Genomic DNA, 57,671 nt, shown 5'->3' on the forward strand with positions numbered 1-57,671 from the left:
TAACAGTGACAGGGCTTCCCCCTGATTATCTTCGTTAATTTCAATTTGTGCCTGTTCGCAATAAAAATGAGCAAGACGCTCACTAACGTCATCATTGTCTCCATGGCATTGAACCATTCGTTCAGCTAATTCTATGGCACGCGCCCATTCTTTAGTTGTCTGGTAAATGCTGAATAACTGCTGTTGGGCGATTAAATAATGTTTTTCACTATTCAATAACTGTAAAAAAGCATTTTCAGCTCTTTCGAGAAAACCCGCCTGAGTATAATCTTTACCCAATTCCTTTAACGCATTTTCACGTTGACCTGGTTGTAGTTCGTCTCGGCTAACTAGATTCTGATGAACAAGAATTGCGCGGTCAATCTCACCTCGATGGCGAAAGAAATTTCCCATCGCGATATGCGTTTCTACCGTGTCACTATTTAAGTTTATCATTTTGATGAGGGTATCAACCGCTTTGTCAGGTTGATCGGAAAGAAGAAAATTTAGTCCTTTGTAATAGTGACGAGACAAAATACTGGACTGCTTACGCTGGGCCTGTCTAACACTGTTTCTGCCCATAACCCAACCGTAACCGGCAGCAACAGGCAGCAGAAGAAACAGCAGTTCAAGCATATCAGGCTTCTTTAGTTAACTTACGTATTTTTGCTCGCGCTGCTACTAATTGCACACGCAAGGCTAACCAGCTCACTAACATGAGCAGTAGACCTATGACTACACCTACCGCCACTGAAACCGCAATCAAAGTAGATACGCGCATTTCCGATTGGGCAATCAAATAATTCACCGCAATAACCGCTTCGTTTTGTGATCCTATGGCAAAAGCTAAGGTCAATAAAACGAGAATCAATATAAGAGAAATTATTCCTTTCAATACAATAGTCTTAGTCGCGTCGCATTGACTCAAGCATAGCAAATTGAATAGTAAACTAACATGCAAAAAATGGCTTTTTGCTAGAAATACTCATATTTGTTTTAGTAAAGTGGACTAGCTGGCCTTTTTAGCTAGCTCTTTCGCTGTACCTTCGGAGTCATTTTTGTCCGCTTTAGGTGGACGTAACGGACGTAACTTCGCCTTAAGTAACTCATTATGAAGCGTTGATTCATTCGTTAAATAAACGACATGGGTGTAGGCCGACTGCATATTGGAAAGCTTGTCATACACTGTTTTATCTATTTTTGATAACTGTGCTAAGCGCTTCCGGGTCAGCGGCGTCGTAGCTGAATGGCAGCGCATTGTTTCTATGTGCGTTACGCATAACTCAACTTTGTCTTGCTCAAGATGATTCGCAATATTTTGACGCATAGTACCATATAAGAAATTTTTCTCTGCGATATAGACCAACTTATTGTCATCTTTTCGAACGCAATGCACCACCAACGCGTTCTGCTTCTTGCCTATCATGAATTGTTCGAGTAACGCTGATTTAGGCCGCATGGTTTCTCTATCAGCAAAGAAGCCATGGAGAGGAACTACATTTTGTACGCGTGAAAACGGGTATAAATCATCTGACTTTTCACTTTGATATACCGTTTTTAATCGATCTAATATGTGTCGGTTCGATACGCATAGTACACTCACCGAAGGATGATGACGCATAGCAAGTTCCCAGATAAAACGATGGGTATTTTGCTGCGTCCGAGCAATATCCCGTTGTCGGAAAAACGCTAAATTTTGTTCTAATAATGCGTCCACCGACCCTTTCTTATTCACTTCAGGGAGTTTAAGTCGCATAATGCCACGCCGTTCGTCGTAATGCACAATCATGTATTTCTCATTGCGCATTTTAAAGTCGGGTACTGAAATTTTAATTGAATCGGTAAAATGAGCCGCTTCAACTTTTTCGTTTAGCGCTATTTGCATCCCGCTTGCTGATATATCTTTCACTTTGCACTGAAATGAAGTCAATAATCCCGTTTTTATAGACGCGTCTCTTTCAATAACGTATCGATGCTCGCTTCGACGGTCAAGGTCCTCTTCCATAACATATGATATAGACCATTTGTTTTTATCAGCAATGAGCGACTTAGGAATTGCCGGAAATTGGCACTTTTCTCCAATGGTTAATTCCTTTAGGGAGTGGGTAATATCCCTACAAAAGATCACTGAAGTCATCACCGCTAATTCTGGAAAGTCAGCCTTTGCAAGGTCATGTATTTCAAACGCTTTATTCTTATCTTCCTCGTCAATACTATCGATACGACAATGCGTACAGGTTAACGTGCCTGATTTCATCATCAAATATATCAGAGGACTCATTTGTTCACTTGCCACTAAATCACGATGTGTTGCACAAATATCTATTGGACCTTTTTTAGTATTGACTGTCCCATTAAATAAAAAAGCTTCCCCATATCGCTGAAGTTCCGCATAAAGGCGGTTAAAAGAGCTTTTTCCAGACAGCTTATCAAGGAATTTATGCGCATTGTTACGTTCTACATTTGATTTTGTGAACAGGGCAATAATGGGAATAGCTTGTTTTTTGTTGGCCTTTACGAAAAAAGGCAACCATGGGCTATTTTCTAAAATACGGTCTCTTTCTAAATCTTGCATTGCGCGCTCTATTTCCAGCTCTCTTTTGAGCGGTTGGTGGAAAGCAGCGGTATCGATATACTTCTTTAACTGCGCAAGTAGACGCTTGTCGACGTCTTCGGCGAAGTCAAATTGCAGTTCGTAATTAGCGGTATGTTGATTAAACTTGATCGAGTCTAGCTTAACCTTAATTTGCGTTTCTTTTGTTGTAAACCCTTGAATTTCTGGAAAGGTAAATGTTAGTTCGTCACCTTGACTCATTTTAGGCGGTCTACGAAGTTCAACCGCCATAGTATTGTAGCCTAACGACGCAATGTTGCAGTTTCGACCATTTTGAAACTCTGGTGAAGAGACCTGGAAGTTAGGCGTTATAGCAATATCGTCTCCAAAATCGATGTCATTTTGGGACTGAGACTCCACAGCAAAAGCATCTACAATCTTTTTGTATTGCTCTTTTTTTATTTGCGACTGATAGAATTCTGAACTCGTTATGGACTCAAAAACACCAACCGTGTAACGATTTTGGTATAAACCCGTTTCTTTTTTAAGGATCTGTGCGCCTATTTTATCCAAACACATATCAATGCCAAAATGTTTGAACTTAATAACGGGGAATTGGGCAAAAGCTGAATTATCTGCGGGCGCGTCTGTGAGAGAAGTAAGCCTAATCACTTCTTCTTTAATAGTTTTTCTAACATTTGCAGGTAAACGCTGAGAGAATTTATTTAATCCTTCGAGCAACCTGTTGTCTTGCTCATAAGGTATGAGCGCTCTAATCAAATGCTGAAATTGTTTTATTACTTGCTTTTCATCACCGGCAGACATAGAACCACACCAGCCTCAAGGCAATATTATTATAAGTTATTTAAGGCTTTACTTAAACGTAAGTGTACATCGACATAAGCGGAGATACACACTTTCGCTACAGCTAAGGATTACTAATGGTTATCGGCAGGTATGAACAAATCATTAATGAAATGTTACTTTTCGTTCAACCTTTAAACAACTAATAAGAATAGTGCCTAAAAATCTATTGAAAGGCAATAAAAAAGCCGTAGAAACTACGGCTTAATTCGCTGATAAATCAACACGCTCTCTTAATTCTTTACCAGGTTTAAAATGTGGAACGTATTTTCCGTCCAATTTTACAGTCTCACCCGTTTTTGGATTTCGACCTACCCTGGGTGCACGATAGTGCAAAGAAAAACTTCCAAAACCACGAATCTCTATTCGTTCGCCTTTTTGCAGGGTTTGCGCCATCTGCTCAAGCAACTCTTTAATAGCCGACTCCAACTCTTTGGCAGGAACATGGCGTGCCGAATCGGCTAGCCGCTCAATTAATTCAGACTTAGTCATAGTAATCCCTATGTCAAAAGTTAATCCAAACAGCTACCGATGGTAAGTGCGCCCATATTGAGCACACTAAACCGTTATTACTCGCCTTTCGCAGCTTTGAAAGCTTCAGCCATTGCATTAGCAAAACCACCATCGTCTTGCTGGTTTACTTTATCAATTGCTTCTTTCTCATCTGCTTGATCTTTCGCTTTAACAGAAAGATTTACAGTACGGTTTTTACGGTCAACACCCATGAACTTGGCTTCAATGCTGTCACCAACATTAACTTCTTCAGAAGCGTCTTCTACACGGTCACGAGATAAATCACCTACGCGGATGTAGCCGTCTACTTCTTCAGCCAGGTTCACAGTAACGCCTTTCGCGTCAACTGCGGTAACTGTACCAGTAACAATAGCACCTTTCTTGTTGTCTGTCAGATACTTATTGAACGGATCTTCTTCAATTTGCTTAACGCCTAAAGAAATACGCTCACGCTCTGGGTCGACTTGTAAAACAACAGCGGAAATCTCGTCGCCTTTCTTATAATCGCGAACGGCATCTTCGCCTGTTTTATTCCAGCTGATATCAGATAAATGAACCAAACCATCAATACCGCCATCAAGCCCGATGAAGATACCGAAGTCAGTGATTGACTTGATCTTACCAGACACTTTGTCACCTTTTTCGTGTGACTTGGCGAATTCTTCCCATGGGTTAGCTATACACTGCTTAAGACCTAGAGAAATACGACGACGTTCTTCATCGATTTCAAGTACCATAACTTCAACAGTGTCACCAAGATTAACCACTTTAGATGGGTGGATATTCTTGTTCGTCCAGTCCATTTCAGATACGTGAACTAGACCTTCAACACCATCTTCGATTTCAACAAAACAACCGTAGTCAGTTAAGTTAGTTACCTGACCTGTGATCTTAGTGCCTTCTGGATAACGCTGAGCAATTTCTTGCCAAGGATCGTTGCCCATCTGCTTCATGCCAAGTGAAACACGTTGCTTGTCTTTGTCAAACTTCAACACTTTTACGTTAATTTCATCACCCACGTTTACAATCTCACTTGGGTGTTTAACGCGCTTCCACGCCATATCAGTAATGTGTAATAGACCGTCCACACCACCTAAGTCAACGAACGCGCCGTAATCAGTAAGGTTCTTAACGATACCTTTGATTTCATGACCTTCTTCAAGGTTCGCTAACAATGATTCGCGTTCTGCACTGCTTTCAGCTTCGATAACCGCGCGACGAGATACAACAACGTTATTACGCTTAGCATCAAGCTTGATTACTTTAAACTCAAGCTCTTTACCTTCAAGGTGAGTAGTGTCACGAACAGGACGTACGTCAACTAATGAGCCTGGCAAGAACGCACGAACACTGTTAACTTCAACAGTGAAACCGCCTTTAACCTTGCCATTAATAACACCTTTAATTGTTTCTTTTTCTTCGTATGCTTTTTCAAGCTCAACCCACGCTTCATGGCGCTTGGCTTTTTCACGAGAAAGAATCGTTTCACCGAAGCCATCTTCAACTGCATCAAGCGCTACATCTACTTGATCGCCAATTTCAATTTCCAGCTCGCCTTCGGCATTTTTAAATTGATCCGCAGGGATCGCACTTTCTGATTTCAAGCCAGCATCGACAAGAACAATATCTTTATCGATTGAAACTACCGTACCTTTAACAATGGAACCTGGACGGGTTTCAAGTTCTAATAGGCTTTCTTCAAAAAGTTGTGCAAAATTTTCAGTCATAAGGTTTAAATTTAATTTAAAGTTGATATCCATATGTCAATCCAGAGCACATGGGGTTATTAACACATGTCGCAACATCCAGTTGTCGCAACTTTTATCAATGACAATTAATGGCTTCTATTTACAATCGAGAAGTAATAATTTCCATTGCCTTTTCAAACACTTGATTGATATTCAAGTGCGTTGAATCTATCACTACTGCGTCTTCAGCCGGTGTCAAAGGTGCTACTGAACGATTAGAGTCACGCTCATCACGAGCCTTGATATCGGTTAAAAGGCGCGCAATATTAACATCCATCCCCTTTGCTTTCAACTGACCATATCGCCTTTCGGCTCTGGCTTCGGCGCTAGCTGTGAGGAATAATTTGACCGCCGCATCAGGAAATACCACCGTTCCCATATCGCGGCCATCTGCGACAAGGCCTGGTGCTTGCTGAAAAGCCCGTTGTCTGCGTAATAGTGCTTCACGAACACGCGGTAAAGCGGCTATTTGTGAGGCTACACCGCCAACTCTCTCAGTACGAATATCATCGGTAACATCCTCGCCTTCCAAAATAATACGACTGGATTCACCATTGGCTTCAAAACTAACATCTAAACCTGTTGCTAATGGCACAATTGAATCTTCGTCATTACATGGTAAGTCATGGTGAAGTGTTGCCATAGCCAGCACACGATATATCGCTCCGCTGTCTAGAAAATGCCAGTCTAGTTGCTTGGCCAACAAACTGCTTAAAGTCCCTTTGCCTGCGCCGCTAGGCCCATCAACCGTGACTATAGGTGTTGGATGCATGCCTGCTCCAGATTATAATAGTTAAAAAAACGCGCGCAATTATACGCTTAGATCGCGCTTTATACCATGCTTGTTTATAAATGGTTGCCGCAATGTAAAGATTTAATGTTTACAAATTGTCGCTAAGCGCGTGAAATAATCCGGAAATGTTTTTTTCGTGCACCCTGGGTCGTTAATAGTAACTGACTGCTCACTTAACGATAACAGAGAAAAACACATGGCGATTCGATGGTCGTTATAAGTGTCGATAGGAACATGAGCAAAATCAGCAAGAGGCCATACCTTAATATAGTCTCGTCCCTCTTCTACTTGTGCTCCTATTTTTTTTAATTCAGTTGCCATCGCGTGCAACCGATCCGTTTCTTTAACCCGCCAATTATATATATTTCTAATAACAGTAGGTGAGTTAGCAAACAATGCAGTAGTTGCTATCGTCATGGCCGCATCTGGAATGTGATTCATATCCATATCAATTCCATTAAGTTCACCGCGAGTAACAGTAACAGACTCCTTTTGCCAACTTACTTTGGCGCCCATTTTTTCCAGCACTTCAGCAAAATGAACATCACCCTGAATGCTAGCGCTCCCAATTCCTGTTACCGTTACCGTGCCCCCTTTTATGGCTGCCGCTGCAAGAAAATATGAAGCTGAAGATGCGTCACCCTCTACCATAAACCGTCCAGGTGAAATATATCGCTGGCCAGCTTTAATAATAAACCTTTGATAATTCTTATTTTCTACGTGCACACCAAAACGTTGCATAGTATCTAATGTAATATCAATGTAGGGTTTAGATACGAGCTGTCCCGTAATATTTATGGTGACATTTCCTTCGAAGAGAGGAGCCGCCATAAGTAATGCTGTTAAGAATTGGCTGGATACGCTCCCGTCAACCGATAAATCAGCCCCCTTTAAACGTTTACCGTTTATTTTCAAGGGAGGGAATCCTGTTGATTTTAGGTATTGAATGTCAGCCCCGGCTTGTTGTAGCGCATTAACTAGATCGCCAATGGGACGCTCTTCCATTCTAGGCTCACCGGTCAATTCTACTATGGCGTTGCTAGCAGCTAACGTGGCGCACAATGGTCGCATTGCCGTGCCAGCGTTCCCTAAGAATAAAGGAGCTTGTGGTGTTTTGCGAAACGCCCCAGCGATTCCTTCAACAACACATTCGGTTTTATCAGCGCTAAGCTGGTAGCGAACCCCTAACTGCTTAAGCGCAGTTAACATATGGGAAATGTCCTCACTGTCCAGTAAGTTATTCAGCGTGGTGGTACCTTTGGCTAATGCGGCTAATAATAAAGCTCGGTTTGATAGGCTCTTCGAGCCTGGTACATTTATTGTTCCTTCAACTTTTTTGACCGGTTCAATCGTAAGCGCTGATGCGGGCATTACCCTACCCTCCGCTCAAAATCCTGCATAAACTCAACCAACCTCTGCACTCCCTCTAAGGGCATAGCATTATAGATGCTTGCTCGCATACCACCTACGAAACGATGACCTTTCAGGGCCACTAAGCCATCAGCAGCCGCTTGTGTTAAGAATAAATCGTCTAGTGAAGGGTCCGCTAATTGAAAGGGTACGTTCATTATTGATCGACAAGCAGGGTGCACCCTGCTTTGGTAAAAGCTTGAGTTATCTATAGCATCGTAAAGACACTTTGCTTTTGCTTGATTATGCTCAGCCATAGCATCCACGCCACCTTGTTTAAGCAGCCATTTAAATACCAATCCTGCTAGATACCATGAAAATGTCGGCGGTGTATTATACATTGAGCCTGTTGTCGCAAGTTCATTATAATCAAATATTGATGGCGTATTTCTCTGCGCACGACCAACCAAATCATCCCGTATGATCACAACGCTTAATCCGGAGGGCCCGATATTTTTTTGAGCACCAGCGTAGATAACGCCATACTTACTGACATCAATAGGTTTGGATAATATGCATGAAGACATGTCCGCGACGAGCGGGACCTTTCCCGACTCTGGTAACCAATCGTATGCCACCCCATCTACGGTTTCATTCGGACAAAAATGCAAATAAGCCGCACGTTGATCGATCTGTTCTTCCACTGGCTTTACCATGAAATCCAGCCCATCTTTCTGAGTTAATTCACCCACAACTTTAGGATGATTAAACTTACTGGCTTCAGCGACGGCGCCTTTTGACCAAGAACCGGATACAAGATGTAGCGATGTATCGGTAGGATTGGACAAATTTAGAGGGACTGCGGCAAAATGCGCACGGCCACCGCCATGAGTAAAAAGCACATGATAGTTTTCGGGAACTTGCATCAACTTACGTAAATCAGTTTCAGCTTGAGTAGCCACGGCCCTAAACGCGTCGCCGCGGTGACTAACCTCCATCACTGAGCTACCACTTTCTTGCCAGTTAAGTAACTCTTCTCGCGCTTGTCGTAAAACAGATGGGGGCAGCATCGCCGGTCCCGCACTAAAATTGAATACTTGCGTCATTTGAAATATTAACCTTAAAAACAAAACAAGCGGCTAAAAGCCGCTTGTTAAAGACATGGTTGCAAGGTGTCAGCATACTGACACGTTACATTACTCTTCTGTCGCTGGCTTATCACTGGCTTCTGTTGAAGCCTCATCAGCATTCTCATCGGTAAGATTTTCATTACCCTCGATGCTTTCTAGAAGTTCTTCATCCATCTCTTCGATGCGTTGAAGACCCACAACGTGTTCGTTCTCAGTAGTACGAATCAAACGTACACCCTGGGTATTTCTACCCACAACTGATACTTCACTTACGCGAGTTCGCACCAGCGTGCCTTGGTCGCTTATCAGCATCATTTCGTTTGTTTCGTCGACCTGCACAGCGCCAATTACTTTGCCGTTGCGTTCAGATACTTTTATAGAAACAACCCCCTGAGTAGCACGACTTTTCGCCGGGTAGTCAGCTAAAGGAGTACGTTTGCCGTATCCATTTTCTGTAGCAGTTAATATGTCGCCGTCTCCTTGAGGGACTATCAACGAGACCACTTTCTGACCGTCTTGCATACGGATACCACGAACACCCGTAGCAGTTCTGCCCATTGGACGTAATGCTAATATTTCTTCACCTGTTTCAGGATCTATTTTAACGTCACCCGTTTCCGCGTCTCGAGCTTTTTCATTAAAGCGTACAACCTTTCCTGCATCAGAGAACAACATTATGTCATCACTACCGGTAGTAATAGCAACGCCTATCAGTTCGTCACCATCATTGAGGTTTACCGCAATAATACCGTTAGAGCGTGGACGTGAATAAGAGCTCAAATCAGTTTTCTTAACTGTACCGTTAGCCGTCGCCATAAGGACATATTTGCCTTCTTCGAACTCTTTAATCGGCAAAATAGCAGTAATGCGTTCGTCATTTTCCAAGGGCAGAATGTTGACAATTGGACGGCCACGGGCGTTCCGAGAAGCGAATGGCAGTTGATACACTTTAAGCCAATATAGCCTGCCTCGAGTGGAGAAACACAAAATGTGATCATGGGTATTGGCGACTAACAAACGTTCGATGAAATCTTCATCTTTCATCTTAGTTGCAGACTTACCCTTACCTCCACGACGCTGTGCTTCATAGTCAGATAATTTCTGATACTTAACATATCCTTCACGAGAAAGCGTTACGACAACGTCTTCTTGTTCGATTAAATCTTCAATATCAATATCGTGCGTAGCGGCAGTAATCTCAGTCCGACGCTCATCACCGTATTCGTCGCGAATCGCTTCTAACTCTTCACGAATAACTTCCATCAAACGCTCAGGTGAACGCAAAATGTGCAGTAATTCCGCTATCTGCTCAAGCAGCACCTTGTACTCTTCTAGAATCTTATCGTGCTCTAGCCCTGTAAGCTTGTGCAAGCGTAAATCAAGAATTGCCTGAGCCTGTTGCTCAGTAAGATGGTATTTACCATCACGGATACCAAATTCAGGTAGTAACCAATCGGGACGGGCGGCATCGTTACCAGCACGCTCAAGCATATCGGCCACGTCACCTAATTGCCAGCCTTGGGCAACTAATGATTGTTTCGCTTCTGCAGGACTGGGGGATGCTTTGATTAACTCGATGATTGGGTCGATGTTCGCCAGCGCAATTGCCAGACCTTCAAGAATATGTGCTCTATCGCGAGCCTTACGAAGCTCAAACACCGTCCGTCGAGTAACAACTTCACGACGATGAAGAATAAATGATTCTAATGTTTCTTTAAGATTAAATACTTTCGGCTGGCCGTTATCCAGCGCAACCATATTTATGCCGAATACAGTTTGCAGCTGTGTATTCGCATATAAATGATTTAACAGCACTTCTGCAGATTCAGAGCGCTTAACTTCTATAACAATGCGCATGCCGTCTTTGTCAGACTCATCACGCAGTGCCGAAATTCCTTCAATCCGTTTTTCTTTAACCAGTTCCGCAATTTTTTCTATTAAGCGGGCTTTATTCACCTGATACGGAATTTCGTTAACTACAATAGTTTCTTTTCCATTGGAGTCGGTTTCTATTTCAGCTTTTGCTCGTAAATAGATCTTACCGCGTCCAGTACGATAGGCATCGTCTATCCCCTTGCGGCCGCTAATGGTAGCTGCTGTCGGGAAATCTGGACCGGGGATGTGTTCCATTAAACCGTCAATACTTAAATCAGGGTCGTCAATCAAGGCGACACACCCATTAACGACTTCCGTTAAGTTATGTGGAGGAATATTGGTTGCCATACCCACGGCGATACCGGACGATCCATTCACCAATAAATTAGGAACACGCGTAGGTAAGACTTCGGGAATTTGCTCTGTACCATCATAGTTGGGTACAAAATCTACGGTATCTTTATCTAAATCTGCTAACAATTCGTGGGCGATCTTCGCCATACGAACTTCTGTATAACGCATAGCTGCAGCCGAATCACCATCAACTGAGCCGAAGTTTCCCTGACCGTCAACAAGCATATAACGCAAAGAAAATGGTTGCGCCATTCGGACGATGGTGTCATATACAGCAGAGTCGCCGTGAGGGTGATATTTACCGATAACATCCCCTACAACACGCGCTGATTTTTTATATGGCTTATTGAAATCGTTTTTTAGCTCATTCATCGCAAATAAAACACGGCGGTGAACAGGCTTCAAACCATCTCTAACATCAGGCAAAGCACGCCCGACGATTACGCTCATAGCGTAATCGAGGTAAGAGTTCTTTAACTCTTCCTCTATATTAATGGGAAGGATTTCTTTCGCGTCATCACTCATAAACTGCGTTATCCCTTTTTTCTAAACACATGCGGCGCTGTATAAATAGTCTGTTAAAAAACGAGGACGGTAGGAGCGCTCACTATTATAATTGGGTGGTAAAACAATCGCTGAGTGTACCACTGACGAATCAAATTATGTAGCAGTTAATCTATTACATTCGATAATTTATCAGAAATCAGGCCTATAGTTGCGGTAGTTGATTACTTATTCATCGATCATAATAAATAAATAGCAAACCCCCTCCTTTTTTAATGAAATTAAGGTAAGGTTTATTCCTCCATTTTAATTCAGGTAGCATAAAAAGTATGGCGAATGTCGACAGCCAGGAAATAAATAAGTTTGCCGAACTTGCTTCTCGCTGGTGGGACCCAGAAGGAGAGTTCAAACCCCTTCACGCAATCAACCCTCTTCGATTAGAATTTATCGAAACGCACGCCAAAGGCCTTCATGGGAAAAAAATTGTAGATATAGGTTGTGGAGGCGGAATACTCTCGGAGTCAATGGCTGCATGTGGGGCTGACGTTACGGGTATAGATATGGCGGAAGCTTCCCTCGAAGTGGCCAAGCTTCATGGGTTGGAAAGCCAGATAAAGGTAAACTATGCGTGCAGTACCGCAGAAGATTTTGCTGCTCACCATGAAAACGGCTTCGACGTGGTTACCTGTATGGAAATGTTGGAACATGTACCAGACCCTTTTTCAGTGGTACAGGCCTGTTCTAAACTGGTTAAACCTGGCGGCCACGTGTTTTTTTCGACATTAAACAGAAATATGAAATCTTATTTAATGGGCATTCTTGGCGCTGAATATGTGCTTAACCTGGTTCCTAAAGGAACCCACCAATACAGTCGTTTTATAAAACCGTCAGAATTGATGACAATGACGGATAACGCCGGTTTAACTAGCCGAGATGTTACTGGATTGCATATGAACCCGCTAACTCAGACGTTCTATCTATCTGATCGTAACATTGATGTGAATTATCTTCTGTACACGCAAGCATAGCAAACAACTATATATAGTGCGAAGCAGGCCTCTTTCGCACTATATATCGTGTTCATCTAAAAACTTCCCTTCAACCAAAAAATTAATTTAATTATTTTTCTGACCTCAAAAAATACTTGCATTTGATTAAGTGAAGGCTTGATTAATGCTTTTAGGTGAGTCACCACTAACCAAAATTCTAGTTAGGGTTAACTGCTGTTAAAACCACCAGATATTGGGTTGCATTACGCGCAAAACCTCACTATCTTGTGCCTTGTTCAGAGCGTTCAAACGATTAAAAAAATAACAGTCCAAACTCGCTCGATGCTGCAACGGATAGCAATGGACAACGCACTCTTGAAAGCTTATCTCAATAAAAGTAAACAATGAAAAGTATTCAGCAGTGTTTATCAACAACAGATTTGAATGAATAATAATATGTCTTCCAAAAAACGATAACAGTGTTCACCCACTTTATTTTGCGAAGATTAACGTTACACGCGCTAACTAAAATACGGCCAGCACAATGAATAATAATTTGTATGTCACCAAACGCAATGGTGAGAAAGACCCCATCGATCTGGATAAAATTCATAAAGTTATAACCTGGGCAGCAGACGGACTAAATAATGTTTCCGTTTCCCAGGTAGAAATTCGTGCTCATATCCAGTTTTATGATGGCATCACCACCAGTGAGATTCATGAAACACTCATAAAATCGGCAGCAGATCTAATTTCTACTGAGGCACCCGACTACCAATATTTAGCAGCAAGGCTTGCTATTTTCCACTTGCGCAAAAAGGCCTACGGTCAGTTTGAACCGCCAGCACTAGTTGATCACGTGAAAAAAATGATCGCGAGCGGCAAGTACGACTCACACATATTAGAAGATTACACTGAAGCCGAAATTGCGGAAATGGGAAGTTTCGTCGACCATTGGCGAGATATGACTTTTAGCTATGCAGCCGTTAAGCAGCTAGAAGGCAAGTATTTGGTTCAAAACCGAGTATCAGGCGAAATTTATGAAAGTGCCCAGTTCTTATATGTATTAGTTGCTGCATGTTTGTTTGCCAATTATCCAAAGAGTGAGCGTCTCAGTTATATTCGTCGTTTTTATGATGCAACGTCGACATTTAAAATTTCATTGCCCACCCCAATTATGGCCGGTGTGCGTACCCCTACCCGTCAGTTTAGTTCATGTGTATTAATAGAAACGGGTGACAGTTTAGATTCAATAAACGCCACTGCTAGTGCGATTGTTAAGTACGTGAGCCAACGAGCAGGGATTGGCGTAAATGCCGGCAGAATCCGTGCATTAGGTAGTCCAATTCGTGGTGGCGAAGCTTTCCATACTGGCTGTATTCCATTCTATAAATATTTCCAAACTGCAGTTAAGAGCTGCTCTCAAGGTGGTGTACGTGGGGGCGCAGCAACTCTTTTCTATCCACTTTGGCATATGGAAGTTGAATCGCTTCTGGTGCTTAAAAATAACCGAGGTGTAGAAGAGAACCGTGTTCGTCATCTTGATTATGGCGTGCAATTCAACAAGTTAATGTATCAGCGCATGATGAAGGATGATTACATCACTTTATTTAGCCCTTCTGATGTACCAGGACTGTACGATGCATTTTTTGCAGACCAGCCAAAATTTGAACAGCTGTATGTGCAATACGAAAACGATGACAGTATCAGGAAAAAACGCATTAAAGCGATGGAGCTGTTCAGTCTGTTTATGCAAGAACGTGCCAGTACGGGTCGTATTTATCTGCAAAACGTTGATCACTGTAATACTCACAGTCCATTTAACCCTCTGCTTGCACCCGTGCGCCAAAGTAACTTGTGCCTGGAGATAGCGCTACCGACCAAGCCTCTTGAACATGTGAATGATGAAAACGGGGAAATCGCGCTTTGTACACTATCTGCATTTAATTTAGGCGCGATCGAATCACTGGATGAATTTGAAGAGTTAGCTGATTTGGCGGTACGTGCGTTGGATAACTTACTGGACTATCAGGATTATCCGGTGCCGGCTGCATATAACGCTACTATGAACCGTAGAACGTTAGGTATAGGTGTAATTAACTTTGCTTATTACTTAGCAAAAAATGGCGTAAAATATTCTGATTTCAGTGCAAATGGTCTTATTCATCGCACGTTTGAAGCAATGCAATATTACCTACTCAAAGCATCAAATAATCTAGCCAAAGAAAAAGGTGCGTGCCCTAAGTTTAATGAGACGACTTATTCCCAGGGCATATTACCAATTGATAGCTACAAAAAAGAGCTGGATCAAGTGTGTAACGAGCCTTTGCACTATGATTGGGATGCATTGCGTGAAGAAATTAAAACGCATGGTTTACGTAATTCAACCCTTTCGGCGTTAATGCCGTCTGAAACTTCATCACAGATTTCAAATGCCACTAATGGTATTGAACCACCACGGGGTCATATCAGCGTTAAAGCCAGTAAAGATGGTATTCTCAAGCAAGTCGTCCCTGAGTACGAAGAGCTCAAAGATAAGTATGAACTTTTATGGGACATTCCTTCCAACGAAGGGTACTTGCAACTCGTTGGTGTCATGCAAAAGTTCATCGACCAAACGATATCTGCCAACACTAACTATGATCCGAGCAAATACGAGGGTGGAAAAGTCCCAATGAAAGTATTGCTGAAAGACTTACTCACTACCTATAAATTAGGTGTGAAAACACTTTACTATCATAATACTCGTGATGGTGCGGCTGACCAGAGCACTCAGGAAGCTAAATCAGCTGAGCGCAAGCCCCAAGTAGCGGTAATGGTAGAAGATGATGATTGTGCAGGCGGTGCGTGCAAAATTTAGCACGCCCTTTCCATCGTTATTGTCTGTTTTTACGTTAATCAAAGTTTTCAACTGAGCATTTATGAAATACACAACGTTTAACCAAAAAAGTGTTAATCCCCTCGCTGAACCGATGTTTTTCGGTAACCCTGTGAATGTCGCCCGCTATGATCAGCAAAAGCATGACATTTTTGAAAAGTTAATAGAAAAACAAATAAGCTTTTTCTGGCGACCAGAAGAAGTTGACGTGTCCAGAGACAGAGTTGATTTTCAAAAGCTCACTGATGCTGAAAAACATATTTTCATATCTAACTTGAAGTATCAGACGTTATTGGATTCAGTGCAAGGGCGCAGTCCTAATATTGCGATGTTACCTATTGTGTCTTTGCCTGAGTTAGAAACCTGGATAGAAACCTGGTCATTTTTCGAAACCATCCACTCTCGTTCATATACGCATATTCTTCGAAACCTATTTTCCGATCCTAGTAGTGTATTTGAAGACATTGTCGTAAACGAAGAAATCAAGCGACGCGCGACAGATATTTCGCGATACTACGATGACTTGATATTTGCTACACAGCTTTGGCAAACACAGGGCGAAGGTATTCACACAGTCGATGGCCAGACACACGAAATCACCATGCGCGAGTTAAAGAAAAAGCTTTACCTTTGCATGAATTCGGTAAATGCGCTTGAGGCAATTAGATTCTACGTATCGTTCGCGTGTACGTTTGCTTTTGCTGAACGCAAGTTAATGGAAGGTAATTCAAAAATTATCCGACTGATTGCTCGCGACGAAAATCTGCACTTAACTTCAACCCAACATATACTCAATATTTGGGCTAAGGGTAAAGACGACCCAGAAATGGCTGAAATTGCCCAAGAATGTAAACAAGAAGCCACCGCTATTTTCCTTACTGCGGTAGAGCAGGAAAAGGAATGGGCTGACTACTTATTTAAGCACGGTACTATGATTGGTCTAAACAAAGACATTTTATGTCAATACGTAGACTACATTGCAGTACAGCGCATGAGTGCAATTGGTCTAGAAGCGCCCTTTTCTGTTAAAAGTAATCCGCTGCCATGGATGAACAATTATCTTAACTCAGACCATGTTCAGGTGGCTCCCCAGGAATCAGAAATCAGTTCTTATCTGGTAGGACAAATTGATTCCTCTGTAAGTGGTGATGACTTCGCTGATATGGAATTGTAGCTCAGACTCCGTTCGTCATGACCCATTTAAAAGATGAAGCATTCCATATTGATGTTATCGATGTGGGATGTGCTCAATCATCTTCTGACAAAACCTTATTAGAATCGCTTGAAGAAGCTGACATAGACATTCACTTTCATTGTCGCGAGGGGTTTTGTGGTGCCTGTCGTACGCAATTGCTTGACGGTAAAGTGGATTACACCACTGATCCATTAGCTTATATTGATGATGATGAAATACTACCTTGTTGCTGTATCGCTACAAGCAATCTTACAATAAAAGTACCACTTTAAAGCGTTCCAAACCGGGTTTGATTTCTTCCCGCTTGTTTAGCTTCATATAGTAACTTGTCTGCCTTTTCTATCATTGGCGTAATCTCGTAGGGTGCTTTTGCCGTCACACACCCAACGCTTAATGTTAGCTTCCCAGTTTCAGTGCATTTATTTTCTATATTACGTTTGGCAAGTGACTGATGAATGTTTAGTGAAATTAACTTTGCGCCTTTTTCATCTGTGGCAGGTAAGATGAGAATAAATTCTTCACCTCCATAACGCGCCACGAAATCAGTGCTTCGCGTTGCTATTTTCGATAATGTTTGAGCAACCTGTCGTAAGCACTCATCCCCCTGCTGATGGCCATAGGTATCGTTATAGTGTTTGAAATAATCTATGTCTAACATCATCAATGTAAAAACTTGATAATCTCTTGTCGCATGCCGGTCTTGTTCATTAAGGTAATTTTCCAGATAACGACGATTAAAAACATTAGTCAATCCATCCAACATAGCTAAAGTACTCAACCTATCAGTAATAAGCTTGAGTTTAATGTGGGTTTGCAATCTGTACTTAAGCGTAGGAAAAATAATGGGCTTAGGCACGAAGTCCACACACCCTGCTTCCCAACACTTAAGTTGCGTTTCCTGATCATCATGTCCAGTTAAAAAAACCACAGGCAGGCTTTCCAACTGTTTTGTTGCCTTTATTTGCCTACACAATTCAATCCCGTTAAGGTCGGGCATTTCCATATCTAACATTATCAGATCTGGCTGCGCTTCTTTTATTTGTCTTATAGCGTCCTTGGGCTCACTACACCCAAACACTAGATAATCATTGCTGAGGTTATGCATCAACATTTCTAGTGTTATGGCATCGTCATCCACGATAAACACCTTCGCCCCAGATTTCGGCGTATTTAATACATGGTTAAGAAATGATGACATTCAGTCTCTCTATACAAGCTAACGGGCCTAGTAGTCTATCCACATCCAGTTAAAATGTGCAACATACATCGGCATACATCATATAAAAACCGTCACTAGCAAACTAGCTTTAGCCTACAAAATAAGCTCGCTAATTCATTATAGACTGGTATTTTCACAAATTAATTTAACAAATGAATCTGGATTATCAACGCCTAAGTAAATTTCATTTACCTGATTAGTCGAAGGTTTGAGCGTGATGCAAATATTAGGAGCGCCTGCGAAATTATATCGTTTACGGTTTTTTGATCGCGCTACTTTAGCGGTATTGATACGAATTTGTTCAATATTACTTAGCTTAATATTATATTCTGGTAAAAGGCCGTACCGTATAATCAAACAACTTTCGGTTACTGAAATAGGCCGCCGCGACATTGCTCTGAATTCTGCATAAAACCAAATTAGACTTAAAATACTCAGAAATGTCACCACATTAGCAGCAAAAGGCGACCACACAAAATGCAAAAACACATGCATGAGTGGTAACTCAAAAATCATGATAAAAATAAAACCAAATGCATTGCTTTGCGCACCGTCTTTTTGGTGGTAAGTAAAGTGATGTAAACCGCAAAAATGCTGTATCGCTATTCTTTTCCCAGCAAAGGTATACAGCCACATTCTTATCTCAACGCTAATCAGGCTTATAAAAGGGCCAGGCAGACCGAGTTTTTTAACAGCTTTGTCGATAGCTCTATCAGGATCACCTTGAACAGAAAGCGCTTTGTGTATTGCCCAAATTGTGGTTGCAACCGTAAGCACTTCAAATAGGATAAAAAGTGCAATTACGGGATACCTTCCATACTCTAAAAGGACCCAAATATGTTTTTGCTCAGCAGGAATGATGATACTGCCAATTAGGATAGCCGCGAGCATTAAAAATACAGACTGCTTTACTGCTTTTTTAGGATCTTCAACAAAGATAAAACTAAGGATTGGTGCTACCAGAAGTCCGTCAATCAAAAAAAACCATTCGAAATTTGCATCGCCGAAGTCGTTTAAAACAGAAGAGTGTTGATAATAGAATGCCCACCAGACCGACACCAATAAAAGAAATAAATAAGGAACTTTATCTTTAAATATAGTGTTGAACATAGTGCTTTTCCCTTCAGCACAATAAGTTAATAAATTGAAATTATTAAACAATTAAAATAAAAACACCCGCAAGTTGCAGGTGTTTTAAATGAAAAATTATAGTTCGACTCCGAGTCGTTTGGCTACTTCTATGTAGGTTTCTACTACATTACCTAACCCTTGTCTAAATCGATCCTTGTCCATTTTTTTCTTCGTTTCGGTATCCCATAAACGACAGCCATCGGGTGTAAATTCGTCACCTAGTACGATATCACCCTGTTTATCTATCCCGAACTCAAGTTTATAGTCTACTAACGTCATTCCCGCTTCTGCGAACAATGTTTTCAAAACAGAATTAACTTTAAATGTTAATTCCTTCATCTTTGAAATTTGCTCTTCAGTCGCCCATCCAAATGAAATGATGTGGTAATCATTTACCATTGGATCATGCAAGGCATCGTTTTTAAGGAAAAATTCAAAAACTGGGGGGGTTAGCTCCTTGGCCTCTTCAACACCTAGTCGCTTGACTAAGGAACCCGCTGCGACATTTCTTACAACACACTCAACTGGGATCATATCCAGTTTTTTAACCAATGATTCTGTATCTGAAAGTCGTTCTTCAACCTGCGTTTTTATGCCGGCACTTTCAAGTTTAGACATAATAAAGTGGTTGAATTTATTGTTCACCTCACCCTTTCGCTCCAACTGTTCAATTTTTTGCCCATCAAAAGCTGAAGTATCATTTCTAAAGTGGAGGATCAATTTGTCCTCTGCATCGGTCAAGTAAACCGTTTTGGCCTTACCACGATAAAGTTCGTCGCGCTTTTCCATTATACGTCTCAAATTAAATGTCTAAATTATCTTCTGACATGACCTGCTTAAAAGGTTCGAAAATGTCAGCAATCATATTTGCTTCAAATGGCTTACTTTCATTATCCATAAAAGTAATAGAAGTTTTATCGCCTACTTTTTTAACTTGTAAGCGATAATCGTCTTCTTCTAATAATTCTTCATCGCTGCTAAACCAACTTGTAAACCAATTAGATTCACTTCCAATATAGGTTACAAAAAGCAAGCCTGTTGATTTATCAAGATCTTTTACATCAAAGCCTAATTTTCTTAGTACTAACAGCAGTCTTGGCCAAGTAATATCGTACTTTTCATCCACTACAAAAGCTGGGTGGCCATTAGCATCAAAGCCCATTGACATCTGTAAACCTTGGCGAATTTTCGTAAGTTTACGACTGTCTTCAAGTTGGATCTGATATTCATAGTGATTTATAACTTGATTCAAGATATCTACCTCTTCACGGCGCTGTTGAGCATCACTAATTGATGCCACAACATCACCTTTGGTAGTTGCCATGTAATCTTTCAATTCAACGTGGAGGGCCGCAGTTCGTCCGTGGGACTTTTTCTCAAGAGAAAATTCAAAGCGTTTACCTATTTTACTTTCGGTAGATGTCCACTTGTACCATTTGCTATCGACCGTTTTGGTAATCATCATCCAATCTGTTACCAGTTTCCCTGCATCCGGGTCGAAAGAATCTACACCAATCCCCTGCTCTTCTAAAAAGCTTAGTAACGAATTCCAAATAGCACGATCTAATGGCTGGCTATCATCAACCTGATCAAACCAAACTGTTGCAGCTCTTTCTCCCTCTTGAACGTGAGACCCCGTTACTAATGGCAAAACCAGCGATGGAGACTGAACTGAGAGTTCTTTTCCGAGCATACTCTTGTCAGCGTTTTCACCTAATGAAGGTAGCTCATACTCTTTTGAAAACTCAGGTTGATCGACATCGTTAGGAATCTTTAATGACGCTCGTTCCTGTGCTTCTAAATAATCATAACTGCCAGAAGCGGTGGTCCGCTCCAGCTGGCTTGCACAACCCGTAAGTGCGACAACTGTGCCACTTACTAAAGCCAGTATTGTTTTCATTTACTATCCTTTATTACTTGCAACAAGTGCATGTTTATTGAGTAAGGCTTCGATTTGTTTTTGACTGCTTAGTTCCGGTAACACCAAGGGTAGACGCAATTGTGCAGAATTGATTTTTCCCATCTTATAAAGTGCCCACTTTGGTATTACTGGATTAGACTCAATAAACAACGCCTGGTGGAATGACATAATTTGTTCATCAAGCTCTTTACATTTAGCAAAGTCACCTTCAAGTGCGGCATTACAGATGGCGGCAATGATGGCAGGCAAAATATTTGCCGTCACTGAAATTACGCCATGACCACCGTTACTTAGAAATTCGCAACTAGTGGCATCATCTCCACTTAGCATAATAAAATTTTCAGGGACTAATGGCTGTGTTTCTTTTAATCGACTGATATCACCCGTTGCATCTTTCAAACCGACAATATTTTTATGTTGTGCCAACTCAGCTACTGTCTCGGGTAACATATCAGCTACCGTTCTACCTGGCACATTGTATAACAGAACAGGTATATCTGTCGCGTCTGCGATCGCGGTAAAATGCGCTATCATGCCTGCTTGTTGAGGCTTATTGTAATAAGGCACTACGCTTAAAAAACCATCTACTCCTAGACTGGCCATCTGTTCACTCAAGTATATTGCTTCGGCCGTAGAGTTGGCACCGCTCCCTGCGATAACAGGCAAAGCGCCATTCGCAAACGCTATTGTTTGTTTCACTACTTCTATATGTTCATTAAAAGGTAAGGTAGCTGACTCACCCGTTGTACCAGCTGCAACAATTCCGTGAGTGCCATTTTTGATATGAAAGTTAACTAACTTTTCAAGCACAGGATAATCTACCCTGCCTTGATCATCCATTGGTGTTATAAGCGCGACGTAGCTGCCTTTAAACATAGAAACCTCATTTTTAGTCAGGCAACATGGTAATTACCTGAGATAGTAAAAACAAGCGCTCAGTAGGCTATAACGCTAAAAAACAATCTTTTTTTTTACAATTCAGTTTGCAAGTGGTCAGAGGAAAATACTCTGTGCTACCATTTGCTATTCCCCAGACTGGAAATGTTTTCATGAAGCAGCAATTGATAGTGACAATTCTCGGTACTGACAAAGGCGGTATATTAAGTCAGATAGCGGCAACTGTCTCAGAAGTACAATGTAATATTTTAGATAGTAGACAAGCTATCTATGGAAAGGAATTTTCCCTGACTATGATTCTGGAAGGCTCTCATACAGCAATTACTAGAGCAGAATGTACATTGCCTGCGGTTTGTCAACGGCTGGATTTGCTTTCGCTTATGAAGCGCACCAGTCACCATGAAAAGCAAAATCTGGAATACCTTTTTAATGTTGAGTTTAGCGGCGCAGATACTGCAGGTTTAGTCCAGGCTGTCACTGGCTTTTTTGCGGAGCGTAATACTTCAATCAGCGCTTTTAGGCAAAGAACCTTCCGCGATCCTTCGACGCAACAAGAAACTATGCGCTGTAAATTTGTGGTAAATGCGCCCAACTCAGTGGACTTTCACGAGATTGAAACAGCGCTTAAAGCTTTATTTGAAAAATTAAACGTAACCGGAAAGGTTACAGACAAGCAGAAAAAGGAAGAAAATGATCACACTACAAGCTGGTGATAAAGCCCCTTCGTTTACGTTACCCGATCAAAACGGCGACATGGTGTCGCTTGAAAAGCTAAAGCAAAATAAAGTCCTGGTTTATTTTTACCCGAAAGCCATGACACCAGGGTGTACAGTACAAGCTCAAAATCTTCGCGACATTAAAGCTGAACTGGATGAGAAAAACGTAGTTGTGATAGGGATCAGTCCAGACCCTGTAAAGCGATTACCTAAATTTGTGGAAAAAGAAAGCCTTAATTTCACCTTGCTATCAGATGAAGATCATGCGGTCGCAGAGGAGTTTGGTGTGTGGGGATTGAAAAAGTTCATGGGCAAAGAATACGACGGAATTCATCGTATAAGCTTTTTAATTGATGAAAATGGAACAATCGAAAAGGTTTTCAATAAGTTTAAAACTAAAGAGCACCATCAAGTCGTGTTAGATTATTTGAATTAAGTATTTAATCATTGCCCATCTGAAATCAATCGACGAGATGGGCAATAATCGTTAAACCATTTGGTGTTTAGCAGAATCCGGGTTACTCGACCAGGCAGTAATAACCGCTTTCACCAGCGTGGCCAGAGGGATTGCAAAAAATACGCCCCAGAACCCCCATAATCCCCCGAAAAACAGTACAGCGATTATAATATAAAGCGGGTGCAAGCTCACAGCTTCTGAAAATAGAATAGGAACAAGCAGGTTTCCATCTAACGCCTGAATGATTCCGTAGGCTACCATTAAATACCAAAACTCTGGGCTTATTCCCCATTGAAACATAGCTACTACGGCAACGGGAATGGTTACCACGGCAGCGCCAATATAGGGAATAAGTACCGACAACCCCACTAGTACACCCAGCAACATAGCGTAGCGTAAATCCATAAGTACAAATGTTACGCAAGAAATAGAACCGACAATAATAATTTCTATGACTTTTCCGCGAATATAATTTGCTATTTGTAAATTCATTTCGTGGCCTACTTGCGTAATTAATCTACGTTCACGGGGAAGCAGGCTTGATATTCTATCGAGAAAGTAGGCTTTGTCTTTTAACATAAAAAACACCATCAGTGGCACTAAAATCAAATAAACCAATAGCGCCGCCACATTAGCGATCGAACTGAATGAGGCGGAGATTAATTGCTCTCCCACAACAACCAGTTTTTCGTTTAGCCCCTCCATCATGTTATGAATCTGGTAAACCTGCACATAGTCTGGGTATTTTTGTGGAAGGGTTATAAGCCAATCTTGAGCACGTTGCCAGATTAACGGGGTTTCCTGTATCAGATTGACACTTTGTTTAGAAATTATTGGCATCAAACCGATAAGTATCAGCACCGAAATACCGATAAACAACAAAAGTACAATGCCACAGGCTAAGCCCCGTCCCACGCCAATTCGCATGAGATGATTTACAGGCCAATCGAGTAGATAAGCAATCACTGCAGCAACCAGAACAGGCATAATCAACCCGCCCCAGAATACAATTACCGCTGTGGACAGAAGTATTAAAATGAGTAACATAGCAGCGTCGGGATCGGAAAATTTTCGACGATACCAGCGACCAAAAACACTTAGCATAAATATTCCCGCTAAATCGACTTTGCTGTAAGGATTGGCATGATAGGAAAAGGAACAAGGGCAAGCAACACAATTATGTTAGTTGCAACGAGAAAAATCTATTTCCATAACTAACATTGAGTATAATGTGATACTGAAAATTAGTTTGGGATGCCCAATTAATACAATGTGTTATGCCCTCGGCATTGATATGTGCCGTAAAAAGTAAAAAGTAAAAAGTAAAAAGTAAAAAGTAAAAAGATAAAAAGTAAAGCTACACTGGCTCCAGTGCGATACGTTGTACAGTCTGTAAGACGAATTGTGAAACCTACTGATTATTAGCGACTCTAACGCTATACGTACGCAATTGCAGTACTCAAATTTGGCAGGATTAATGAGATTATTAGCGCGAACCTTACAATATATAGGATATTTAACCATTGGGTTAACTTTTAACGTTGTTGCCCAAGATGCCACACACAGTAATAAAAACACGCTTCCAGAGATAGGCGTGGTTGCTTCGGATGCATTACCGCTCAACAAAGAAATAATCATTGGCGATGCGGTAATGCGGCAAATGCGCGCCCAATCTCCTATTATTTCAGATCCAATACTTGACGAGTATTTACAAGATTTAGGAAACCGCTTAGTTGCCCAAGCGGAAAACGTAAAATTCCCCTTTAAGTTTTTTTGGGTCAACAACAACGCATTGAATGCGTTTGCTTTTTTCGGCGGTCATATCGGCATTCACACCGGGCTCATTTTTAAAGCCGAAACCGAAAGTGAATTAGCCTCAGTACTTGCCCACGAAGTAGCCCACGTTACGCAACGTCACTTGGCGCGACGTATACAATCCCAGCAGCGCTCTACCCCTATTGCGATAGCCTCTATGTTAGGGGGGATATTAGTTGCAATGGCCGATCCTCAAGCCGGTATAGCAGTAATGCAATCTGGAGCAGCTGCGTCGGCACAAATGCAAATTGATTATACCCGTTCGAACGAACAAGAGGCCGACCGCATTGGTATCGCCATGCTTTCACGAGCAAATTTCGACCCCGACGGTGCTTCCTCGTTTTTTTCTACACTCGCCGAAGAATATCGCCTAGTCTCAAGACCTCCGGCCAGGCTACTTTCGCATCCATTAACAGAGACGCGTATTGCGGATGCGCGCGCCCGTGCGAATGACTATCCGCAAGTACGCGTTTCAGAAAGCCTGTCGTTTCACTTAGCAAGAGCGCGGGTTATGGCTAGGTATGTATTCGATAAAGACTATGCGCTAGAATATTTTAAGGCCGCGGTGGAGAAAAACTCTTTCAGAATTCCTCAGGCGGCCCAGTATGGGCTGGCAATTTCCTACCTTCGCAATGAAGAATACAACAAAGCTGAAGAAATAATGGCAACGTTATTAAAGCAGCATTCAGAAAACCTTTTTTATCTTGATGTCGCCACTGATATCTCAATAGAAAAAAAGCAATACGATGAAGCCATCGAACGATTAGCCCCTCATCTTGCGCGTAAGCCTAGAAATCAAGTGCTGGCGCTGAATCAGGCGAATGTAATGATTGAATCAGGCCAATACCAAAGTGCGATTGCAATATTAAAAGATTTTTTACTGGTAAATAATCAATACCAGCTGCCTTATCAATTACTGACAGAAGCGTATAAAAAATCTCGCCAGTTAAAAGATATGCACCAAGCTAAGGCTGAGACCCTCGCGCTCTACGGGGCCTATTCGCACGCCGTAGATGAACTACAGCATGCTTATAACTTTGCCGATAATAATCATTTAGAAAAACAAAAGATACGAGCCAGAATTAAACAGCTAAGGGAAGAAGAGGAACGTTTAATACGTTTGTGATTTAAGCGTCTTTATTTTTTGTTTTAATCCAGCTTCGGTTTGTTCTCCTAATAAGGTGGCTACTACCTTTCCCTTGGGCGATACGATAAATGTCGCCGGTAAGTAGCTTGGTGTCTGGGTAGGTAGTTTGTTGTTGGCATCGTTAGGGATAACCTCAAACTGAATTTCGAACTCATCGATCATATCCTCTATTTCACTGTGAGGCATAAGGTCATAATTCACCCCGAAAAGCTTTACATCCTTGCCAGCCGATTCAGCAAATCGGTTTAATTCAGGTAATTCGCGTAAACAAGGTGCACACCATTTAGCAAAATAATTCAATACCACCCAATTGCCTTCCAACTGTTGCCAGCGATATTTCGCACCCTGCACCGTCTTAAAATCGACACTGACACTGTTAGCGATGCGAATCCCCAGAACAAAACTTACAGTGCCAATAACCATTGCAAGTATAAGAAAAATACGCTTCTGTTGAAAAGTCTTGCTGAATATGTGACCCATCGTTACAGATTTCCTCTTGATAAATGTTTTCAAAATCGCAATAGTGTCGCCATTCATATCACCATAAAAAAGAACATTATGTCTACCATTAAGATTATACATAACCCGCGCTGCTCCAAAAGTCGTCAAACTCTGGCGCTGCTGGAACAAAAAGAAGTGAGTGCCGAAATAATTGAATACTTAAAGACCCCTCTATCTAAAGATGAGCTAAAAAAGCTTTACACCCAGCTCAATATTGAAGAGGTGGTTCACATGATGCGCCCTAAAGAAGCTGAATTCAAAGAAGCGGGATTAGACAAAACGACTTCAACTGACGAGGAACTGTTCGATGCAATGGTAGCTCATCCAAAGTTATTGGAGCGTCCTATTGTAATCAACGGTGACCAGGCACGTATTGGCCGTCCTCCAGAATCAGTATTGGAAATATTGTAGTGAACCCTATCTTAGTACTATATTACAGCCGCTATGGCAGTACCAAGAGACTAGCTGACACCATTGCCAAAGGAATTGAAAGTGCTGACGTACCTGTGTTGGTAAGAACTGTACCTTCGCTATCCCAGAAGACAGAGACAACCGAGATTAGTGGTAGGCCCCCTGAAGTCACCATAGAAGATCTTGAACAGTGCAGCGCGCTCGCTTTGGGTAGTCCTACAAGATTCGGCAATATGGCCGCCCCCTTGAAACAGTTTTTGGACAGTACTAGTCAAAGTTGGCTAAAAGGCGCGCTAATAGATAAGCCCTGTTGTGTCTTTACTTCTACCAGCAGTATGCACGGCGGTCAGGAAACGACCTTGTTAAGCATGATGCTACCGCTTTTGCATCATGGCATGATATATTGCGGGGTACCTTATTCGGAACCTGCCCTTCACGAAACACGATCAGGTGGTTCGCCATATGGTGTTTCTCATGTAGCTTTTAACAATAGTAATGAGTTATCTGAACATGAGCGAGCGCTGTGTATCGCGCAAGGAAAGCGACTGGCCGAGTTAGCCAAAAAACTTTATTAACTATTTAGTGAATGCTGTATGAATTTATCTACGTCTTTTTATCGTTATTTAGCATTGTTTTCCTATAGCGGCTTACTAATTCTCGTGATTAGTTGGCATAGTATACTGGTTGAAGAAACCCCTTATTCTGGCTTTTTTATTTTCCTCATCTATATATTGCCGCTCCTACTTCCCCTAAAAGGAATAGCTCAAGCCAACCCCTACACCCACGCCTGGGCAAACTTTATCGTTATGTTATACCTTATTCATGGTTTTACCATAAGTTACGCCGAACCGGCATTACGCCTATACGGTATCATTGAAATTCTGTTGGCAACGTTGATGTTTATCGGCTGTAGTTTTTTTGCGAGAAAAAGAGGAAGAGAATTAAACTTAGGATTGAAAAAGCTAAAAGTAGAGATGCAGGAAGAACGCGATCGTTTCAATGGAGTAAAATAATGCGTTGGATTTTGTTTTTCAGTGTAATGTTACTCATTAGCTGTGGGGGCTCTAGCAGCAATGAGACGACGAAAAATACACCTACTTTAGTGATCTCAGGTCCCACCGAAGTGGTGGTCGGTGATTCGGTAGACCTTGTCGTCACGGTCAACAATAATGACCCTATCGAATCGGTCCGATGGGAAGTAAATGACGATAACATCACTCTCTTATCAGCGCATACTCAGGTAGTTAGCTTTGACACGCCATCCGCGCGTGACTATATGTTTAACGTTACCGCGACAACGGCATCAGGAGAAAACTTAAGCACCGATTACTTGTTGACGGTAGTGGAAGGCAGCCCCCCCGAAGCAATTATTAGAATTGGGCATGAAGCTGCAGAAGGAGGCCGTGTCTCTCTGCGTGTCGACAATACTACAGATAAAGCAATTGAGTCTGTCGTTTGGCAACAAACTTCTGGACCCACAGCGGTGGACGTAGTATTTGATGATAATAACGAGCCCCAGCAAAACATTTACTTTGACGCTCCTAGAGTAGACGTTGATGCCATTCTTACCTATCGGGCCACATTACAATACGATGATGGGTCAGAAGCTTCAGATGAAGCACAGGTTTTAGTCAAAAATATGGAAATTGACGAAGATGCATTTTTTACCCGCAGTGAAATGTTTGTCTCAAGCCACATGGAACCTTACCAAAAAGACAGCCCGTACGCAGAAGCATTAAGTAATTGTGTTTATAACAATGAAATCGTCTACCCCTGTAGCTTTGAAACGTTATCACTAATTGGTCAGCAAACTGAATCACCTACAATCGATGACATCCTTGATCGCACGTATGTTTCACACCCATGGATGGGGGATGCGTTTAAAGAATACCTTGAAAATGCTCCAGCAGGGGATGACATGCTTAACTTGCTACGGGCGGTTACGGCAATTGTCATATCCTATGATATTCGCCCCTCGTTTTATTGGGTGGCAACCGGGGCTATATATCTGGACGCGCGTAATTTTTGGAGGACGCCAGCAGAAAGGGATACGTTGAACACGGAGCCCGACTACCGCAGCCAGTTTGGCAACGCATTAAATTATCGCACTACGTGGCGTTATGTGAAAGACGGTGAGTACTATTACCCGCAAAATGGTTTAGCGCCAGAACAACGCAACACCCGCACAATGCTCGGTGTTCAGCAAGCTGTCGACTGGTTGTTATATCATGAGCTGGGGCATGCTAACGATTTTTTTAATTATGCAACCTGGTCACACATTCCGTTATCGACAACCCCGTATGATTGGTTCGAAAATAATTCACCAAAATCAGACGATTTAGCCACGAGTTTGCCATTAACTTCAACTGAACTACATGATTTAGCTGCGGTTAAATACGGTGGCGAAACTGCGACGCCTCAACAAAAAGCCTATACAGCTGAAGATATAGCCAACTTTTTTCAGCAAGATAGCGCCTCGTCTTTTTATTCTTATTACACTACCCGGGAAGATTACGCTACGCTTTTCGAACAGTTCATGATGCTATATCGCATTGAAGCTTCTTCTGATGTGGGTGTGTTCACTGATGAAACGTTTGAGAACGAGACGTATATTCTCACATGGGGCCAGCGAAATCGTATCAATCATCATAGTGTTCAGCAACGAGCAAAGTATGTCGTTAATCGTGTGCTGCCAGAATTAAACGTTACGTCTATACAGGCTGCCCTTCCTGAACCCCAAGTATTGCCTGCGGGCACGGATTGGTATGAAACAGTCACGCTTGATGATGAAAAGGAATCTGTCAATTCGTTAGCAACATTCCGTACGCAAAAAGTAATTGCGACTCCCCGCCCAGACATACAGCCAACGTTACCGTTTCCTGTAAAAGTAAGTCGGTAATTAATAGAAGGCTATTAATTTTTAATTATTAATTAGCCTTCACTTTCGATTACCTGCCTGACTAAATTCAATGTTAGGCGTTTCTTCTCCTGTAGTGACCTTTCATCTAAAATATCTAACACTCGTAGTAACGAAGGTAAATCTCTGTCACTTCGATTAAGTAAATAATCCAACGCCGCCTCTGACAACTTTAAACCTCTTTGTTGGGCCCTAAGCCTGATTACCTTCTTTCTTTCCTCTTCAGTTAATGCGTGGACTTGAAACGTTATACCCCACCCTAACCGAGAGCGAAGATCGGGCAACTTAAAATCAGGATGTGATGGGCCTAGTTCAGACGTGCAAACCAGTGTTGTAAATTGGGACTCATTCACTCGATTAATCAAGTCAAAGATACTTACTTCCCATTCGCGAACTCCCGAGATTGCCTGTAAATTATCAAGACAGATAACGCCCACCTGTTCGAGTCCGTCTAATAATTGCGGATGCAAAGAATTAAAGTCATTCAAATTGAGATAGATATGAGAGGATTGTTGTTGAGCGAGTTCATGACACATTGAAAAAAGTAAATGACTTTTTCCCCTCCCCTTTCCGCCGACAATATTAACCAACGGCATATTTTGCCCTGAATTAGCGTTTAAATATGTTCTCCGATCTTCAAAGGGGGAATTAGACAGCTTCGAAAGCAAGTCAACCAATTGACTGTTTTTCCCCACCACAAAACTGGAAAAGGTTTCATCAACTGGTAAGCTTACAGGAAGCGGTAGTTGTACTGCCTGCGCGGGTTTATTGCTATTCATCCCAGTAAAAATTCAATCCTTCCAAAGGTTGGCCGAATGCATCATTTACTGGCAACAAACGGGATTGCAAAGATAGGCTTTTGATAAGATCGCTTACCGTACCCACAAGCTCAATATCAAACGTTGCCACTGAGCCATGTTGTTGTGATAAGGCCGCTTTCCGTATGACACTTATACTTTCCAGGTAACGTTGGGAGCGTACATACTTTTGTAACGAATTTATGTTAGCCACGGAAATTTTCACAATATTTATCTTTCCATTTTCCGCGCCTGAAGTTACGGCAAAATTTTGCCCAAGATGTTCTGCAAAAGCGTTTATGATAGAAATTGCCAGCTCATCAATTGAATCGCCGTAAAGGGTACCAAACTCAGATTGCGTACGTCCGATAAAAATCCAATCCGTTGCATAGTTACCTTTGGCCACTGTTTTTTCAGCGTCTCTTTTATCTTCTACTACTGGATAGATACGCGCACCAATCACGTAATCAACGTCATATCGCTCAGACGCTTGGGTTAAAGATTTAGCAAACCTGCCCCAAACATCATAAACCGAAATTGCATCATTATCGACTAAATCCATTAACGGCAGACTTAGCGGCACCCCGCGCTCTGCAGCACGTTGGCGAAGCTTACGCGTGGTGGATGAAAGCTGTGCTTCATCTACAATATAGCGTTGTCCGCGTTCATTTTCTATTGCTAACCACAGCAGCGATTCAGGTCGTCGATTTCCCCATACGGGTAATCCTTCACTATGCAAACGTTGCATTAAAACCCGGTTGTCGAATTCAGCCACAAATAACAATTGATTCTGTTTAGACTCGTACTGATAGGAACGCAGGAATTGCTGGGGGTTTGACAACCATCCTTTAACAGCTGGCAATGTGACTATATCCGTTTGTCCACTCATCTTTACCAAAACCTGCTCTAGCGCTTGTCTCTGCGCTTTCTGTTGAGTCTGCCGAGACTGATCAGAGACCGGCACCCTTGCCACATGTGACTCAACTGAAACGCTTGCATACGCCGCAAATATAAGAAAATTTGACGCTAACCAAGCGATCGCGATAACGGACAGGTATCGAATAAAAAATGACATCAGTCGATTGACAACCTTCATTTAAAACTGAATTCAAAAAATGAGGCGTTATTGTGTGCTATTTGAAAAAGTTTTTCACCTTATAAAGTGTATTTTATCGTTAATCTTAGGAACGAAAAAACAAGTAACAAGATTGGACTTACTTTCACTACCTGATAGAATTCGCGTTTTTCCTACCACTACCGAATCAGGGCAAAACAGTGAGCGATAAAACCACACCACTTAGCTATAAAGATGCTGGCGTAGATATAGATGCTGGTAATCAACTTGTAGAGCGTATAAAAGAAGTTACCAAACGTACGCATCGCCCTGAAGTAAAAGGCGGCCTGGGTGGTTTTGGTGCGTTGTGCGAAATACCAGCAAAATATAAACGTCCATTATTGGTTTCCGGTACCGATGGCGTAGGCACCAAATTACGGTTGGCTATGGACGCTGGCATTCACGACGGTGTGGGTATTGATCTTGTCGCCATGTGTGTAAATGATTTAATTGTTTTAGGCGCAGAACCTTTGTATTTCCTTGACTACTACGCCACGGGAAAGCTCGACGTGAATGTGGCTGCAGAGGTGGTAGCCGGTATTGGTAATGGGTGTGAGCAAGCCGGTTGCGCTTTGATCGGTGGTGAAACAGCCGAAATGCCTGGGATGTATCAGGACGGAGATTATGACATTGCAGGCTTTTGCACTGGAGTAGTTGAAGCCGACAATGTTATTGATGGCAGTCAGGTCAATCCAGGTCAGAAAATTATTGCATTAGCATCTTCGGGTCCTCATTCAAACGGTTTCTCGTTGATTCGTAAAATTATAGAGGTGTCTGACGCGGATATTGAAGCTGAGTTCGATGGAAAACCTCTTAAAGAGCATTTACTTGCCCCCACAAAAATTTATGTAAAGTCAGTGTTGACACTACTTGAAAAGATAAACGTAACCGCTATCAGTCATATAACTGGAGGTGGATTTTGGGAAAATATCCCCAGAGTACTGCCGGATGACTGTAAAGCAGTTATCGACGAAAGTAGCTGGCAATGGCCAGCTATATTCAATTGGTTACAACGTCAGGGCAATGTTGAACGCCATGAAATGTACCGCACGTTTAATTGTGGTGTGGGCATGATACTGGTAGTAAATGAAGCGGATGTAGAACCTACAATTGCACTTCTACAAGAGCAAGGAGAGTCAGCTTGGTTGATTGGACATATTGAAGCAAAAGATTCAGACCTTTCTGTTGAGATTAATTAGATGACTCCAGTAGTACCTTCGATTTGCGTTTTAATCTCTGGTAACGGCTCTAACTTACAAGCTATTATTGATGCCATCGCTACTGGGAAACTTGAAGCGAAAATCGCCTGCGTGATCTCAAATCGTACTGACGCATATGGTTTAACAAGAGCAGAAATGGCTGGTATTCCAGCCCACACTCTCGATCACAATGCGTTCGATGATAGAGAAAACTATGATTACGCTTTGAAAGAATTAATCGACCGTTACCACCCTGATTGCGTGGTGCTTGCAGGCTTTATGAGAATCTTGACTGCAGATTTAGTCAATCATTACGCAGGCAAGATGTTTAATATCCATCCTTCGTTATTACCCAAATACAAAGGATTGCATACCCATAAACAAGCTATCGAAAATGGCGATACTGAACATGGAGTCAGTGTACATTTTGTTACCCCTGAGCTAGATGGCGGTCCAGTTGTAATACAAAGCAGAGTACCTGTTTTTGAAGACGATTCGGAAGTGGAACTTGCGGCGCGGGTACAGGAACAAGAAAGGCAAATTTACCCGTTAGTGTTACAATGGTTTTGTAGTGGCAGGTTGGTAATGCACGAAAATAACGCCATAATGGATGGACAACGTCTTCCATTATCAGGCTATGCAAGTGAGTAAAATGAACCCGCTCAAATCATTTCAACATGCAATCGTTTGTTCGACTGTAATTGTTTCAATGTTTTTGGCTGGTTTTGTCTTCGCAACATTACCGCAGTTGGTTCCGTTCAAGGCGGAATATATTGCATACAAATGGGGAGATGATATTGGAAAAGCAGAGTTAAAATTAGAAAAGTTATCTAAGAACCAATACTCGCTCACCTATTCCTCTGACGTGTCAAAATTTTTCTTGTCAGATAAACGCTACGAACATTCAATTTTTACGGTGAGAAATAATCATCTGGTTCCCCATCAGTACTATTTTAGTCGTACCGGCACCGGCGCCGACAAAAAGCTTAAACTGAAGTTTGTGGAAAAACCCGAACGTCAGATTTTAGTTAATGAGTCAACCTCCCAAGACTGGCACAAAGAGTTAGATAACCAACTTTACCGTATTGATTTACCCCGCCAGTTGGCCGCGGGTAAAGAGTCTTTATCGTATGATTTCATTAATTACCGCGCAGAAATACGGAACTATCAAATTGATGTAGTAGATAAAGAAACGCTAGTGTTACCTTATGGCAAGCTTGATACTATTAAAGTTCAAATTATCAGACAGTCTAGCAGCCGTGAAACCTACGCGTGGTTTGCCCCTGCACTGGATTATAATCTTGTCAGATTGCAACAATTCAAAGATAATGATGAACAGGGTGATATCAAATTAGTAAGCTATACGCCTATAAACTAACCTGCCAAGAAAGCCCTATTGCCTAGATCAATATAAACGCGCTTCCCTTCTATTTCTTAGTTAGTTTACGTCGATTCGCCTTGATCTTTTACCACATTGATTATAATTTTAAACTATTCTGGTCAGACCTCAATTCACGCTGATAAGCCGTGTCTGAGAATAAGCAATTCAATAAACCGTCTTGAATTGCATAGCCGTTTATCAAGGAGACATACTAATGGCTGAATTTATGTGGCTTTTAATTATTTTGATTGCGCTAAGTATTGCCAGTTATAAGCGCGCTAGCCTTACCACCAGCGCTGCCGTAGTAGCGGGAATAATGGTCATCGGGACGCTGTTCTCAGAAATTGACTGGCTGGGGTGGCTGGTTTTTCTAGCGATAGCAGTACCACTCGTTGTTCCGTCGTTGCGAAAGCAGTATATCTCTAGCAAACTTCTAGCATTCTACCGCAAGGTTATGCCGGAGATGTCTGTTACCGAACAAGAAGCGATAGACGCTGGTACGGTCTGGTGGGACGGTGAGATCTTCAGCGGCAACCCAAATTGGGATAAACTACATAGCATTCCAAAAGGACGCCTGACGGCTGAAGAACAAGCATTTTTAGATGGGCCTGTAGATCACGTTTGTTCAATGGTTGATGAGTGGCAAATCAATCATAAAGATGCAGATTTATCACCTGAGATTTGGGCTTACCTAAAAGAGCACAAGTTTTTTGCCATGATCATTAAGAAAAAATACGGTGGCTTGGAATTTTCTGCTTTCGCTCAGTCTCGCGTATTACAAAAACTTGCTGGCACCAGTGCAGTTCTATCCAGTACCGTGGGTGTACCTAATTCATTAGGTCCTGGGGAATTACTGCAACATTATGGAACCCAGCAACAGCAAGACTATTATTTACCACGCTTGGCTAGCGGTGAAGAAATTCCATGCTTTGCCCTTACGGGCCCGGAAGCTGGTTCTGACGCAGGTGCTATACCTGACGTAGGCGTAATCTGTAAAGGTCAGTGGGAAGGCGAAGAAATTACGGGCATGCGCTTAACCTTTAACAAGCGATACATTACGCTCGCTCCTATCGCCACGTTGATTGGCTTAGCATTTAAATTGCAGGATCCCGATGGCTTATTGGGAAATGAAAAAGATTTAGGCATAACCTGCGCGCTTATCCCAAGAGATACCGATGGCTTAGAAATTGGTCGGCGTCATTTTCCACTTAATACGCCTTTCCAGAATGGCCCCATCAAAGGAGAAGATATTTTTGTGCCTCTCGATTATATTATCGGTGGCCCAAAGATGGCTGGCCGCGGCTGGCGTATGCTGGTGGAGTGTTTATCTGTGGGTCGTTGTATCACCCTGCCCTCTACTGCTGCCGGCGGTGCAAAACAGGTAGCGCTTGCAACGGGTGCCTATGCTCGCATCCGCCGCCAATTCCGTATTCCTGTCGGTCAAATGGAAGGCGTCGAAGAAATGCTCGCTCGCATTGGGGGTAACGCCTACCTGATGGACGGTGTCACTCGCTTTTCAACTGTTGGCATTGGATTAGGTGAAAAGCCATCGGTAATTTCTGCTATTAGTAAATACCACCTAACCGAAAAGATGCGCCAGGTAATTAACGACGCAATGGATGTGCACGGTGGTAAAGGCATTATGTTAGGCCCCAATAATTATCTGGGACGTGGATATCAAGGTGCGCCAATTTCTATTACGGTAGAAGGTGCGAATATCCTCACACGTAACATGATGATTTTTGGACAAGGCGCGATGCGTTGTCATCCCTATGTTTTGCAAGAGATCCACGCAGCTAATCTAGAAGATCGCGAAGAGCGACTGGAAGAGTTCGATAAGGCAGTATTTGGTCACATCGGTTTTACCCTCTCCAATTTGGTGCGTAGCAAATGGTTCTCATATACCGGGGGATATTTGCATAGCAGTCCATTTAAAGATAGCACTGCGCAATATTATAGATTGTTGCAAGGTTACAGCGCCAATCTAGCCTTACTTTCAGACGTATCCATGGCTGTACTTGGTGGTGATCTTAAACGTCGTGAGCGTTTATCGGCTCGCTTAGGCGATATATTAAGTGGGTTATTTCTGGCAAGCACCACGCTGAAACGCTACGATGAAGATGGCCGATTACATGAAGACGCACCACTTATGCATTGGGCAATGATGAATACGTTGTATGACATTGAAACGGCAATAGATGATTTTCTAGCAAATTTCCCTAATAAAGCAGTGGCGTTTTGCTTACGGGCTATTGTGCTTCCGTTTGGACGTCGTTGTAGCAAGCCTTCAGACTACATCGAGCATAAAATTGCTTTATTATTGCAACAACCTTGTTCAGCGAGAAGTCGTTTGGGTGATGGCCAATACCTTACACGGGAAAAAGGCAATCCATTTGGGGAGTTGGAACAAACGTTGGAAGACATTCTAGCCAGCGAACCTATTTTTGACCGAATTAGCAAAGAGAAAGGCCAAAAATTATCATTTACCCAATTAGATAAACTTGCTGACGAAGCGTTGGATAAAGGTTGGATCACCCAAGCCGAAGCCGAGCAATTGCGTAAGACTGAAGCAGGTCGTTTGCATGTAATCAATGTTGACGATTTTGAACATGAGGAATTGATCGCAAATCAGGCTACCAAGCCAAAGGCTAAAACCAGTAAGAAAACTAAAGCTGCTTAGTGTGCAACGTAAGAAGAGAGGGGGCTTCATTATGAAGCCCTTTTTTTGTTTAAATAAAAGAGCTAATAGATATTATATGCCCATCACAGGGCGCAGCAGATTTTTCCACTGAGTATTTTACTGGAAAATGCAAAGTATTATCAAATTCCGGGGTGCCTTGTAGCGTATCAACTTGCTGTTTCATATTTATAAAAACCCGATCGATCGTAGGAAAGACGCGTTCGCTTGGCTCTAGATAGCTACCTTGACTTGGTATATATAGCGAGGTGATTTTACCTTCAACTACTTGAATTTCTACTGGCGGAAATGGTTGGGCAGTGGGACAGTCATTCGGCGTCTCGCTATAAGTAAACGTATAAGAGTTTATTCCCGTAGCTTCCCATGCCGTTTGTTTTTCTAAAATAATCTCACGTAAATTCTGCTCTACCCTTTCTTCATTTTCGTTCCCACAGCCCAGTAACAGACCAGAAATAATAACCACTAAATATTTATTCATTTACATCCCTTTATAACGTTAATGCTGTTTTAAGAAGAAATCGTAACACCAACAAAGCTAAGAATTACGTTAACTATGCTTTGTGCAGCGTCTTAAATTATTGTTTACTATTTTCTCGTATATTTGCAATGCTACGCTCAACGGTGAAATAAGTCTCGGTAGATTTTTCGCAGGCAGAAACATTACCTTTTTGCTAAATACGTTAAAAACCTTCGCGTAACTGGTATAGCGAATCGAAAGGTTTTGCCAAACCTTCACAATCGCATAATTAACTACATAGAATTGGATAACATGCCGTAATTGCAAAAAGATAAAGCAGAACGATTACAATGAGGCGAAAAAAAGCGGATGCCATTGCGGCTTCCTTTACCTTTTCTGTACCTTTTCTGGGGTTTGTTAAACCGCAATTAAAAGATGTCGGTGTGTATTGGTGGGGTTAAGATGGATTCAATTGTGAGAAGTGAGAAGTGAGAAGTGAGAAGTGAGAAGTGAGAACATTCAGTTTCACCACGAACGATACCACTTCTTTACCTTCACTTCCTCAATATTGAACCTTCCATCCGTTTAAACTGCCCGTAGTAAACCTGCTTCGGTAACGTGTAAACGGCGGTAAACCCTTAAATCAGCTTATTTTAATGCTGATCCTTACATTGGGTAAATGCATCTGTTGCTTCAATGTAAAGCGTTATGAAATGAATAAATAGTATTCATATAAACAGTTGAATTATTGCATAAAACAATCCAGTTTTGAGCTATTTTCCTATAATTGAAAGTTTGAGTTGAGAGAGCGAAAATACTGTTTTAATAAGCCAGCCTGTTATGGCGATCATGGCCTTGGACTGCAATGATGACACTTCGTAGTTATTTTGCGATGGCACGTTGCGACAGGATATGACGCAGAGTAGACTGGCAGTTTAACAACTGGCTGATATGCTAATTACGACACTTCCCCCCAAATTAGAGTGACAGTTTTCTTTTGATCACACGAAACCACGTAAATGCCTTTAAACTAGTTTAAGATTCTGACTTACTTCTTAACACCCTTACTTTTTAGTTTTGCTTTATCATCATCACTTAAAAAGGCTTGCTCCACTGCGTTTAATTGAATTGTGGCCAGCTCTTCTTTAGTAAATCCAATAACGTCATAGGCAACTCTATACTCGTGCTCTAAATCAATCGCCGAGACGCCCGGGTCATCAGTATTCAAGGTTACCTTAATGCCGCGGTGAAAAAATGACTTCATGGGGTGATTTGCTGTATCAACCAAAGTGGTCGTTTGATAATTGGAAGTAGGACAACTCTCTATACCAATTTGATTTTCGGCAAGATAGTCTAATAACTCGTCATCATTTTGGGCTGCTACGCCATGGCCTATTCTGCTAGCGCCTAATAAGCGAATGGCGTTCCATATACTATCACTTCCTGCGGCCTCACCTGCGTGAACAGTAATTGCCCACCCTGCCCTTTGTGCTTGGTTGAAATGCTGACTGAATAATGGCGCCGGATAACCTGCTTCATCGCCCGCTAAATCTAAAGCGACGATATGATCCTTGTGCGCTAATAATGCCTGAAGTTCTAGCTCACAACAATCTACCCCAAAGGTCCGGCTTAAAATACCAATCAAATTTGCCTTCACACCGAACTCTTTTTGACCGTCTTTTACCCCGTTGATGACTGCTTCCACAACAGCGTCAACCGGAAGCTTATGTGCGTGAGCCATGTAATAGGGAGAAAAGCGCAGCTCAACATAGTCGAGCGATTCATTCTTAGCATCCTGCACATTTTCATATGCAATACGATAACATGCGTCCAAATCGGCAAGTACCGATACGCCATAGTCAAGTTTCTTTAAGAAAGCCAATAAATCACTTGTACGATCACGTATCTGCACGCTATCAGCTAATTGCGCTAAATTGTCTACCGGCAATGGAATATTATGCTGTTGTGCAAGCTCCCAGATAGTGGCGGGCCTGATATTGCCATCTAAATGGCGATGTAAGTCAATGACAGGTAGAGTGTAATCTATCATGTTAAATCAATTGCAATTTTGACATTATCAGTACTGCTTGTGTGCGTGTTTTGATATCGAGTGTACGTAATACCGCACTTATGTGTGCTTTAACCGTGGCTTCAGTTACATTCATCTTTTCCGCGATCTGGCGATTCATTAATCCGGTATGCAAATGTTGAAGCACTTCTATTTGTTTACCTGTAAGACTTCTAAAACGATAGAGAATATCAACTAAACTGGTATCTACATGCTTAATTTCATCCTCCATTGCTTCTGGCAACCACTTTTCGCCATTTTTTAGAGCCATGATCGCTTCTGCTACCTGAGCAATGGAACCTGATTTTGGAATAAAAGCACTGGCGCCTAAATCCATTACTAACGCCACCACTTCTGCTCCTTCCGTTGCAGAAATAACTGCGATAGGAATTTTAGGATACTTTTCGCGTAGCGTGATCAGCCCGTTGAAGTAGGCACATCCAGGCATGATTAGATCGAGTAAAATTAGCTCAATATTGGGATGCTCTTGCAAAGTCGAGAGCATGCTCTCCAAATTATCAGCCTGGTACATGATTGAATCAGGAAAGTGCGGTTGCAGAGCCGACATCATCGCTTCCCTGAATAGCGGATGATCATCTGCAATTAATAGTTGAGTCATTCAAAATTCTGTCAGCTATATTCTAATTGACTTAGGGTAATACTTATGTGGTGCAAGATGAAGGCTTAAGTCGAAATTGTTTCGAGGTTTTTATACTAATTTATGAAAAATTTGGCAAACGGTTGTAAGCAGGTAAAATAAGCCCCCCCTCAAATTAGCGGTGACCATAATGGCAAACAAACCGGACAAAATATTCGCGACACCCATGCAGTCAGTTAATGATTTTGCGTTTGACGAAGCCGTTGCAGACGTTTTCCCTGATATGATTCAACGTTCTGTACCTGGCTACGAGTCAATCATTCATACAATTGGTGAAATTGCCAGCCGTCACGTCACTACTCATTCAAGAGTTTATGACCTTGGAGCATCGTTGGGGGCCGCCAGTCTATCAATTGCGCGGGCCACATCTCATCATCCCTGTGAGATCATTGCTGTGGATAATTCCGAAGCCATGACCGATCGATGCAAGCGTATTGTCGCTGGCTTTTCGCTACCAAATCCAATTAAGGTGGTATGTGATGATATTCAAAACATACACATAGAAAACGCGTCAATGGTAGTAATGAATTTTACTATGCAATTTATTCCCCCCAATGACAGGATAGCCATGCTGACAAAGATTTTTGATGGGCTAAACCCTGGGGGGGTATTAGTTCTCTCCGAAAAGATTAGTCACCCGTCTGAAGCTGGTAACGAACTGCTTATCGATTTGCATCACCAATTTAAACGCAACAATGGCTATAGTGAACTAGAGATAAGCCAAAAGCGAGCGGCACTGGAAAACGTAATGCTTATTGATACATTTAGTGACCATGAGCAAAGGCTACATAAGGTAGGCTTTGCAGATGTAGTAATGTGGTTTAAGTGTTATAACTTCACCTCACTTGTCGCCATTAAGTCTTAAAGAAAAAAGGTATAGACTACTAATGAGTCGTTTACATGATATCTGGTTCTCAGAGTGCTACCAGGATTTACTTAACTCGCCTTTAGCCCATTGGCTACAAACACTTCCAGCACAACTCGAGTATTGGCAGCGCAATGAATTACATGGCGAGTTCAATAAATGGTGTAAGCTACTTAAAAAGTTACCTGAGACTCATCCAAGCCATGTCGATTTGGTCGATAGTGTAACTATAGGCAAAGTAGAAGACATTACAGAATACGCTCAAAAACAGATTACTGGGTTGTTGAAGCAATTTATGCCGTGGCGGAAAGGACCTTTCTTCGTGCATGACATACATGTTGATACAGAATGGCGATCAGATTGGAAATGGGAGCGTGTCTTGCCGCATATTTCCCCCCTTGCAAATCGTTACGTATTAGATGTCGGTTGCGGTAGCGGTTATCATATGTGGAGAATGCTCGGAGCAGGTGCGAAAGGCGTTTACGGCATAGACCCAACTCAGCTGTTTCTTATCCAATTTCATGCTATTAAGCATTTTATCCCGCAGCGGCAGATTCATTTTCTACCAATAGGGATAGAACAAATGCAGCCGCTTAATGCGTTTGATACTGTATTTTCAATGGGCGTGCTATATCATCGCAAGGATCCCCTGGCGTTTTTAAACCAACTAAAACACCAGTTGCGTAAAGGCGGCGAATTGATACTCGAAACCTTAGTAGTAGAAGGTGATCAGAACACTGTGATGATGGCGGGTGAACGCTATGCGCAAATGCGTAATGTTTGGTTTCTCCCAAGTGTTGAAGCGCTTAAAGTCTGGTTAACCCGATTAGGTTTTGAAGATATCAAGGCGGTTGACGTAAACACTACCTCGTTAGAAGAACAACGTAGTACGGAGTGGATGACCAATAACTCGTTAAAGGATTTTCTTGACCCTAACGATGTATCTAAGACGATTGAAGGGGCCCCCGCACCTAAACGCGCGGTGTTAATAGCAACTCGAAGTTGATTAAACGATGAAGCTATAGGCTCGCAATACACCCCAAAACCGCAGCGAAAGCTGCGCTCCCCCATTAACTGCTAATATTCTATTCAAATTACGTACATGTTACTTATACCCACGAACGTGATAGTGTACTTTGAATCGAATGGGAGTAAATCCTTACCTTGAAAGTGCGTAGCGGGCTACACACTTTCAAGATCGCCTAAACTTGTTTTCACCCGATGCTTACCGCTATGGTAAGAAGGTTAAACACTTTACGAAGCCTGAAAAGAATATCAATAGAAAACAAAACGGCCGTCCAGGAATGAACCGGGTTTGGGTATGGCTCAGAAAATAAAATTGTAACTACTGCGCCAGTTGCGTAACTAAACAAACCGTCTAAACAGTCGTTAGGCAGGCCATCAAATGAGCGACACATTAATGAGGCCGTTTAAACAAGTATGATGCTACGCATCATCGCATTGGAATAAGCAAGCGTCTTTTTATGATATGTACTCACTTCACCAATGCCTAGCATGCTTATGCACTCCTATTATCATCTCGCCTACCGTAGCTTTATATTTCAACGGTATCCAAAAATCAAATGTGCAGATATACAAAGAAAATATGGCGTAGTTGTTACAGGAGGACAATACTTACCTCGTACGGATACGCGTTTGGCTGTCGGTGCTGACAATAACTTTCTACAATAAAATATCGATTTCTGTAAAAAAATCGATAATCAGCAAGACCAGATTTGGAACTTGATTTGATTTTGGAACTTGATTTGATGATACATCCTTCTTTATTGCGTTTTGGTGATGGTCCCTAAAGAAATTTCGAGAGTAGATATTTTGAGAGTAGATTTTTACGTCTAAATACTCATAATTTTCCAAACGTTAAGGGATAATTTGCTAACCGGAGGCTACCTTTTGCTACATGATTTAGGATGCAGAACAATTAAGTCATGTTTAACACTGGCGGATGCTCATACACAAGCCATTGTCTAATAACTGTTCTGAGTCGTGTTGTCGAACTCGCTTACATTGTCATTAAAAGGGACCTCGAGAGTGTTAAGCCGATAATGAAAAAAAATTTTTTTGTATTAATAGAAAGGATTTTATTAACATATGTAAAAGTAACAGTGATTCGTACGTAATCGCTCCCAGACTTTTTCTTCTTTCAATTTTCGCAATTGGCACATTTGTTGTAATCTTAACGTATTGATTTTGTGCATCAGAATCACCAAAAGGTTGCATTATGGATTTAAGCGGTTTTCTTGCTCGTCACCAGCTTCCTGAAACATATAGGGAGGTTGCACAAAAATGGTTCGTGCCACTAGCCGAATCCATTATGTTGCAGCTAAAGGGTGCAGGGCGCCCATTTTTTGTGGGTATTAATGGGTGTCAGGGGTCAGGCAAGTCAACATTAACTGAGTTTCTTTCCGAATATTTGTGTACGACGCATCAACTCAATGTCGCTTGTATGTCTCTGGACGACTTTTATCTAAGCCAAATCGAACGTGTAGATCTTGCAGAAACTATCCACCCTTTACTAAGAACGCGTGGTGTACCAGGCACTCATGACGTTACCCTGATGAACAATGTGTTCACGCAATTAAAAGCTGACGGTGAAGTTGCCCTCCCCCGATTCAATAAAGCAGATGATAACCCTTTCCCTCAAGAGACTTGGCCGGTGATCAATACGCCGCCGGACATCGTTATAGTAGAGGGATGGTGTTGGGGGGTGCCGCCGCAATTGGAACAAGATTTAGTTTCACCGATCAATACGCTAGAGGAAGCGGAAGACAGTGAAGGTATTTGGCGTAGATTTGTTAATCAACAATTAGCTGAACGCTATCAACCGCTTTTTGCGCAAATGAATTACTCCATTATGCTGAAAGGGTTATCGTTTGAGCATGTTTTTAGATGGCGATGCGAACAAGAACATAAACTCGCAGCTAAAACCTCAGCAAATAGTACTGCCATAATGACAGATGAACAAATTGCACGTTTTATCCAACATTATCAGCGTCTAACTGAACACAGTTTTCAAGCATTACCGCCATTATGTGATGTGGTATTTAAACTGGATGAAAATAGAAATATTGTCCACGTTAACACCGACAATAAACAGCGCAAACTATAAAATTAAAAAGTAAAAAGTAAAAAGTAAAAAGGTACGCATTTGAAAACGGTTATATTTACAGATATGGATGGCACTCTACTCGACCACGAAACATACAGTTTTGTACCAGCGAAGCCCACGCTGGCCAAGCTCGCTGAGCTAGGTGTTCCGGTTATCCCCACCACCAGCAAAACCTTTGCAGAACTTATAGATTTAAGAATAACCATTGGGCTGAATGGCCCTTTTATAATTGAAAATGGTGCCGCTATTTATATACCTCATGGTTTTTTCAAACAAAAACCCGCGGGTACCACATGGCAAGACGGATTTTGGTGTAAAACCTTTATTTCTTCTAAAGGCTATTGGTTAAAACAGCTTGATATAGCTAAGTTAGAATTTGCCGGCGAGTTTAACCACTTCAGCAACATGGATATCAGTGAAATTCAACAAGCGACGGGTTTAGATGAGCTTTCAGCCGCTAAAGCAGCACAACGACAATTCGGCGAGCCTGTGTTGTGGACGGGGTCGGCGGAACGCAAACGATCATTTCTTGATGAAATGACTCAAAGAGGTGCCCATCCGTTAGAAGGGGGGCGCTTTATCCATATTTCTGGCGACTGCAATAAAGGCGCCGCGCTTACCTGGTTTATGGAGGAATATCAGCGTCAAGTTGGGGAAGCTACCCAAGCCATTGCGCTCGGAGACGGTAAAAATGACATCGCTATGCTCGAGGCTTCTGATATTGCTGTACGAATAGCATCCAATCACCACCAACCACCTGAGCTAGATAAAGAAGACAACGTATACACAAGCACTCTCACTGGTCCTGAAGGCTGGCGGGAAATGGTAAATCAACTTGTATTAGAAATATAGCTGGAGCGCTAATGGCCGATTTTCACCAAAATGGTATTGTAACTACCCTTCACAACTTGGCAAACCGCCCTACTGAGGAGATGGAAGCGGACTTATTACGGTTTTCTCAAAAACGTCCGATGGCACTTATCCTACCTTCTCTCTTTTCTGAACTTGAGGGCGAAGCACTACCTCGAATTGTTGAAGAGTTAACGAACGTACCTTATTTGTCCGAAATTGTGATAGGCCTGGATAGGGCTACTGAAAAACAATATCAACATGCATTAACGTTTTTTTCTTCTTTGCCGCAGCACCACCGAATACTTTGGAATGACGGTCCTCGCTTACAGGCACTGGACAAAGAGTTAGCCGATTTAGGATTAGCGCCTAAAGAACTTGGCAAGGGCCGAAATGTTTGGTACTGCATGGGCTATATTTTGGCTTCTAACCGCGCAGAATCTGTTGCTTTACACGATTGCGATATTGTTACTTACGATCGGGATTTGTTGGCCCGTCTTATCTATCCTGTTGCTAATCCCATGTTTAATTACGAGTTCTGCAAGGGATATTATGCCCGTGTAGCCAACGGTAAAATTAATGGTCGGGTTTCACGGTTGTTGGTTACCCCGTTATTAAGGGCCCTTAAACGCATTATTGGCGACAATGAATATTTAGAATACATGGACAGCTTTCGCTACCCCCTAGCTGGAGAATTTTCTTTCAGAAGAGATGTTTTAAGCGATATTCGCATACCTAGCGACTGGGGCCTTGAAATAGGTGTCTTATCAGAAATGCACAGAAATTACGCTCATAATCGTTTGTGCCAAGCTGATATTGCCGATATATATGACCACAAGCATCAGGATTTATCTCTTAATAATGATCAGGGTGGCTTATCAAAGATGTCTATCGACATTACTAAGGCTATTTTCCGTAAATTAGCCACCCAAGGCTTTTCGTTCAGTAATGAAATGTTCCGTTCTGTTAAAGCGACCTATTTTAGAATTGCTTTAGATTTTATCGAAACCTATCACAATGATGCCATTATGAATGGCCTAACACACGATGTTCATAACGAAGAAAAAGCAGTAGAAATGTTCGCCAGCAATATCATGAAGGCAGGACAAAGCTTTCTTGAAAATCCCATGGAAACACCGTTTATTCCCAGCTGGAACCGGGTTACCAGCGCCGTTCCAGACATTTTAGACCGATTATTGGAAGCGGTTGAAGCAGATACCTCTGAACATTTAGGGTAAATTATGACCACCAACTGGACCATTCTTCATGAAAAAGTCATGCACCATCTGGATGCGATTTATGCAGATGTACCATTAGACATGCCTATCGGTAAATTAGCTACGCAGTTAATCGAAACGATAGGTATTAAGAACGAAGAAGATATTGTTATGCCCGGCCCTTACGTGAACTATTGGGACGAGGAAGACATTATCATGATTACCTATGGTGATAGTGTTATCCAAGAAGGTGAAACGCCTCTGACAACCTTGTATAACTTCCTGAATAAATACTGCAACACTACAATTAATAATGTGCATATTCTGCCATTCTTCCCATACAGTTCAGATGATGGCTTTTCGGTAATCGACTATTCAAGTGTAAACGAGTCCTTGGGTAGCTGGGAAGAAGTATCACGCATTGCAAAAGACTACGGGTTAATGGCCGACCTTGTAATCAATCACTGTTCTGCGAGAAGTGCGTGGTTTGAGAACTTTATTAAGGGAGAAGGTACGGGCCACGATTTTTTCTTTACTGCCTCTCCTGATGATGACTTGTCGATGGTCACTCGTCCAAGGGTATCTCCTTTATTAAGAGAAACGCAGACCGCTCATGGCACGCGTTATGTTTGGTGTACATTTAGTCACGACCAGGTTGATTTTGATTTTCGCAATCCGCAGGTACTCACGGCATTTATTGAAATCATCCGCTTGTATATTGATAAAGGTTCGAAGATTTTTCGGCTGGATGCAGTAGCTTTTCTATGGAAGATTGTAGGTACAACTTGTATAAACCTGATCCAAACCCATGAGGTGATCAGACTAATTCGAACGTTGATCGAACATATCGATCCAACCATTATGCTCATTACCGAGACGAATATCCCAAACCGCGAAAACCTGACCTATTTCGGGAATGCCAACGAAGCCCATGCTATTTACAATTTTTCCTTACCGCCCTTGTTGGTAAATACATTGGTTACGGGAAACTGTCGCTATTTAAAAAGTTGGATAATGAGCATGCCGCCAGCTCAAAACGGAACCACCTATTTCAACTTTATTGCTTCTCATGATGGGATTGGTCTGCGACCTGCAGAGGGTTTACTCGATGAAGAAGAAATATCCGAATTGGTACATACCATGCAAAATTTCGGGGGTAAAGTATCCTGGCGTGCTTCAGCTCATGGTCAACAAAAACCTTACGAGATAAATATAACATTATTCGATGCGTTGCAAGGTACGGTTAAGGGGCCTGACAAATGGCAGATAGAACGCTTTATTTGCGCACATGCCATAATGTTGGCGATGGAAGGTATCCCAGGCATTTATATTCACAGCATGTTAGGAACTTCTAACGATTATGAAAAAGTCGCCAATACTGGGCAGAATCGATCCATTAACCGGAAACGTTGGTCTTTGCCTGAATTAGAAGCGTTGCTGGATTCGCCCTACTCTCAACACCACAAAGTATTGACCCGCATGTCTCAACTAATTCGCATCCGTAAAACACAGGATGCATTCCACCCCAATGCGACGCAATATACATTGCAGATGGGTGACCAGATTTTCGGTTTTTGGCGCCAAAGTTTGGACCGAAAACAAAGCGTCTTTTGTATTAGTAATATCAGTGACGAAGAACAATCGATTTTACTAACTGATATCAATCTTGTTGGCACAGATAATTGGTTGGAACTGATTTCCAGAGAAGTGATAAGTGATGTCAATGCATTTATGACATTACAGCCGTACCAAACCGTATGGATCAGTAATCAGGATAGTGAATAGCATACCAATCCACGACAATACGTACATACACAGTATTGAAGTGGTAAACGTATCACTAGCCAATTCGCGGCTACGTTTAGTGGCGCCAAAGCGAACGAAATTAGCGAAGCCGGAAGCAGCCTTTCCCAAGAAAATCATATGACTGTATCCGAAATGGCATCGCCAGCCTGCTTACCCCACTTTACATTGATGTAATAGACTACGGCATTGTGCCTGACCAATTGGATGCCTTTAATACGCTATTTGACCGTGCTCAGTATGAGGTTGATTTACTTGTCAGCAGTGGCGGTGTATCGGTGGGGGATGCAGACTTAGTAAAAGAAGTAATAAAGCAAATTGGTCACATAGATATGTGGAAAGTAGCAATCGAACCAGGAAAGCCTTCGCATTAGACCAGGCGGGTCAATGCTGTTCTGTGGCCTTCCCGGTAATCCTGTTTGCGCGTTCGTTACTGCGCATAAGTTAGTTATACCTGCTATCCGACTACTTCAGCATGCGTTAACAGAAAATAACATTTGTGTTCCTATGTTGAAGTCCAAATCGCTAACTGGTATCTCTTGTTTAACTGGGCGACAGGAATTTATGCGGGGAAACCTAATTGTGACAAAAGATGCGAGGTTAAGGGTTATCCCCCAGCCAAAACAAAGTTCAGCTGCTATCCAAGCGCTGGCCAAAGCAAACTGTTATATTGTCGTTCCAGCCGAATTAAGAAAAATTTCGGCTGGTAGCGAAGTCGATATTGAACCCTTTTAATGTAAAAGTGAGTTGTACAACATGCTGCTAGTTTCGAGACGTTTTGCCTTAGAGACCAAACGCCTTATTCATCTTGCCTGGCCTCTTCTGATTGCGCAAATCACGCAAATGTTGATGGGTGTGAGCGATACGGTGATGGCGGGACGCTATGGTGCAGTCGACATGGCCGCTGTAGCGCTAGGCTTTAGTGTAACCATACCCTTATTGTGTTTTTTGCAAGGGCTCGCCTTTGCGCTTCCTCCGTTTATTTCTCGTCTACAAGGCAAAAGAGCGTTAGCCGATATTCCTCAGATTGCCCAGCAATCAGCCTATAGTTTAGTATTAGTCAGTTTCCCCATGCTTCTGCTCTATCCTTTTGCGGATACACTAGTAGGTTTCTTCCCAATGGAAGCTGCGTTATTCGATATAACCGTTGAATACACTCGCTACGTAATACTTGCTATGCCAGCGTTTGCGCTCTATCAATGGTTACGAAATTACTGTGAGGGCTTGGGGAGTACCAAACCCACCATGTTAATTACCGTAATTGGGTTGATGGTAAACATTTTGGCAAACTATCTTCTCATTTATGGGATTGGTCCCTTTCCTGAAATGGGGGGGGCGGGCTGTGGCGTTGCCACTGCACTAGTTTTTTATGCCATGCTTATTGCCACCTTTGTGTATACATTGGTGTCGCCTAAAATAAAAAAATATGCGTTGTTTTCGGCGTTTTATAAGCCAGAATTGCATATATTAAAGCGTATTTTTAAACTGGGTTTACCTATTGCCATGACACTCCTATTCGAAGTGACCTTGTTTGCAGTGGTGGCCTTATTGCTTACCCCATTTGGCGCGATAACAATTGCTGCGCATCAAGTCGCGCTCAACTTCTCTTCACTCATGTTTATGTTTCCTCTAAGTATGGGCATGGCGGTAGCCATACGGATCAGCTACCGCATGGGACAGCAGCGCGTGAAGCAGGCCAGAACCGTAGTAAAAAGTGCGCTGACTGTAGGCTTGTCAATTGCGTTTGCGACCGCTTCATTTACGATTTTGGCTAAGTCCTTCATTATAGGGTTGTATACGACCGATCAGCAGGTATTTACAATCGCTAGTTCGCTTCTTATTTATGCAGCGTTGTTCCAGTTTTCAGATGCAATTCAGGTCATTTCTGCAAACGCGCTGCGGGGGTATAAAGATACTACGGCTATGTTTTATATTACATTTTTTGCCTATTGGGTTATCGGATTGCCAGTAGGGATCATTTTAGCCAGAACAAACTGGATTACCGCGCAACCTTTATCTGCCGCCGGTTTCTGGATTGGTTTTATCTGTGGTTTAAGCACTGCCGCCGTGATGTTAGGCGCACGAGTACGTTATATTCAAAAGCAATATGCATCAGGTGAACGCGCATTTAGTACCCATCTTCAATGATGAATGCGTTGCATGCGGTAAGTTTCTCACCTTGCTAACAGCCGATATTATAACATTTTAGGCGTGAAAATTGCGCAGTATTTGGGTAGTACGTAACCAAAAGAAACCACATCTTGGTAGCGATAATGACTTTCTACTTCTGGGCTAAAATAGCATGGAAGAATCTATGCACCATGGCCTACCTGTACTATGCCCTGGTTAATTAGATTCTTCGGTCTTTAGCCTTAGCACGTCAATGGGGATTTGTATAATCTTCATCCTGTCTGGTCGAGGGGTCCTGTTTCCATAAGTCGCCTATAACAGGATCGTCACCTTCTTGCTCTTCCCAGGCATATTTTTTGACCTTGGGTTTAGGATCGTTGCGCCAAAAAATCAATGCGGCAATTGTCCCACCTACTGCGCCGAAAAAATGAGCTTCATAAGAAATACCCGGCTCTCTCGGAAAAATAGTCATTACCATTCCTCCATACATAAAGAATGCAATCATCATCAAACCTACTGAACGGGCGTCCCTACGCAATATTGAAACGACAAACAAATAGAAAAACAATCCATGACTAACACCGCTGGCGCCTAGATGAACAGAATCTCTTCCAAATAAAAAGATCCCAGATCCAGACACCAGCCAGGCGAAACCTAATGCCCACCAGCGGGTACGGGGATAGCCGTAGAGTAACGCGCTACCTAAAATAATTAGTGGCGAGGTATTGTTAAATAAATGCTCGTAAGAACCATGCACAAGTGGCGCAGTCAGTATCTTCCATACTCCGGCTACGTCGAAGGGCCTGACGCCCAGCCATTGTAATGGTAAGTTGAACAGCACACCTGCAGACTGAATGACCCATAGAAGACTCACTGCAAACGTAGATAGCAACACGGCCCGTTGTATTGAATATGCTTTAGAAGTATCTTTCATCCATCTGATATGTGGATGAACATTCATAACGCAATTATAAAAGAGTATAAACCATACAAAAATCTGACATGTTTGATAACACTATGGAGCTTGCCAGATTGAATGGAGGGTGGCCATTATATAGGTTTTCACTTTTCAACTAACGTAACACACTTGCCAGTCTACGTTGTGGTTATTCCATCTGAATTAACGCCGGCTGAATTTACCCACTTTTTCGAGGATATATTTCATGAACCAACCAGCGAACACCACCCGCTCGTCAGTGCGTTATGGGGACGCTACCGATTCGTGCTTCCTTACGAGTATCAATAACCAACGTTTCTGAAATTTTATCTTGAATCGCCTGACGATTAGGATCCCAATAAATTTGCAAAAAACCGAGCAAACCTGTCGCAAAACCTGCACCGTATCCGCCGTACCGACCAAAGCTTTCCCATAAAGTTAATTGACTGTTGTCTAATTTAACCACACGTAAGCCAAATAACTTCTTACCCGGCGTAATGCCCCCCCACCAGGCTGTAAAAACACTAAAATACAATGCGGCCCAACCAAACCCTAATCCTAAATCAGCTGAGATACCTTTTATCCATCCAATGACGCTATAGGAATGCGATTCTTCGTTTGTCTCTGGTGTCCCCACCGCTGGCGTTTCGAGGTCTGCAGCTTCAGTTTCCAGCTCTGCCCTTTTTCTATCAAATGCGTTGAGGTAGGTTGCGATTACTGCTTTTTCTTGTGCAGGTGTTAACCCCTTTCCTCCCAGCTGACTCTCAATTAATTTTTTTACACTATCTCTGTCAATATTAGTTTCTGCCATCTGGGAAGATAACTCATTTGCCAATGCATTAACGCATTCAATATCCGCTTCACACTGATCAAATGCAACAAAGCCCACTCCACTTATGACCTTCTCACTAAAAGACGTAGAGGGGTCGATCGGGCTGGATTCGATAATATCTTCTTCTATAAAGCCCACTAGCCCAAAAATCGTAACAAACAGGAGCAAGGACGCGCCTAGTCTTAAGCATTTTCGCGCCAGACTACGCTTTGGTCGATTAGACAAATGACTGCCGGCTCGAAAAAAAGTGATAGCTGCAAAAAATGCCAGTACAAATGCGCTTGCGAAGCTAACGATAGATACCACTGACAAATCTACTAACAATGCCATCAATCTCTTTACAGGCGTAGCCAGCTGCTTACCCAACAGTTCTGAAGACACTTGAAATGCATAAGGTGTAACTATTTGTCGGTTTTCAGCCGATATTTTCTGCTCTGCTACATTTTTAATTTCGCGATGAGTTGAAACTAATTCAGACATAGTTAGTATGTATTTTTTTTATTAGTCTGCTTTCATTTTCAATTAATTATTAATCAATAGCAATACGCCGACGTATTTATGCTACCCCGAACTTTATTTTTCTTTGTTCCCCTCATACACTTACCCATTCGCCTCGAAGTAGTAGAGTAAAATGGTGGCTATAACGCGAATTAATCTTATATTAGCAGTTTGCCTGCTCGTCGGTGTACCGATTGGCGCTACGGAATCAGCTAAAAAAGTTTTTACCATAGGGGTAGAAGCTATCGATTATTATCCCCACTTTCGATTTATGCATGAGACCGACAAAGGTTTTGGTTGGGCTGTAATGGAAGCCTTTTCTAATCAAAGTGGCTATGAATTTAAATATATCCCTCTTCCTGTGGCCAGATTACGCAATGCTATGCGTCATGGGAAACTGGATTTCGCTTATCCAGATAATCCTAATTGGCACGAGGAGGAAAGTGTAAAATCGTTTAAATACAGCCTCCCCTTTGCGATCGCTATGGGTGGGACTATGGTAAGCCGCGAATGGGTTAACCCAAAACTGGAAAATTTTCAGTCGCTTAGTGTTGTACGAGGGTTTAGCCCAATAAAATGGCTGGCGTTATTCGAAAATGATAATGTTCAGCGTGTTAATGTAAATGACACCACTGCTGCGTTAGAGTTAGTATTACGTAAGCGAGTAACCGGCGCTGACGTCGAATATCACGTAGCTAAACATCATCTCCGCAGGTTAAACCGCGAAAATGAATTGAAGTTAGCCGTTACTCTACCCTTTGATACAGTAGGGTTTCGTTTATCAACGATAAAACATCATCACATAATCGCTGAATTTGATACGTTTCTAATTAAACACGCTGATTTAATCGATAACCTAAAAAAACAGTATAACCTACAGGACCCTCAGGATATTCTGACATTGCATCAATAACGCTGTAATAAACGTTTTACTGCACGTGCTGTTCAAATGTCTTACTCCCTTCTTCAATATTAGCTAGTGTTAATAAATAACGCTGTTTGATAGAGATAAGTTGGGGTTTACCCATTTCGCAAGGAAGTACTGAACAGCGGCTGATAAGGTAATCGGCACGAGCCTGCGACAAATTTTGTTCGAGCAGGAACTACACCACTATTCTTCCGTGTATTTTTTAAGGGCGTTTAGTCGAACCTCCCACTGATGTTCTAATTCAGCAATGAAATGTCCTACTAACTTAAGTGCATTCAATTTTAGCTCTACTTTCGTTTCTCGACCTACCGTAGTTAGCGACGCAACATTCGCATTAACCAAAATTTGGAGTTGTTTTCTCGCGCCCTGCCTGGAAATACCCAGCCCTTTACAAAGTTCACCTATAGTACAAGGTTGCGCCTGGCAAAGTCGTTTCACTATTTTAAGTCGAGTGGGATCGCCCAACGCTTTAAATACATCGGCTTCTGTCATTTAGTCACTAATAATTAAAAAATTAAAAAATTGAAAATTAAAAATTAAGCCGTAAAAAGTAAAAAGTACTTTTGCAACCTGTCTAGCATGAAGTCCCAGCCACTATCATTTTGCTTATATACATCATCGGCCGTGTATTCAGCGAGACCGGAAAATCCTGACTCAGTTAGTGTGACTTTACATCTATTAGCAGCTAGTTTTTCAATGCCAAATTCAACCAACGTATTCGGCACAGCCAATACATCGCCTACAAAATAGCATCCCGGCACCCACCGAAACGCGAAATAGTAGTGCGCTCTTGTGTCTACTACATATATTTGGTTTTTACCGTCTTCTCCAAACCCAAGTATCGCTTGTTCACCCGCCCGAAAGCTTCCTTCCACCGTTTCAGGAAACCAGTGAATAACTTGTGCAGGATCAGCGATCGCTTTGTAAATACGCTCTTGGGAAGCATTGATAACAATTTCACGTTGAATAACGTCTTTCATAACATCCTCTCACTTTTAGAGGCTGGCCATGATCTTAGTAAAGCATAAAACGACCAACATGCAACCAATTGGTTGCATATTAAACTTTTCATCCTATTAATAGAGGTTTTTTTAGTCTGAAGAATTAATATCTATTCGGCATAGGCGTTCATCGGGACTTGATTAATGCACCAATACCTTCGGTTAAACCATCGAGCGTCAAAGGATACATTTTTCCATTTACCAATTCTTCAATAATACTAATCGAGTGGTAATAGGGCCAGTAGTTGTGGGGTTGAGGGTTTAGCCAAATAACTTTTTCAAAATGCTGAGTCAGGCGTTGCAGCCACGCTGCGCCCGCTTCTTCATTCCAATGTTCGACGCTACCCCCCGGATACGTAATTTCGTATGGCCCCATAGTGGCATCACCGACAAAGATGACTTTGTAGTCACTACCATAGCGGTGAATAATATCCCAGATAGGAATTCGTTCTTCATCGCGTCTTTGGTTGTCCTTCCACACATCCTCATAGATACAATTATGGAAATAAAAGTACTCCAAATATTTAAACTCAGAGTGAACCGCAGAAAACAACTCTTGTGTGGCTTGCACATGAGAATCCATCGACCCCCCAATATCAAAAAACAACAACACTTTAACGGCATTGTGCCTTTCGGGGGTCATGTGAATATCCAGCATACCTCCTTTGCGGGCTGTTTCTCCGATAGTGGTAGACACATCTAATTCTTCACTGGCACCTGTACGCGCAAATTTTCTTAACTTGCGTAGCGCCATTTTAATATTGCGCGTGCCCAACTCTACATCGCTGGAAAGATTTTTATACTCCCGCTTATCCCAGACTTTGGCTGCAGAAAAATTCCGATTGCCATCCTGCCCTATACGAACACCTTCTGGGTTGTAGCCGTAAGCACCAAAAGGTGAAGTACCACCTGTGCCTATCCATTTGTTCCCCCCTTGGTGACGTTCCTTCTGTTCTTCCAAACGCTGTTTGAGTGTGTCCATTAGCTTATCCAGCCCACCCAGTGCTTTTATTTGCTGTTTTTCTTCTTCCGTTAACTGTTTTTCGAAAACTTTCCTCAACCAGTCTTCCGGAATCTCGTTATCAAAAATATCAACGCTTTGTACACCCTCAAAATAATCGGCAAACGCCCTGTCAAAACGATCGTATTGAGTTTCATCTTTCACCATGATGGTACGGGAAAGAAAATAGAATGCTTCAATATCTGCAAACACCACTTGCTTATCGAGCGCAGAGAGTAGATCGAGCAATTCTCTCAGGCTGGTTTTAACGCGGTATTTCCGTAAGGTATAAAAAAAATCGATCAGCATTAGCGACGCGCCATAAACGCCAACTTTTCAAACAAATGTATATCCTGCTCATTTTTAAGCAATGCGCCATATAATGGCGGGATACTCGCCTTTTTGTCTTTACTGTGTAATGCCTCAGGCGGAATATCTTCGGCGAGCAAAAGTTTTAACCAGTCAATTAACTCTGATGTTGACGGCTTCTTCTTTAATCCGGGCACCTCTCTTAAGTTAAAAAACGCATTAAGCGCTTCGTCTAGTAAGCGTTTCTTAATATCAGGAAAGTGCACACCGACTATTTCTCGCATTTCATCAGGTGTTGGGAATTGAATATAGTGAAAGAAACAACGACGTAAAAAAGCATCGGGTAGTTCTTTTTCATTATTAGAGGTGATAATCACCACAGGACGTTGTTTCGCTTGAATTCTCTGCTGTGTTTCATAAACATAAAACTCCATCTTATCCAGTTCTAATAGCAAGTCATTAGGGAATTCAATATCCGCTTTATCTATTTCATCAATAAGTAATACTGGACGCTGACTTGATTCAAATGCTTGCCACAACTTACCTTTTACAATGTAGTTTTTAATATCGTGGACACGTTCCTCGCCCAATTGAGAATCGCGCAGGCGTGATACCGCATCATATTCGTACAACCCTTGCTGCGCTTTAGTTGTGGATTTAATATGCCATTGGATAAGCTCTGTTTGCAGGCTACTAGCTAATTCTTCAGCCAACATGGTTTTACCCGTCCCCGGTTCACCTTTTATCAGCAAAGGTCGTTGTAAGGTGATAGCAGCATTTACAGCCAGACGAAGTTCTTTACTGGCAATGTAATTGTCGGTACCGGAAAAAGTCATGTAGAGTCCTTAATAGTTGTAGATAGTTCGCTATCATGAGAAATAGCGATAACATATAGCTAAAAAACAGTTTGCATTTTATCAAATGCAACCAATGATATAAGGGTAAAGTGGGATAAACCAATAACATGTAAACATTGCCACTATGGCTTATGCGAATAAAACAACATTATCCCGAATTAAGCTAAGGACAAATTATGCAAATTTTTGACGACAATTCACTTTCTATCGGCCGCACCCCGCTGGTGAAGATTAATCGCGTAACTTCAGGTAATGTTTACGCAAAAATGGAATCACGTAACCCGAGTTTCAGCGTGAAATGCCGGATCGGCGCTAACATGATATGGGATGCTGAAAAACGTGGGGTACTTACGGCAGGCAAAGAAATCGTCGAGCCGACAAGCGGCAACACGGGTATCGCACTAGCTTTCGTGGCTGCATCCCGTGGCTATAAACTTACCTTGACTATGCCCAGTAGCATGAGTTTAGAGCGCCGAAAGCTACTTAAAGCGCTGGGGGCCAAACTTGTATTGACTGAAGCCCCAAAAGGAATGAAAGGCGCTGTGGCGGCAGCACAAGAAATTGTTGAAAGCGATCCTGAAAAGTACGTATTACTTCAACAATTTGACAACCCTGCTAACCCAGCCATTCATGAAAAAACGACTGGTCCGGAAATTTGGGAAGACACCGAAGGAAAAATTGATGCTTTTATCGCGGGTGTAGGTACAGGGGGTACAATTACCGGTGTGAGTCGTTACATTAAGAATACTCAAGGTAAGGCGATAACGTCTGTCGCGGTAGAGCCAACGGATTCACCTGTAATTACACAGGCTAAAAAGGGTGAAGAACTCACTCCAGGACCACATAAAATCCAAGGGATTGGCGCAGGCTTTATTCCTGGAAACCTTGATTTAGATATGGTTGATGAGGTTGAACAGGTAACGAATGAAGAGTGTATGGAAATGGCTCACCGACTTATGAAGGAAGAAGGTATACTCGCTGGTATTTCGTCTGGTGCAGCTGTGGTTGCAGCGAAACGTTACGCGGAACGTCCGGAAAATAAAGATAAAGTTATTGTGGTACTGCTGGCGAGTGGTACAGAGCGCTAC

General features: G+C 42.2%; 53 protein-coding genes and 1 pseudogene (2 of these 54 running past the window's edge). 27 read left to right on the plus strand and 27 right to left on the minus strand.

Features of this window, described 5'->3' with window-relative positions; genetic code table 11:
• The 9 genes from lapB to gyrA form a co-directional block, all read right to left on the minus strand.
• Positions 1–615, minus strand: the 5' portion of a protein-coding gene (lapB, locus tag OPS28_RS11340; protein WP_265609562.1) for a lipopolysaccharide assembly protein LapB. Its footprint begins 555 nt before the window's first position; only the first 615 of its 1,170 coding nucleotides appear in the window; its start codon is at positions 613–615; the stop codon falls past the left edge of the window.
• A gap of 1 nt (position 616) precedes the next feature.
• Positions 617–874: a LapA family protein gene (locus OPS28_RS11345; RefSeq protein ID WP_265609563.1), complete on the minus strand. Its 258-nt coding sequence runs from the start codon at positions 872–874 to the stop codon at positions 617–619.
• Positions 875–988: 114 nt separating this feature from the next.
• Positions 989–3,358, minus strand: coding sequence for a PilZ domain-containing protein (locus tag OPS28_RS11350; RefSeq protein WP_265609564.1), 2,370 nt, complete (start codon positions 3,356–3,358; stop codon positions 989–991).
• A gap of 243 nt (positions 3,359–3,601) precedes the next feature.
• Positions 3,602–3,889 carry an integration host factor subunit beta gene (ihfB, locus tag OPS28_RS11355; RefSeq protein ID WP_265609565.1) on the minus strand — a complete coding sequence of 96 codons (288 nt, stop codon included), beginning with the start codon at positions 3,887–3,889 and terminating at the stop codon, positions 3,602–3,604.
• A gap of 77 nt (positions 3,890–3,966) precedes the next feature.
• On the minus strand, positions 3,967–5,637 hold the full coding sequence (gene rpsA / locus OPS28_RS11360) for a 30S ribosomal protein S1 (protein ID WP_265609649.1): 1,671 nt from the start codon (positions 5,635–5,637) through the stop codon (positions 3,967–3,969).
• A gap of 121 nt (positions 5,638–5,758) precedes the next feature.
• Positions 5,759–6,430 (minus strand): (d)CMP kinase, encoded by a 672-nt coding sequence (cmk, locus tag OPS28_RS11365; RefSeq protein WP_265609566.1) that lies wholly within the window; start codon positions 6,428–6,430, stop codon positions 5,759–5,761.
• Between the two features lie 102 nt (positions 6,431–6,532).
• Positions 6,533–7,822 carry a 3-phosphoshikimate 1-carboxyvinyltransferase gene (gene aroA, locus OPS28_RS11370; protein ID WP_265609567.1) on the minus strand — a complete coding sequence of 430 codons (1,290 nt, stop codon included), beginning with the start codon at positions 7,820–7,822 and terminating at the stop codon, positions 6,533–6,535.
• Positions 7,822–8,907, minus strand: coding sequence for a 3-phosphoserine/phosphohydroxythreonine transaminase (gene serC / locus OPS28_RS11375; RefSeq protein WP_265609568.1), 1,086 nt, complete (start codon positions 8,905–8,907; stop codon positions 7,822–7,824). The genes aroA and serC overlap by 1 nt, the downstream gene beginning before the upstream one ends.
• A gap of 90 nt (positions 8,908–8,997) precedes the next feature.
• Positions 8,998–11,685: a DNA topoisomerase (ATP-hydrolyzing) subunit A gene (gene gyrA / locus OPS28_RS11380; protein ID WP_265609569.1), complete on the minus strand. Its 2,688-nt coding sequence runs from the start codon at positions 11,683–11,685 to the stop codon at positions 8,998–9,000.
• Positions 11,686–11,993: 308 nt separating this feature from the next.
• Between gyrA and ubiG the strand changes: the two genes are divergently transcribed.
• The 4 genes from ubiG to yfaE all read left to right on the plus strand — a co-directional run bounded on the left by ubiG (position 11,994) and on the right by yfaE (position 16,998).
• Positions 11,994–12,692, plus strand: a complete 699-nt coding sequence (gene ubiG / locus OPS28_RS11385; protein ID WP_265609570.1) for a bifunctional 2-polyprenyl-6-hydroxyphenol methylase/3-demethylubiquinol 3-O-methyltransferase UbiG — start codon at positions 11,994–11,996, stop codon at positions 12,690–12,692.
• A 505-nt stretch (positions 12,693–13,197) separates the two neighbouring features.
• Positions 13,198–15,513 carry a class 1a ribonucleoside-diphosphate reductase subunit alpha gene (gene nrdA, locus OPS28_RS11390; RefSeq protein ID WP_265609571.1) on the plus strand — a complete coding sequence of 772 codons (2,316 nt, stop codon included), beginning with the start codon at positions 13,198–13,200 and terminating at the stop codon, positions 15,511–15,513.
• Positions 15,514–15,574: 61 nt separating this feature from the next.
• A complete protein-coding gene (nrdB, locus tag OPS28_RS11395; protein WP_265609572.1) occupies positions 15,575–16,705 on the plus strand; it encodes a class Ia ribonucleoside-diphosphate reductase subunit beta in 1,131 nt (376 codons plus the stop codon).
• Between the two features lie 17 nt (positions 16,706–16,722).
• Positions 16,723–16,998, plus strand: a complete 276-nt coding sequence (gene yfaE, locus OPS28_RS11400; RefSeq protein ID WP_265609573.1) for a class I ribonucleotide reductase maintenance protein YfaE — start codon at positions 16,723–16,725, stop codon at positions 16,996–16,998.
• Here yfaE and OPS28_RS11405 read toward each other — a convergent pair.
• The 5 genes from OPS28_RS11405 to dapA all read right to left on the minus strand — a co-directional run bounded on the left by OPS28_RS11405 (position 16,995) and on the right by dapA (position 21,873).
• Positions 16,995–17,924 carry a diguanylate cyclase gene (locus tag OPS28_RS11405; protein WP_265609574.1) on the minus strand — a complete coding sequence of 310 codons (930 nt, stop codon included), beginning with the start codon at positions 17,922–17,924 and terminating at the stop codon, positions 16,995–16,997. The two genes, yfaE and OPS28_RS11405, sit on opposite strands and share 4 nt — an antisense overlap.
• A gap of 138 nt (positions 17,925–18,062) precedes the next feature.
• Positions 18,063–19,055 carry a hypothetical protein gene (locus OPS28_RS11410; RefSeq protein ID WP_265609575.1) on the minus strand — a complete coding sequence of 331 codons (993 nt, stop codon included), beginning with the start codon at positions 19,053–19,055 and terminating at the stop codon, positions 18,063–18,065.
• 96 nt (positions 19,056–19,151) lie between these two features.
• Positions 19,152–19,865, minus strand: a complete 714-nt coding sequence (gene purC, locus OPS28_RS11415) for a phosphoribosylaminoimidazolesuccinocarboxamide synthase (RefSeq protein ID WP_265609576.1) — start codon at positions 19,863–19,865, stop codon at positions 19,152–19,154.
• A 13-nt stretch (positions 19,866–19,878) separates the two neighbouring features.
• A complete protein-coding gene (gene bamC, locus OPS28_RS11420; RefSeq protein ID WP_265609577.1) occupies positions 19,879–20,976 on the minus strand; it encodes an outer membrane protein assembly factor BamC in 1,098 nt (365 codons plus the stop codon).
• A 3-nt stretch (positions 20,977–20,979) separates the two neighbouring features.
• Entirely contained in the window at positions 20,980–21,873 is an 894-nt protein-coding gene (gene dapA, locus OPS28_RS11425) for a 4-hydroxy-tetrahydrodipicolinate synthase (RefSeq protein ID WP_265609578.1), read from the minus strand.
• 173 nt (positions 21,874–22,046) lie between these two features.
• Between dapA and OPS28_RS11430 the strand changes: the two genes are divergently transcribed.
• Together OPS28_RS11430 and bcp are read left to right on the plus strand one after the other, a co-directional pair.
• The gene (locus tag OPS28_RS11430; RefSeq protein ID WP_265609579.1) at positions 22,047–22,607 is read left to right on the plus strand and encodes a glycine cleavage system protein R; all 561 of its coding nucleotides are present in this window, start codon (positions 22,047–22,049) and stop codon (positions 22,605–22,607) included.
• The gene (gene bcp / locus OPS28_RS11435; protein ID WP_265609580.1) at positions 22,585–23,046 is read left to right on the plus strand and encodes a thioredoxin-dependent thiol peroxidase; all 462 of its coding nucleotides are present in this window, start codon (positions 22,585–22,587) and stop codon (positions 23,044–23,046) included. The genes OPS28_RS11430 and bcp overlap by 23 nt, the downstream gene beginning before the upstream one ends.
• Positions 23,047–23,097: 51 nt before the next feature.
• Here bcp and OPS28_RS11440 read toward each other — a convergent pair whose 3' ends face one another.
• Complete coding sequence (locus tag OPS28_RS11440; RefSeq protein ID WP_265609581.1) at positions 23,098–24,171, minus strand: AI-2E family transporter; 1,074 nt, start codon at positions 24,169–24,171, stop codon at positions 23,098–23,100.
• 373 nt (positions 24,172–24,544) lie between these two features.
• Between OPS28_RS11440 and OPS28_RS11445 the strand changes: the two genes are divergently transcribed.
• Complete coding sequence (locus OPS28_RS11445; protein WP_265609582.1) at positions 24,545–26,008, plus strand: M48 family metalloprotease; 1,464 nt, start codon at positions 24,545–24,547, stop codon at positions 26,006–26,008.
• Here OPS28_RS11445 and OPS28_RS11450 read toward each other — a convergent pair.
• Positions 25,994–26,509 carry a TlpA family protein disulfide reductase gene (locus tag OPS28_RS11450; RefSeq protein ID WP_265609583.1) on the minus strand — a complete coding sequence of 172 codons (516 nt, stop codon included), beginning with the start codon at positions 26,507–26,509 and terminating at the stop codon, positions 25,994–25,996. The genes OPS28_RS11445 and OPS28_RS11450 overlap by 15 nt on opposite strands.
• Before the next feature lie 78 nt (positions 26,510–26,587).
• Between OPS28_RS11450 and arsC the strand changes: the two genes are divergently transcribed.
• From arsC to OPS28_RS11470, 4 genes are read left to right on the plus strand one after another with little or no spacing between them, the layout of a single operon-like run.
• The gene (arsC, locus tag OPS28_RS11455) at positions 26,588–26,941 is read left to right on the plus strand and encodes an arsenate reductase (glutaredoxin) (RefSeq protein WP_265609584.1); all 354 of its coding nucleotides are present in this window, start codon (positions 26,588–26,590) and stop codon (positions 26,939–26,941) included.
• Positions 26,941–27,516, plus strand: a complete 576-nt coding sequence (wrbA, locus tag OPS28_RS11460) for an NAD(P)H:quinone oxidoreductase (RefSeq protein WP_265609585.1) — start codon at positions 26,941–26,943, stop codon at positions 27,514–27,516. Before arsC ends, wrbA begins: the two co-directional genes overlap by 1 nt.
• An 18-nt stretch (positions 27,517–27,534) precedes the next feature.
• Positions 27,535–27,954, plus strand: a complete 420-nt coding sequence (locus OPS28_RS11465) for a DUF2069 domain-containing protein (RefSeq protein WP_265609586.1) — start codon at positions 27,535–27,537, stop codon at positions 27,952–27,954.
• On the plus strand, positions 27,954–29,840 hold the full coding sequence (locus OPS28_RS11470) for a hypothetical protein (protein ID WP_265609587.1): 1,887 nt from the start codon (positions 27,954–27,956) through the stop codon (positions 29,838–29,840). The genes OPS28_RS11465 and OPS28_RS11470 overlap by 1 nt, the downstream gene beginning before the upstream one ends.
• Positions 29,841–29,872: 32 nt before the next feature.
• Here OPS28_RS11470 and hda read toward each other — a convergent pair whose 3' ends face one another.
• Together hda and OPS28_RS11480 are read right to left on the minus strand one after the other, a co-directional pair.
• Positions 29,873–30,637, minus strand: a complete 765-nt coding sequence (gene hda / locus OPS28_RS11475) for a DnaA regulatory inactivator Hda (RefSeq protein ID WP_265609588.1) — start codon at positions 30,635–30,637, stop codon at positions 29,873–29,875.
• Complete coding sequence (locus OPS28_RS11480) at positions 30,630–31,730, minus strand: DUF2066 domain-containing protein (protein ID WP_265609589.1); 1,101 nt, start codon at positions 31,728–31,730, stop codon at positions 30,630–30,632. Before OPS28_RS11480 ends, hda begins: the two co-directional genes overlap by 8 nt.
• A gap of 200 nt (positions 31,731–31,930) precedes the next feature.
• On the opposite strand from OPS28_RS11480, the gene purM reads away from it, so the two are divergent.
• From purM to fadE, 4 genes are all read left to right on the plus strand, one after another.
• Positions 31,931–32,968 carry a phosphoribosylformylglycinamidine cyclo-ligase gene (gene purM / locus OPS28_RS11485; RefSeq protein ID WP_265609590.1) on the plus strand — a complete coding sequence of 346 codons (1,038 nt, stop codon included), beginning with the start codon at positions 31,931–31,933 and terminating at the stop codon, positions 32,966–32,968.
• The gene (gene purN, locus OPS28_RS11490; protein WP_265609591.1) at positions 32,969–33,619 is read left to right on the plus strand and encodes a phosphoribosylglycinamide formyltransferase; all 651 of its coding nucleotides are present in this window, start codon (positions 32,969–32,971) and stop codon (positions 33,617–33,619) included.
• A gap of 1 nt (position 33,620) precedes the next feature.
• Positions 33,621–34,346 carry a DUF3108 domain-containing protein gene (locus tag OPS28_RS11495; protein ID WP_265609650.1) on the plus strand — a complete coding sequence of 242 codons (726 nt, stop codon included), beginning with the start codon at positions 33,621–33,623 and terminating at the stop codon, positions 34,344–34,346.
• A 217-nt stretch (positions 34,347–34,563) separates the two neighbouring features.
• Complete coding sequence (fadE, locus tag OPS28_RS11500; RefSeq protein ID WP_265609592.1) at positions 34,564–37,029, plus strand: acyl-CoA dehydrogenase FadE; 2,466 nt, start codon at positions 34,564–34,566, stop codon at positions 37,027–37,029.
• Between the two features lie 49 nt (positions 37,030–37,078).
• On the opposite strand, the gene OPS28_RS11505 is transcribed toward fadE, so the two are convergent.
• The 3 genes from OPS28_RS11505 to OPS28_RS11515 form a co-directional block, all read right to left on the minus strand.
• A complete protein-coding gene (locus OPS28_RS11505) occupies positions 37,079–37,525 on the minus strand; it encodes a DUF6174 domain-containing protein (protein ID WP_265609593.1) in 447 nt (148 codons plus the stop codon).
• A gap of 1,027 nt (positions 37,526–38,552) precedes the next feature.
• A complete protein-coding gene (gene add / locus OPS28_RS11510) occupies positions 38,553–39,554 on the minus strand; it encodes an adenosine deaminase (protein WP_265609594.1) in 1,002 nt (333 codons plus the stop codon).
• Between the two features lies 1 nt (position 39,555).
• Complete coding sequence (locus OPS28_RS11515) at positions 39,556–40,191, minus strand: response regulator transcription factor (RefSeq protein WP_265609595.1); 636 nt, start codon at positions 40,189–40,191, stop codon at positions 39,556–39,558.
• 169 nt (positions 40,192–40,360) lie between these two features.
• Here OPS28_RS11515 and cmoA point away from each other — a divergent pair, with 169 nt between their 5' ends.
• From cmoA to OPS28_RS11560, 9 genes and pseudogenes are all read left to right on the plus strand, one after another.
• Positions 40,361–41,095 carry a carboxy-S-adenosyl-L-methionine synthase CmoA gene (gene cmoA / locus OPS28_RS11520; protein WP_265609596.1) on the plus strand — a complete coding sequence of 245 codons (735 nt, stop codon included), beginning with the start codon at positions 40,361–40,363 and terminating at the stop codon, positions 41,093–41,095.
• A 22-nt stretch (positions 41,096–41,117) separates the two neighbouring features.
• Positions 41,118–42,101 (plus strand): tRNA 5-methoxyuridine(34)/uridine 5-oxyacetic acid(34) synthase CmoB, encoded by a 984-nt coding sequence (gene cmoB, locus OPS28_RS11525; RefSeq protein WP_265609597.1) that lies wholly within the window; start codon positions 41,118–41,120, stop codon positions 42,099–42,101.
• A 1,233-nt stretch (positions 42,102–43,334) separates the two neighbouring features.
• Entirely contained in the window at positions 43,335–44,222 is an 888-nt protein-coding gene (locus OPS28_RS11530; protein WP_265609598.1) for a kinase, read from the plus strand.
• A gap of 39 nt (positions 44,223–44,261) precedes the next feature.
• The gene (locus OPS28_RS11535) at positions 44,262–45,074 is read left to right on the plus strand and encodes an HAD-IIB family hydrolase (protein ID WP_265609599.1); all 813 of its coding nucleotides are present in this window, start codon (positions 44,262–44,264) and stop codon (positions 45,072–45,074) included.
• Between the two features lie 11 nt (positions 45,075–45,085).
• Positions 45,086–46,309, plus strand: a complete 1,224-nt coding sequence (locus OPS28_RS11540; RefSeq protein WP_265609600.1) for a glycosyl transferase — start codon at positions 45,086–45,088, stop codon at positions 46,307–46,309.
• Between the two features lie 3 nt (positions 46,310–46,312).
• Entirely contained in the window at positions 46,313–48,073 is a 1,761-nt protein-coding gene (locus tag OPS28_RS11545; protein WP_265609601.1) for a sugar phosphorylase, read from the plus strand.
• A 143-nt stretch (positions 48,074–48,216) separates the two neighbouring features.
• Positions 48,217–48,465: pseudogene (locus tag OPS28_RS11550) on the plus strand (molybdopterin-binding protein); the annotation flags it as partial.
• Positions 48,466–48,478: 13 nt separating this feature from the next.
• The gene (locus OPS28_RS11555) at positions 48,479–48,826 is read left to right on the plus strand and encodes a hypothetical protein (protein WP_265609602.1); all 348 of its coding nucleotides are present in this window, start codon (positions 48,479–48,481) and stop codon (positions 48,824–48,826) included.
• 21 nt (positions 48,827–48,847) lie between these two features.
• Positions 48,848–50,239: an MATE family efflux transporter gene (locus OPS28_RS11560; RefSeq protein WP_265609603.1), complete on the plus strand. Its 1,392-nt coding sequence runs from the start codon at positions 48,848–48,850 to the stop codon at positions 50,237–50,239.
• Between the two features lie 232 nt (positions 50,240–50,471).
• On the opposite strand, the gene OPS28_RS11565 is transcribed toward OPS28_RS11560, so the two are convergent.
• Positions 50,472–51,155, minus strand: coding sequence for a rhomboid family intramembrane serine protease (locus OPS28_RS11565; RefSeq protein WP_265609604.1), 684 nt, complete (start codon positions 51,153–51,155; stop codon positions 50,472–50,474).
• 102 nt (positions 51,156–51,257) lie between these two features.
• Here OPS28_RS11565 and OPS28_RS17180 point away from each other — a divergent pair, with 102 nt between their 5' ends.
• Positions 51,258–51,467, plus strand: a complete 210-nt coding sequence (locus OPS28_RS17180) for a DUF7661 family protein (RefSeq protein ID WP_442863986.1) — start codon at positions 51,258–51,260, stop codon at positions 51,465–51,467.
• Here the strand turns inward: OPS28_RS17180 and OPS28_RS11570 are convergent.
• Positions 51,415–52,470 (minus strand): RDD family protein, encoded by a 1,056-nt coding sequence (locus OPS28_RS11570; RefSeq protein ID WP_265609605.1) that lies wholly within the window; start codon positions 52,468–52,470, stop codon positions 51,415–51,417. The two genes, OPS28_RS17180 and OPS28_RS11570, sit on opposite strands and share 53 nt — an antisense overlap.
• Positions 52,471–52,621: 151 nt before the next feature.
• On the opposite strand from OPS28_RS11570, the gene OPS28_RS11575 reads away from it, so the two are divergent.
• A complete protein-coding gene (locus tag OPS28_RS11575; protein ID WP_265609606.1) occupies positions 52,622–53,401 on the plus strand; it encodes a transporter substrate-binding domain-containing protein in 780 nt (259 codons plus the stop codon).
• A gap of 198 nt (positions 53,402–53,599) precedes the next feature.
• Here the strand turns inward: OPS28_RS11575 and OPS28_RS11580 are convergent, their stop codons facing one another.
• The 4 genes from OPS28_RS11580 to OPS28_RS11595 form a co-directional block, all read right to left on the minus strand.
• Positions 53,600–53,908, minus strand: a complete 309-nt coding sequence (locus OPS28_RS11580; protein ID WP_265609607.1) for an ArsR/SmtB family transcription factor — start codon at positions 53,906–53,908, stop codon at positions 53,600–53,602.
• 44 nt (positions 53,909–53,952) lie between these two features.
• On the minus strand, positions 53,953–54,396 hold the full coding sequence (locus OPS28_RS11585; RefSeq protein WP_265609608.1) for an SRPBCC domain-containing protein: 444 nt from the start codon (positions 54,394–54,396) through the stop codon (positions 53,953–53,955).
• A gap of 148 nt (positions 54,397–54,544) precedes the next feature.
• Entirely contained in the window at positions 54,545–55,726 is a 1,182-nt protein-coding gene (locus OPS28_RS11590; RefSeq protein ID WP_265609609.1) for a vWA domain-containing protein, read from the minus strand.
• A complete protein-coding gene (locus OPS28_RS11595; protein WP_265609610.1) occupies positions 55,726–56,562 on the minus strand; it encodes an AAA family ATPase in 837 nt (278 codons plus the stop codon). Before OPS28_RS11595 ends, OPS28_RS11590 begins: the two co-directional genes overlap by 1 nt.
• A 197-nt stretch (positions 56,563–56,759) precedes the next feature.
• On the opposite strand from OPS28_RS11595, the gene cysK reads away from it, so the two are divergent.
• Positions 56,760–57,671, plus strand: the 5' portion of a protein-coding gene (gene cysK, locus OPS28_RS11600; RefSeq protein ID WP_265609611.1) for a cysteine synthase A. The gene runs 54 nt beyond the window's last position; 912 of the gene's 966 nt are visible here — the first part of the coding sequence; the start codon lies at positions 56,760–56,762; its stop codon lies off the right edge, out of view.

Source organism: Alteromonas sp. ASW11-130 (genome assembly GCF_026183735.1).
Taxonomy (GTDB): domain Bacteria; phylum Pseudomonadota; class Gammaproteobacteria; order Enterobacterales; family Alteromonadaceae; genus Alteromonas.

What these genes read in the sequence shown, in the direction of transcription:
- rpsA (WP_265609649.1), bottom strand. Translation starts at nt 5,637, where the DNA reads ATGACTGAAAATTTTGCACAACTTTTTGAAGAAAGCCTATTAGAACTT.
- yfaE (WP_265609573.1), top strand. Translation starts at nt 16,723, where the DNA reads ATGACCCATTTAAAAGATGAAGCATTCCATATTGATGTTATCGATGTG.
- OPS28_RS11505 (WP_265609593.1), bottom strand. Translation starts at nt 37,525, where the DNA reads ATGAATAAATATTTAGTGGTTATTATTTCTGGTCTGTTACTGGGCTGT.
- OPS28_RS11445 (WP_265609582.1), top strand. Translation starts at nt 24,545, where the DNA reads ATGAGATTATTAGCGCGAACCTTACAATATATAGGATATTTAACCATT.
- OPS28_RS17180 (WP_442863986.1), top strand. Translation starts at nt 51,258, where the DNA reads ATGGAGGGTGGCCATTATATAGGTTTTCACTTTTCAACTAACGTAACA.
- OPS28_RS11560 (WP_265609603.1), top strand. Translation starts at nt 48,848, where the DNA reads ATGCTGCTAGTTTCGAGACGTTTTGCCTTAGAGACCAAACGCCTTATT.
- OPS28_RS11450 (WP_265609583.1), bottom strand. Translation starts at nt 26,509, where the DNA reads ATGGGTCACATATTCAGCAAGACTTTTCAACAGAAGCGTATTTTTCTT.
- cmoB (WP_265609597.1), top strand. Translation starts at nt 41,118, where the DNA reads ATGAGTCGTTTACATGATATCTGGTTCTCAGAGTGCTACCAGGATTTA.
- OPS28_RS11440 (WP_265609581.1), bottom strand. Translation starts at nt 24,171, where the DNA reads ATGCTAAGTGTTTTTGGTCGCTGGTATCGTCGAAAATTTTCCGATCCC.
- OPS28_RS11575 (WP_265609606.1), top strand. Translation starts at nt 52,622, where the DNA reads ATGGTGGCTATAACGCGAATTAATCTTATATTAGCAGTTTGCCTGCTC.
- OPS28_RS11570 (WP_265609605.1), bottom strand. Translation starts at nt 52,470, where the DNA reads ATGTCTGAATTAGTTTCAACTCATCGCGAAATTAAAAATGTAGCAGAG.
- OPS28_RS11410 (WP_265609575.1), bottom strand. Translation starts at nt 19,055, where the DNA reads ATGTTCAACACTATATTTAAAGATAAAGTTCCTTATTTATTTCTTTTA.
- OPS28_RS11595 (WP_265609610.1), bottom strand. Translation starts at nt 56,562, where the DNA reads ATGACTTTTTCCGGTACCGACAATTACATTGCCAGTAAAGAACTTCGT.
- bamC (WP_265609577.1), bottom strand. Translation starts at nt 20,976, where the DNA reads ATGAAAACAATACTGGCTTTAGTAAGTGGCACAGTTGTCGCACTTACG.
- gyrA (WP_265609569.1), bottom strand. Translation starts at nt 11,685, where the DNA reads ATGAGTGATGACGCGAAAGAAATCCTTCCCATTAATATAGAGGAAGAG.
- OPS28_RS11465 (WP_265609586.1), top strand. Translation starts at nt 27,535, where the DNA reads ATGAATTTATCTACGTCTTTTTATCGTTATTTAGCATTGTTTTCCTAT.
- aroA (WP_265609567.1), bottom strand. Translation starts at nt 7,822, where the DNA reads ATGCCCGCATCAGCGCTTACGATTGAACCGGTCAAAAAAGTTGAAGGA.
- OPS28_RS11515 (WP_265609595.1), bottom strand. Translation starts at nt 40,191, where the DNA reads ATGACTCAACTATTAATTGCAGATGATCATCCGCTATTCAGGGAAGCG.
- OPS28_RS11590 (WP_265609609.1), bottom strand. Translation starts at nt 55,726, where the DNA reads ATGCTGATCGATTTTTTTTATACCTTACGGAAATACCGCGTTAAAACC.
- OPS28_RS11430 (WP_265609579.1), top strand. Translation starts at nt 22,047, where the DNA reads ATGAAGCAGCAATTGATAGTGACAATTCTCGGTACTGACAAAGGCGGT.
- OPS28_RS11540 (WP_265609600.1), top strand. Translation starts at nt 45,086, where the DNA reads ATGGCCGATTTTCACCAAAATGGTATTGTAACTACCCTTCACAACTTG.
- arsC (WP_265609584.1), top strand. Translation starts at nt 26,588, where the DNA reads ATGTCTACCATTAAGATTATACATAACCCGCGCTGCTCCAAAAGTCGT.
- purN (WP_265609591.1), top strand. Translation starts at nt 32,969, where the DNA reads ATGACTCCAGTAGTACCTTCGATTTGCGTTTTAATCTCTGGTAACGGC.
- ubiG (WP_265609570.1), top strand. Translation starts at nt 11,994, where the DNA reads ATGGCGAATGTCGACAGCCAGGAAATAAATAAGTTTGCCGAACTTGCT.
- OPS28_RS11530 (WP_265609598.1), top strand. Translation starts at nt 43,335, where the DNA reads ATGGATTTAAGCGGTTTTCTTGCTCGTCACCAGCTTCCTGAAACATAT.
- ihfB (WP_265609565.1), bottom strand. Translation starts at nt 3,889, where the DNA reads ATGACTAAGTCTGAATTAATTGAGCGGCTAGCCGATTCGGCACGCCAT.
- OPS28_RS11585 (WP_265609608.1), bottom strand. Translation starts at nt 54,396, where the DNA reads ATGAAAGACGTTATTCAACGTGAAATTGTTATCAATGCTTCCCAAGAG.
- OPS28_RS11545 (WP_265609601.1), top strand. Translation starts at nt 46,313, where the DNA reads ATGACCACCAACTGGACCATTCTTCATGAAAAAGTCATGCACCATCTG.
- fadE (WP_265609592.1), top strand. Translation starts at nt 34,564, where the DNA reads ATGGCTGAATTTATGTGGCTTTTAATTATTTTGATTGCGCTAAGTATT.
- OPS28_RS11555 (WP_265609602.1), top strand. Translation starts at nt 48,479, where the DNA reads ATGCTGTTCTGTGGCCTTCCCGGTAATCCTGTTTGCGCGTTCGTTACT.
- bcp (WP_265609580.1), top strand. Translation starts at nt 22,585, where the DNA reads ATGATCACACTACAAGCTGGTGATAAAGCCCCTTCGTTTACGTTACCC.
- OPS28_RS11350 (WP_265609564.1), bottom strand. Translation starts at nt 3,358, where the DNA reads ATGTCTGCCGGTGATGAAAAGCAAGTAATAAAACAATTTCAGCATTTG.
- dapA (WP_265609578.1), bottom strand. Translation starts at nt 21,873, where the DNA reads ATGTTTAAAGGCAGCTACGTCGCGCTTATAACACCAATGGATGATCAA.
- OPS28_RS11405 (WP_265609574.1), bottom strand. Translation starts at nt 17,924, where the DNA reads ATGTCATCATTTCTTAACCATGTATTAAATACGCCGAAATCTGGGGCG.
- cmoA (WP_265609596.1), top strand. Translation starts at nt 40,361, where the DNA reads ATGGCAAACAAACCGGACAAAATATTCGCGACACCCATGCAGTCAGTT.
- cmk (WP_265609566.1), bottom strand. Translation starts at nt 6,430, where the DNA reads ATGCATCCAACACCTATAGTCACGGTTGATGGGCCTAGCGGCGCAGGC.
- OPS28_RS11470 (WP_265609587.1), top strand. Translation starts at nt 27,954, where the DNA reads ATGCGTTGGATTTTGTTTTTCAGTGTAATGTTACTCATTAGCTGTGGG.
- add (WP_265609594.1), bottom strand. Translation starts at nt 39,554, where the DNA reads ATGATAGATTACACTCTACCTGTCATTGACTTACATCGCCATTTAGAT.
- OPS28_RS11565 (WP_265609604.1), bottom strand. Translation starts at nt 51,155, where the DNA reads ATGAAAGATACTTCTAAAGCATATTCAATACAACGGGCCGTGTTGCTA.
- OPS28_RS11480 (WP_265609589.1), bottom strand. Translation starts at nt 31,730, where the DNA reads ATGTCATTTTTTATTCGATACCTGTCCGTTATCGCGATCGCTTGGTTA.
- OPS28_RS11495 (WP_265609650.1), top strand. Translation starts at nt 33,621, where the DNA reads ATGAACCCGCTCAAATCATTTCAACATGCAATCGTTTGTTCGACTGTA.
- nrdA (WP_265609571.1), top strand. Translation starts at nt 13,198, where the DNA reads ATGAATAATAATTTGTATGTCACCAAACGCAATGGTGAGAAAGACCCC.
- purC (WP_265609576.1), bottom strand. Translation starts at nt 19,865, where the DNA reads ATGGAAAAGCGCGACGAACTTTATCGTGGTAAGGCCAAAACGGTTTAC.
- OPS28_RS11580 (WP_265609607.1), bottom strand. Translation starts at nt 53,908, where the DNA reads ATGACAGAAGCCGATGTATTTAAAGCGTTGGGCGATCCCACTCGACTT.
- serC (WP_265609568.1), bottom strand. Translation starts at nt 8,907, where the DNA reads ATGACGCAAGTATTCAATTTTAGTGCGGGACCGGCGATGCTGCCCCCA.
- hda (WP_265609588.1), bottom strand. Translation starts at nt 30,637, where the DNA reads ATGAATAGCAATAAACCCGCGCAGGCAGTACAACTACCGCTTCCTGTA.
- nrdB (WP_265609572.1), top strand. Translation starts at nt 15,575, where the DNA reads ATGAAATACACAACGTTTAACCAAAAAAGTGTTAATCCCCTCGCTGAA.